Origin of the sequence: Nitrosococcus wardiae (genome assembly GCF_004421105.1) — a bacterium.
Classification (GTDB): domain Bacteria; phylum Pseudomonadota; class Gammaproteobacteria; order Nitrosococcales; family Nitrosococcaceae; genus Nitrosococcus; species Nitrosococcus wardiae.
In genome coordinates this window covers 1774659-1832329 of record NZ_CP038033.1, presented here as the reverse complement: position 1 = coordinate 1832329, position 57671 = coordinate 1774659, and the positions used below count along the sequence as shown (strand labels likewise).

Here is a 57671-nt window from a genome sequence, read left to right as displayed (position 1 = left end):
GCAACATATTCCTGAGGCTTTGAGTAGTATAGGGTACCTGCGTCACTTGGTCTCCTGTGCCATCCAATCCCACCACCAGGCCGTAACCCACCAGTTGGTTGCTACGAACCCCGGCGATGGCGGCCAGATCCTTTACCCGCTCAGCTTGGGCCGCTTGGCCTAGCCAGAGTAAGATCACTAGGAACAGAATCTGAATTATTTTCACCGCAAAACTCCGCGGGCTTCTGATTTTAGTTGGGAATAGTTGGCCAGGTGAACTCACTTAAAAAGGCATAAATTTGCTAAAGAAAAGCCGGGTGAGCCAACCCATGCGATTGGCATCCTGGGTTGCGCCATCGCCTACATAGGCGAGACGGACATCCGCAAGTCTTAAAGAAGACACCGTATTATCCGGCTGGATATCCCGGGGACTGACAATACCAGAGATTCGCAGATATTCGTTGCCCTGGTTGATAGTGATGACCTTCTCCCCTTGGACGATAAGATTGCCGTTTGGCAACACTTCAGCGACAGTAACAGTAATGTGACCATTGAGGCGGTTATTCTGGCTGCTATCTCCACTTCCGGAGAAGGCACCTTCAACCGCAGCGGCCATTTCCAGGGAATTGTTCTTGTTGCTGGCTAAAGGAAACCATTTAGGGGTATCGAATTGGACGGCAGAACCCAGCAAGGTGGGATTAGTTAAAGAATAACTGGTTTCCTTGTCGATGGCGGTGTCACTCTCTTTCTCCGCATCAGTCCGCTCTTCCAGCACAATAGTCAGTACATCACCGGCCTGCCGCGCCCGGTAATCGGTAAACAATGAGAGCTCATACCCGGCGTGATAAATCGCCCCGTTATTATGCTGAGGCGGTGGCGTTGTCCTAGGGAGGGTTGCTGCAAAATGAGGATCCGGTTTGGGCACCTGGGCCGCACAGCCGGCAATGAGAGCAATACCCACCATGCTGATCATGATTTTTTTTAAGTACGCCGGCGGAAGTTTTGAGGGGTTGCTTTTCCTGACCTCTATGCCAGCCGGCACACTCTTGTTCGTGCCCGCAGTGCACGCTACTTGTTGCCTTGTCGGAGCGGTTGAGAAACGCAAAACTGACCGCGCTCTTCTCAAAAATTTTGCCGAGATATTGATGCCCATGCTTGAAGCATTACCGATTTTGCCGCCCCTAAGTTGCATAGTTTTTTAAAGACTCTGGGTCGCAAACTGGAGCATTTCATCCGTGCCCGCAATTGCTTTAGAGTTCATTTCATAGGCCCGCTGGGTTTCAATCATATTGACCAACTCTTCCACCACATTCACATTAGCGCCCTCTAAAGCGCCTTGGACCAAAGTCCCGAAGCCGGTAAGCCCCGGAATTCCCGTTTGGGCGACACCACTAGAGGCGGTTTCCTTGAAGAGGTTATTGCCAATGGGCTGTAACCCTGCCGGATTAATAAAATCGGCCAATTGAACATTTCCCAGTTGGGTAGGCGCGGTGTCCCCCGCCACTAATACCGACACGATACCGTCAGAGCCAACGGTCACAGAGAGGGCACCTTCAGGAATAGTAATCCGCGGCTCTACAGGATAGCCGCTGGAAGTCACCAACTGGCCATTGGCGTCCACCTGGAAGGTACCGTCACGGGTATAAGCTAAACTGCCATCAGGCATGAGGATCTGAAAAAAACCCCGCCCCTGAATAGCTAAATCAAGGGGATTTTCAGTCTGAGCAATGCTCCCTTGAGAAAAGAGTTTCTCAGTGGCGACAGTCCGCACTCCCGTACCTAGCATTAACCCGGAAGGTAACTGGGTATTCTGGGAAGACTGGGCACCCGGCTGGCGTACCGTTTGGTATAGCAAGTCTTCGAAGACAGCCCGGCCGCGCTTAAAACCGGTGGTATTGACATTGGCAAGGTTATTGGAAATAACCGCCATGCGGGTCTGTTGCGCATCAAGGCCGGTCTTGGCAATCCATAAAGCTTGATTCATGGCCCATTCCCCCTTTATTTTAAATTTAAACCGTCTTTTAACTCATTCGAAGCATTTGAGCAGAGGAGGCATCTAGTTCCTCCGCCGCCTGCATCATCTTGACCTGCATTTCGTACTGGCGGGCTAGGGCAATCATTTCCACCATAGCGTCCACTCCATTGACATTGCTAGCCTCCAACATCCCTGAAGCTAGAGATACTGAAGCATCTGGCGGAGCGGCAGTGCCATCCGCTAGCCGCAGCAAACCATCTTCGCCTTTTTTTAACTGGGCCAAGGGAGGATTCACCAGCTTGATCCGGTCCAACACGGCTAAGGTATTGGCCTCTTGCCCCAAGGGACGGATGGAGATGGTACCATCGGTGCCGATTTCCACGGTTTCCGCCGGCGGAATAGCGACCGGTCCACCTTCCCCAAGGACCGGCTGGCCTGCTCCTGTGGTCAAAATCCCATTGCTGGAAATTTTAAGATTGCCTGCTCGAGAATAGGCCTCGTTCCCATCGAAACCCTGCACGGCAATCAGGCCTTCTCCCTGTACCGCTACATCTAGTTCCCGATCGGTACTTTGGAGAACCCCCGGGGTGAAATCCACTCCAGGGCGTTCTGCCATGGCATAGACTCGGGTAGGGTAACCTGCACCAAACACGGGCATACTGCGGAACTGGGATAAATCAGCCCGAAATCCTGTAGTATTGAGATTGGCTAAATTGTGATTATTAGCAGCAGTGGCCTGCATCATCTGCTGGGCCCCTGTCATTGCCACATAAAGCATTCGATCCATTCTGATTTACTCTCTCTACTCATGCTTAACGAATATTAAGAATGGTATCCGTGAGGGTACTCACCGTCTCAATGGCCCTGGCATTTGCCTGGAAGTTACGCTGGGCGGTAATCAGATGCACCAATTCCGCAGTGAGATCCACGTTGGAACTCTCCAAGGCCCCTCCCTGGATTAAACCAAAACTGCCATTGCCCGCCTCACCCGCTATGGCGGCTCCTGAGTCAATGGTGCTCTCCCAAGCATTATTCCCTAACTGACGCAGCCCTTGTTCATTAGGGAATTGAGCCAACGCCACCTTTGCTAGGGCTAAATCTTGCCCATTGCTGAAATTGGCCCGAATGACCCCCGTTTCACTGATATCCAACCCAGTAAGTCGGCCTGACGTAAACCCATCTTGATCCAATGCTGTGACATTAAATGGCGAAGCCACCTGGGTGGTGGTGGTAGAGGGAAAGTTCAGCGTCAAGGCCATATCATCGGCGCCATTGCCAAGAACCACAGGATCAGTCACCAAAGGGCTAGGCGTTGTCCCCGTCAAGCTGCCTGCCGAATCGAAATTAAGGACCCCATACTGGATACCACCTGTGCCGGCGGTACCTCCATTGACATTGACGAGGGCCCCATCCAAGGCGTGATAAACGGCCCACTGGTTGGGGCTATTGGTGTCCTTAATGAAATACAAGGTAGAAATATGGCTATTGCCAAGGGAATCGAAAACCGTCGTTGATGTGGAAGCCGTGAAAGTATCGGCATCCAAAGGATCGAAATTAGCCGGGTCCAGGGAAGCGGCATCCGCAGGCAGATTAGCCCCTATATTGATTTGGCTGGTTGCTTGGGGGGTTACCGCCGAGGTAGGAAGCCGCACCGGCTGAGAACTTTCCAAACTCGATGCGGTAACAGTGCCCTCCTGGTTGACAGGAAAAGTGCGCAAAAATTGACCCGCGCCATTAACTACATAGCCATCCTTATTGATACTAAAGGCACCTGCCCGAGAATAGACCAATTCATTGCTGGTCAAGTTGGGAGACAAAGCAAAAACCCCCCGGCCACTGATGGCCAGATCTAGCATATTTTGTGTGAAGTCTAAATTTCCCTGATCAAACTGCTGGGCCGCCCGGCTGAGCAAAACACCACTGCCCACTGCCGTCTTCGGGCTGCCGAAAGAGGAGACGGCAAAAATATCGGCAAATTCAGCCCGCGACCTTTTAAAACCTGTGGTGTTGGCATTAGCAATATTATTTGAGACCACATCCAGATCAGAGGATGCAGCATTCAGACCACTAAGCGAATTATTAAACGACATAACATTTCTCCTCGACCCAAGACCCTATAAAATTTGCTCCACTTGACCAAAGGGTACCGACCCCTGTCCTACCAGATTGAGAGTCAATCCTTCGCCCCCTTCTTTGATAACCACGCTGTCCACCCGCGCTACCGCAAATGAAGGCAAGGCTTGGGTGTTGCCATCGACCACCCCTTCCACCTTGAATTGGTAAAGCCCAGGCGGGGCTGAGGTCCCATCCTCCTTGAAACCATCCCAGGCAAAGTGAACGGTTCCGCTTTGGCCTGCTCCTAGATCTAAAGACCGGACCAACTGGCCAGCTTGATCAAAAATCTTCAATTGCAGGCTGCTTGCTTCTGAAGGCAACTTGACAGCTCCCCGCAAGGAGCCCTCTGCCTCCAGCGAACCGACCTCCGAAGGCACTAATACCGAGCGGCCAACTAAACCCGAAGCTTGCAGCGCTTGATTGGACTGCATGGAACCGCTGAGTTCTTTAAAGGAGTTTTGCAGATCTTGAATCCCACTCACCGTCCCAAACTGAGCCATCTGGCCAAGGAAAGTGCTATTATCCATGGGTTCAAAAGGGTCCTGGTGATTAAGCTGGGTAGTCATCAATTTCAGAAATTGTTCTAACCCCAATTCGGTGTTTTGAGGCTTTTTATCGGGTGGTCGGGTCAGTCCTAATTCTTTATAAATATCCAGGTTGGAATGGGTCGCAGTAACCATTATTTAATGCTTTCCCTATCCGCTATTCACCCAATTGCAGGGTGCGTAACAGTAACTGTTTGGAAGTATTGGCAACCTCCACGCTATTCTGATAACTGCGTGAAGCCGAAATCATATTGGCCATTTCCTCAATGGGATTCACATTGGGATGAAAAATATATCCTGCCTCGTTGGCCATGGGGTGATCAGGAGCATACTCCTGCCGTAGCGGGGCCTTGCTCTCCACGACCCCCAGCACTTGCACTCCCCCGGTAGCCGCCCCTTGATTAAATTCATTCAACACAGTAGCGAACACCGGATGGCGGGCCCGATAAGTCTGATTTACGCTACTGCTGACACTATCGGCGTTGGCAAGATTGCTGGCGGTAGTATTCAGTCGCAGGGTTTGGGCACTCATCGCAGTACCCGAAATATCAATGATTTTGAACAATGACATGGCGCTACTCTCCCTTCAGGGCCGACCGCAGTCCTTTGAAGCTGCCACTCAGGAAGTGGAGACTGGCTTGGTATTGGAGCGCATTCTGCATGAATTTACCATGCTCCACCTGGCTGTCCACCGTATTGCCATCGATGGAAGCTTGTAGGGGGACGCGATAAAGGGCCTCCCCTCCAGGGAGTTGCCCTGCCGCAGAAGGCAAATGCTTCGCATGGGTGACTTGCAGTGGCAGGGCTGTTCCCTGGGCCTGCTGGAGTGCCGTCTTAAAATCAATATCTCTTGCCTTATAGTCCGGCGTATCAGCATTAGCGAGATTGGCCGCCAATAATTCGGCGCGCCGAGACCAAAGGCTCAAAGCATAAGGATGAATTCCCAATGCCGAATCAAAGGAAATAGACATAGCTCACTCCCGGCAATCAATAAATTGAATTACCCTAAAACACATGCAAGGGTTATGCCACCTAGAAGTAATGCTAAGAATCAAACAGATAGAAACTAAATATTTACTGGCAAGCTATCCTCACCCGGCAAATAATTGCCGCAGGCGGCAATAGCGCTTGCCTTGTCATCCTGGCATACTTTGCCTGCTAGGTTGCAAGCGACGATTAACTTAACACACAAGAAAAACTACGCTATAAACATTTATGAATCAGAAATTTGCTTCTAAATCCGTGTTGGTTACCGGTTGCTCTAGCGGCATTGGCCGCTGCGTTGCCAGGGGGTTACAAGCCCGCGGTTATCGTGTCTTCGCCACAGCACGCCGAACCCAAGATCTCGAAGAACTCACGGCTGAAGGTCTAGAGGCCATTTCCCTTGAACTCAGCGATGAAGCCTCCATTGCTAATACGGTGGACACCGTTCTGGAACGAACGGGGGGGCAACTTTATGCTCTGTTTAACAATGCAGCTTACGGCCAGCCGGGTGCTGTAGAAGATTTATGCCGGGAAGTATTGCGAGCCCAATTAGAAACCAATACCCTAGGAACTCAGGAACTGACCAACCGCCTGATCCCCGCCATGCGCAATCAAGGCGCTGGCCGCATCATCTACAATAGCTCTGTGCTCGGTTTTATCGCTCTGCCCTTCCGCGGAGCTTATAACGCCAGCAAATATGCTCTGGAAGCCTTAGCAGACACTCTTCGCCTAGAGCTCTATGGAAGCGGAATTAAGGTCTCTGTTATTGAGCCTGGCCCCATCAGTAGCCAATTCCGCCACAATTCATATCAAAAGTACCTGGAAAACATCGACCCTACACGCAGCGCCCATTACCAAACCTATCTCGCTATGGAACAGCGCCTAAAAAAATGCGGGCCCGCCGTCCCCTTCACCCTTCCCCCTGAGTCCGTGCTCAAAAAAGTCATCCATGCTCTAGAAGCACCACGACCCCGAGCACGCTATTATGTCACCACTCCCACTCATGTTTTTGCCGCGCTGAAACGTATGCTCCCCCACGCTGCCATGGATTGGATACTTCGTCAGGTTTCTCGCAGCGAAAACCGGTAGCGCTGGCACCATTTGGATACCCGCACAGGAAACCTCCACCACTCCATTTAAACCTAATTAGCTCCATGGAAAGGGAACCTTGCCGCGGGCGACCCAAACCATATAACCAAATAAGATAAGGGCCACACACCCTGCAATGGCCCGAGTAGGCTTAGTCCGACCACGTTTCAAAGCAATACTGCCGAAAACGATATAACCTATCAGCGCCAGGACCTTTGCCGTAAGCCAATCATTCACAAACGGGTATTGATGCAAGATAAGCGTTAAACCAATAGCGCTTGTCAATAACACCGTATCCACCATATGGGGGACAATGCGCACCCAGCGTTGCTGCAAATACTGGGGAGAAAACAGCATCCACAAGCCGCGCCCAATGAAAAGCACCAAAGTAGTCGCTACACTGGCAAGGTGGATATATTTAAGCGTGAGGTATAAAGTCATACTGCTACCTTATCCTAATACTTATGCATAGAATATGTAATATCACAGGGTGAGCGGCTGTGAAATTGAACTAAAGCCTGCAAGGGCCTGCTTGCAGTTTGGCTCCCCACAACCGACTTACCCTGACAACATTCGAAGATTTCTGCTGAGGTACTCAGTTCTACAGGCGCCTCTTCAATTTTTAATTGCACGAAGATAATGCCATGGAACCCCAAACAACACGACCAGCGAAGGAAAACAGCCAACGGATTCAACCGCTAGCGACCTTGCTTCGATATTCCCTCAAAAACTTTTACCGGATCCGGGTCAAAGGCTTGGAACATTACCAAAAAGCCGGCCAGCGGGTATTACTAATCGCCAACCATATCTCTTTTCTCGATCCCTTGCTCCTGGCAACATTTCTTCCCCAGGACACGGTCTTCGCTATCCCTCCCCAGTTGGCCCAAAACCGTTGGCTACGCCCCTGGCTCAAGCTAATCCCCACTTTCCCTTTAGACCTTATGGATCCCTCTGCCCCGCAAGTGTTACTTCGGCGCCTTAACGAGCACCGTCAGGTGGTCCTTTTTCCCGAGGGGCGGATCAGCGCGACAGGTTCGATAATGAAAATTTACCAAGCTCCAGGATGGGCCGCCTATAAATCCGGAGCCAGGGTGCTACCCGTACGGATTGAGGGGGCTGAAGACACCCCCTTTTCCTGCATGCGCGGCCGTCGCAGATGGTTCCCTCCCATTACCATTACCCTATTACCGCCCCAGGACTTTACTCTACCGCCGCAACTTCCTAGCCGGGAACGACGCAGACAGGCAGAAGTCCGGCTGCTGGAAACCATCACGGAAATAAAATTCTCCAACAGCCATTATCGCCGTACAGTCTTTGAAGCTTTGCTAGATGCCCGTCAAAAGCATGGCGGAAGCCTGCAAATTGCTCAAGACTTAGACCGCCAGCCCATACGCTATAACCGGCTGGTACAACGAGCCTTTCTGTTAGGTTCGGTGCTAGCACGAGAGACTCAGCCAGGAGAATACGTCGGCGTATTACTGCCTAATGCTTTAAGCACTGCGGTTCTCTTTTTCGCTTTGCACAGCCAGGGCCGCGTACCGGCCATGTTGAACTTCACCACCGGCGCTAGTGGCCTTTCTGCTGCCATCGAAGCGGGCGGTATTGGCACCGTATATACTTCACGGCGTTTTATCGAAGCGGCTGAATTACAGACCATGGCGGAGATCCTAGCCCGCAAGATTCGGTTAATTTATTTAGAAGATTTACGCCAGCACATCGGCCCTTGGAAACTGCTGCAAGCCATGGCTCGCTCTCGTTTTGCCCGGGCGGCTTATTGGCGCACGGTCCCCCAAGCCACCCCTGACGATCCGGCTGTGGTTTTATTTACCTCTGGCTCTGAAGGGACGCCCAAGGGAGTGGTCCTTTCACATGCCAACCTGTTAGCCAATATTCAGCAAGTTGCAAGCCGTATCGATTTCACACGAGAAGACTTGATCCTTAATACCTTGCCCGTCTTCCATGCCTTTGGATTAACGGCGGGCACCCTGTTGCCCCTCCTTTCCGGCGTTCCTCTATTTTTATACCCCTCACCGCTGCATTATCGGATGGTTCCCGAAGTCTCCTACCATGTCAACGCCACCATTTTATTTGGCACCAATACTTTCCTAGCCGGCTATGCCCAACATGCCCACCCCTATGACTTCCATAGCATACGCTATGTGTTTGCAGGGGCGGAGAAATTGCAGGAACCCACTCGCCGGCTATGGAGCGAGAAGTTTGGAATCCGCATTTTCGAGGGCTATGGGGTTACGGAGGCCAGCCCAGTATTGGCCGTCAATACTCCCATCGCTCACCGTTCAGGCACGGTGGGGCGATTGGTCCCCGGGATTGAATACCATCTCGAGCCTGTGGAGGGCATCAACGAGGGCGGGCGCTTAGAAGTTCGGGGGCCTAATATCATGTTAGGTTATTTATTACATCACGCCCCCGGACTGTTACATCCTCCCCATACTCCCCGTGGTAGGGGATGGTACGACACCGGCGATATCGTCAATATTGACGAAGACGGCTATCTTACTATCCGGGGTCGCGCTAAGCGCTTTGCCAAGATTGCCGGCGAGATGGTCTCTTTAACCACAGCAGAAGCATTGGCTTCCAGTGTTTGGCCAGAGGTACGCCATGCCGTTGTTTCCCTGCCAGATGCCAAAAAGGGGGAAGAATTGGTGCTGCTCACAGAACAGAGAGACGCCGAACGACGTCCCCTATCGGCACAGGCAAAGGCGGAGGGGCTCAGCGAGCTGAGTGTCCCCCGCCGGATTCTGGTGGTAGAAGAAGTCCCTCTTCTTGCTAGCGGCAAAATAGATTATGCAACCTCCCAACGATGGGCAGAGAAAAAACTGCTGCAGATAGAAAAAGCCTTGGCCTAAACTTGTATTTGACCCTTAACCCCTGTGTTGTCTTCCATGGGAGGATTAATAAGATGAGCTTGAAACAGCAGTTAGAAGCCGATTACACCCAACGCAAAAATTGGGCCCTGCGACGCCAATTGGGTATTCCCAACAATCGCCGTCTTTGGGTCTGTGCTTGTATGGATGAACGCCTGCCCGTCGATGAAGCATTGGGAATTCGAGGCGATCGGGGCGATGCCCACGTCTTTCGCAACGCCGGAGGTCTCATTACGGATGATGCAATTCGCTCAGCGATGCTCACCTGCCAGTTTTTTGGAACCCAAGAAATCGTCATCATTAATCATACCGAGTGTGGCATGATGTCTGCCCATATGGATACCCTGGTTAACGCCCTCAAGGATCAAGGCATTGATCTGGACAATATCCCAGTTGATCCTTCTCTACCCGAGTTGAAGCTCGATGCAGGTGCCTTTGGCAAATGGATTCGCCTCTTCGACAACGTGGATGATATTTGCGCTAAACAGGTTGAATATGTCCGGAATCATCCCTTGATTCCTAATGATGTGACTGTCAGTGGTTGGATTTGGGAGGTAGAGACAAGCCACCTGCGACCTCCCCATGGCGCGGTGAGCGGTAAGGTTAATACCAGCAGGGAAATGGGCGCTAAGTAATCATGATGTCTTAGGAGAAGATGATGCCCACTTATGAGTACCATTGTGTGGCTTGCAACCAGGATTTTGAAGCCTATCATGGCATGAACGAGTCCGCGCCCTACTGTCCTGCTTGCGGAGGGTCAGTCAAGCAACGCTTGTCCGCACCAGCAATACATGGCTATAAGGCAAGAGGGCGTGAAGCGGCCATGCAATCCCTTAAGGATGAAAATCCAGGGACTTGTGGTTGCAGCCGCCCTCGTGGTTGTCATTCTCATTAGGAATTTTTCCGGATGCGGCGCAGAGTGCCTTATCCTGCCTACCAATAATATTATCAAAGATAAACCGTAGGCCGGATGCGCTACGCTTATCCGGCCTACGCGCCACTTCAAGCTAGGCGGCAGAGGCTGCCCTTGCTTTGCGCTCGAAGACGAAATGTTCGCCTTCAACTCCCACTTCAATCAGATCCCCAGGCTCAAATTTTCCCGCTAAGATTTCCTGGGCTAGTGGGTTCTCGATCTGTTGCTGAATCGCCCGCTTGAGGGGCCGAGCTCCATAAACCGGATCGAAGCCCACTTCTGCCAATTTATCCAGAGCAGTTTCGGACACAGCTAAATCCATATCCCGTTCTAGTAATCGCTGCTGGAGATGGCCAATCTGAAGTTTGGCAATCGCCCGGATCTGTGTTTTCAACAGGGGATGGAATACTACCACATCGTCCACCCGGTTAATAAATTCCGGACGGAAATGCTGTCCTACAATTTCCATCACCGCGTTTTTCATTTCCTGGTAATATTCCTCCCCGGCCATTTCTTGAATCACATGGGAACCAAGGTTAGAAGTCATGACCACTACTGTATTGCGAAAATCTACCGTGCGACCGTGGCCATCTGTCAGTCGCCCATCATCCAAAACTTGGAGCAAAATATTAAATACATCCGGGTGGGCCTTCTCCACCTCATCCAGCAAGATTACCGAATAGGGCTTGCGGCGTACCGCCTCGGTAAGGTAGCCTCCCTCTTCAAACCCCACATAGCCGGGGGGAGCACCAATGAGCCGGGCCACGGAGTGCTTCTCCATAAACTCGGACATATCGATGCGGACCATGGCTTCCTCCGTATCAAACAAGAAAGCCGCCAGAGCCTTACAAAGCTCAGTCTTTCCTACTCCTGTAGGTCCTAGAAAGAGGAAGGAGCCATTAGGCCGGTTAGGATCAGCCAGCCCGGCCCGGGAACGACGAATCGCGTTACTTACCACTTCGATGGCTTCTTCTTGGCCCACCACTCGCTGGTGCAAAGCCTCTTCCATTTTTAATAATTTCTCCCGCTCTCCTTCTAGCATTTTGGAAACCGGAATCCCCGTCCATTTGGAAACCACCTCAGCAATTTCTTCCTCCGTCACTTTGTTACGTAGTAACGTAAAATCCTGTTGTTCAGCCGCGGTGGCCGCATCGAGCTGTTTTTGGAGTTCCGGGATCTGGCCGTACTGTAATTCCGACATCCGCGTTAAATCTCCGGCACGCCGAGCGGAGTCCAATTCCAATCGAGCCTGCTCCAGTTTTTCCTTGATCCCTTGGGCACCGCTTAGGGCGGCTTTCTCCGCCTTCCAAACCTCTTCTAAATCGGCATATTCTTGCTCCAAATGATTAATCTCGGTTTCCAAAGTCTCCAAGCGCTTCTTAGAAGCTTCATCAGTTTCTTTCCGTAAGGCTTCCCGCTCAATTTTTAATTGAATCAAGCGCCTTTCCATCCGGTCCATGGGCTCCGGCTTGGAATCGATCTCCATTCGAATGCGGCTGGCAGCCTCGTCAATGAGGTCAATGGCCTTGTCCGGCAGTTTGCGATCGGTAATGTAACGGTGGGATAAAGTGGCCGCCGCCACAATGGCAGGATCGGTGATCTCCACCCCATGATGGACTTCATAGCGCTCATTTAAGCCTCGCAGGATAGCAATGGTATCTTCTAAGCTCGGCTCATCCACCAGGACTTTTTGAAAACGCCGTTCTAAGGCCGCGTCTTTTTCTATGTATTGACGGTATTCATCCAGGGTCGTTGCCCCAATGCAGTGAAGTTCACCGCGAGCCAAGGCTGGTTTGAGCATGTTACTGGCATCCATGGCCCCTTCCGCCTTACCTGCACCCACGACCGTATGGAGTTCGTCAATAAATAAAATAACATTTCCTTCTGCCTTGCTGATGTCCTTGAGCACCGCCTTGAGCCGCTCCTCAAACTCGCCCCGGAACTTAGCGCCGGCAATCAGAGCCCCCATATCTAGCGCGAGCAAACGCTTATGCTTAAGCCCTTCCGGAACTTCACTGTTGATAATACGCTGGGCCAATCCCTCGACGATGGCGGTTTTACCCACCCCTGGTTCACCAATCAGCACCGGATTATTTTTAGTCCGGCGTTGCAACACCTGAATAGTGCGGCGTATCTCATCATCACGGCCAATGACCGGGTCTAATTTACCCTGCTCAGCCCGCTCCGTGAGATCGATGGTATAGCGTTCTAAGGCCTGGCGCTGGTCCTCGGCTCCAGGTTCATTCACTTGTTGCCCGCCACGGATGGTATTGATAGCTGCCTCTATATTCGCCTTAGTGGCGCCGTTTTTACGCAACAGCTCGCCCACTTGGCCCCTATCCTCTACAGCGGCAAGCATGAATAATTCACTGGAGATGTATTGATCATGGCGTTGCTGGGCCAGCTTGTCGGTCACATTGAGCAACCGCATCAAATCTTGAGAGAGGTGAATCTCTCCGGGAACGCCCTGTACTTGGGGAAGCCGCTTCAGAGCCTCGCTGAGCTGGGCATGGAAATTATTGACATTCACCCCTGCCTGCATCAATAAGGGGGCTGCAGTCCCCCCTTGTTGTTCTAGCAAGGCAAACATTACATGCGCCGGTTCCAGAAACTGATGGTCTTGCCCCACAGCTAAACTCTGGGCATCGGCCAAGGCCTCCTGAAACTTGGTGGTTAATTTGTCCTGTCGCATGGGTAAACCCTCTGGTACTTAAAATCTCTTCTTATAGACAGAGATGGGGGCTTAGTCAGGGAAATTAAACCCCCTGCAATACCTGAGGGCTTCTCCACTTTCGGCCCTCTATGATTTGAGCCACTTCCGACAAACATTCCTCTCGCGACAGGGAAGCACAAGCAATTGGCGGACTATAGTGAAGAGAAATCTGGCTACGAAGCAGCAAAGCCCCAAGAATTTGGCCTTGACCTTCAACGCCCTCGATACGGAGCGCATAGATAGGTGCACTTGACCGTACTGCCAGCCAAGCCACTCCTTTTTTGAGGGGACGGGGTGGGTCCGTATCCAGATGAATCCCTCCCTGGGGAAAAAGAGCCACTATCTCCCCCGCATGTAGGGCTAACAACGCTTCCCGGAGAGCTTTTTCTGGTCGTCTATCCCGATCAACCGGGATACACTTCATAGCGCGGAATAACCACCTAAAGCCAAAGCGGCGATACTGGTCACGAGCAATCAAAAACCGCAGTGGCCGAGGACTCGCCGCCACTAAAAGTAGGGGATCAAGCCCGGAGACATGGTTAGCCACCACCAAAGCCCCCCCCTGAACAGGTAAGGGCAGCAAAGCAGAATCAAGGCGATGGAAACGGCGGCAGTAGAGGCGATTGAGACCATCCAAACGGTTCAGCCAACGCACCCCCCAATCAACCTCATTGGCAGCCTCGCAAGCGCGCAGGCCCTGTCTCCACCCCCACCAGCCTGCCGCAGCAGCCACAATGAGGAAAGGCCATAGCCCAATCTCAGCAAGCATACGCAAAATTACCTAAATACTTTGATAGTTGTGGCAAATAATGGCCAGCATCTACCTATCGATTTAAGATTCAATCTTAAAAGGCGATGTATCCCCTTTACCCTCACGGATAATCTTCGGCACATCTTCGACCAAATCAACCACGGTCGTTGGCTCAAAGCCGCAATACCCCCCATCGATGATGAGATCCACCTGATTGCCAATCCGATCGCGGATCTCTTCTGGATCGGTAAGGGGCATCTCCTCCCTGGGCAGAATCAAAGTAGAGCTTATCAAGGGCTCGCCCAAGATCGCTAACAACGCTTGGGTAATAGGATTATCCGGAACTCGGATGCCGATAGTGCGCCGTTTAGGATCTTGCAAGCGCCGAGGGACCTCCCGGGTAGCTTTAAAAATAAAGGTATAAGCTCCCGGGGTAAGGGCTTTTAACAGCCGAAAGGCGCTGTTCCCAATTCTGGCATAAAGGGAGAACTCCGAAAGATCCCGGCTGACCAAACTAAACTCATGGCGAGTGCCTAGACCTCGAAGGTGGCGAATGCGATCCGCCGCTGCCTTGTTGCCCACTTGACATCCTAAAGCATAGCCCGAATCAGTCGGATAGACGATCAACCCTTCTTGTCGGAGGATGGTCGCCGCTTGATTAAGCAAGCGTTGTTGGGGATGAGTGGGATGGATCCGAAAATACTGACTCATGGGGCGTTACCTTGTGATTCTTGTAATTACTGCCATAGGCTCCACACTGGTTTGCAGCCTTCAGGCAAAGGAGGAATCTGCCCCAGTTCAATCCAGGCATTCTCGGGGCCATGATAATCGGAGCCACAAGACCCTAAAAGCTCCATCTCCTGAGCAAGACGAAGTAAAAGGGCCGTCGCCTCGGGGGGCTGGCTGCCTGAGACCACTTCAAGGGCAACTCCTCCGCATTCCTTAAATTCACCCAGCAGTCGCCCCAATTTGCTACGGGTCAATCGGTAGCGGGCAGGATGGGCCACGACTGGGAACCCGCCAGCATGACGGATCCAGGTCACAGCTTGCTCCAGCGTCGCCCAACGACCTGCAACATGCCCCGGTTTGCCCTGAACCAAATAGCGTTTAAAAACAGCCTGGAGACTCTTGGCATACCCTTTTTTAACCAAAAAACGGGCAAAGTGGGTACGGCTAAGAATATTACCCTGGGCATAGCATGATGCCCCCTCCAGGGCGCCCTCAATGCCCACCTTTTGAAGGCCCTGAGCTATTTCGCGAGCCCGCTCATCCCGATAGGCCCGTAACTGCTGAAGGCCAGCTTGCAGTTCTGAGTCTTCCCGATCAATGCCCAGCCCTAAAATATGCACCGTACGCCCGCCCCAGGTCACGGAGATCTCCACCCCGGAAACCAACGCCAATTCTAAATTTGCAGCGACGGCGCTAGCCTCAGCCAAACCCGCAGTGCAGTCATGATCGGTTAAAGCCAGAACTGCCACTCCTTGGGTGGCAGCCCGCTGCACCAGCGCGGTAGGATTAAGAGTCCCATCGGAAGCCGTTGAATGGGTGTGTAAATCGTAGATTGCTGTTGCCATCTAATACAGTGTACCCCATATGGCAAATACAGTAAGATATTTTTACGCCATTACAGGATAAAACTATTGAATCTATGAAGCTATTCTTTGACCTTTTTCCCGTTATTCTATTTTTTTGCGCTTATCAATTCTACGATAAGCTGCCTCCAGAAATCGTAGAGGAAGTTAATCGCCTCCCCTTCCTGACGCTAACCCCCGGTGGTTCGGAGGATGCCATTCTTTTTGCGACGGCCGTAGCCATCCTTGCCTCCACCCTGCAAGTCAGCCTCTATTTTTTTAAGCACCATCGCTTCGAGCCCATGCACCTAGTTACCCTAGGCCTAGTGACCCTATTGGGAGGTGCCACCCTGGTGTTTCGTGATCCCACTTTTATCAAGTGGAAACCGACGGTGGTCAATTGGCTCTTTGGGCTCGCCTTTCTGGCTAGTCAGATATTCACCCGCAAGCCTTTAATTCAACGGATGATGAGTACCGCGATCACTTTGCCCGTTTCCATATGGAGCCGTCTTAATATAGCCTGGGTGATATTTTTTCTGGTCTCGGGTCTAGCCAATCTCTATGTGGCCTATCAGTTCGCAGAAGCTGTCTGGGTAAACTTCAAGCTGTTTGGTATGCTAGGTTTGACTCTTTTATTTGTTGTTGGTCAGGCTTTTTACCTGACACGACACCTCAACCCGTCTGAGGATTGATTATGCTCTATGCCATCATCGGCCAAGACATTGAACACAGCCTGGAACGCCGTCGCCAAGTCCGCTCCGCCCACCTTGGGCGAATCCAAGAGCTCCAAGAAAATGGCCGCTTGGTACTGGCAGGCCCTTTTCCTGCCATGGATACCGCGGAACCTGGAGAAGCAGGCTTTACCGGTAGCCTAATCGTGGCGGAATTTCCCTCCCTGGAAGCCGCGGAGCAATGGGCCCAGGCTGACCCCTATGTGGCAGCTGGAGTCTATGCCCAGGTGACAGTCAAACCCTTTAAACAGGTGTTGCCATGACTCCAGAAGAACGGGTTGCTTTCATCCGCACCCGCCTGGAGGCTGCCCTCTCCCCCCATTCCGTGGTCATCAAAGATGACAGCGCCCGCCATGCGGGACACACCGGTCATGGCGGTGGGGGTCATTACCAGGTGACCATTGTGGCTGAAGCCTTTGCTGGGAAATCCCGGATAGAACGCCATCGCCTGGTTTATGACGCCGTTGGTGAAACCATGGGTAATGAAATTCACGCCCTCAGCATCAAAGCGTATACTCCTCAGGAATATCCAGAAAGCTAAATAATCGCCGTTCCCCAGGGACTCAAGTCATGGATGCCCCCGACCTCAAACACCCGGATCTTTATCTCAATCGCGAGCTTAGCCTGCTGCAATTTCACAGCCGGGTACTTGCCCAGGCGACGGATGAAAGCATTCCCTTATTGGAAAGGCTACGTTTTCTGTGCATTTCCAGCACCAATCTAGATGAATTCTTCGAAATCCGGGTATCTGGGCTTAAGGAGCAGATTGCCCTAGGCTCAGTCCAGGCAGGTCCGGATGGTTTAACTCCCCAAGAAACTTTAAAGCGGGTCAGTGAATATGCCCACAGCATAGTGGAAGAACAATACCGGATCTTACAGGAAACCTTGTTTCCCCAACTTGAAAAGGAAAACATTCGTTTTCTCCGGCGCCAGGAATGGACTCCCAAACAAGCCCAATGGGTAAAACGCTACTTTAATAGCGAGCTAGTCCCCATGCTCAGCCCGCTGGGCTTGGACCCCGCCCACCCCTTTCCTCGCATTATCAATAAGAGTCTGAATTTTATTGTTGCCCTAGAAGGAAAGGATGCCTTTGGCCGCGAAAACGGGATTGCCGTGGTCATGGCCCCGCGGACTTTGCCACGACTCATCCATGTGCCCCGCACTTATGCCAAAGGACCCTACGAGTTCATTTTCCTCTCCTCCATTATCCATGCCTATGTGGATGACCTGTTCCCCGGCATGTCCGCGACGGGCTGCTACCAATTCCGGGTCACCCGGAACAGCGATCTATTTGTGGATGAGGAAGAAATCGATGACCTACTCCATGCTCTGGAAGGAGAACTGTCGACCCGCCGCTATGGCGATGCTGTCCGTTTAGAAGTCGCAGATAACTGCTCTGACGAGATGGCCGACTTTCTTCTCAAACAGTTTAACCTCACTTTAGATGACCTCTATAAAGTGAATGGGCCAGTCAACGTGAATCGTCTGATAGCGCTGCCAGACCTGGTCGACCGCCCTGATCTCAAATATCCCCCTTTCACCCCCGGTCTTCCCCTGCGCATGACCCGCAACACAGATATTTTTGAAATTATCCAGCGGGGCGACGTGCTGCTGCATCATCCTTTCGAATCCTTTGTCCCGGTGATTGAATTTTTACGTAAAGCGGCGGCCGATCCGCAAGTGCTGGCGATTAAACAAACCCTCTACCGCACGGGTCCTGATTCTGCCATTGTCGATGCCCTGGTGGAAGCTGCCAAAACAGGCAAAGAAGTCACTGCAGTAGTGGAACTGCGGGCTCGCTTCGACGAAGAAGAAAATATTCATTTGGCCAACCGCCTACAAGATGCGGGTGCTCAAGTAGTTTATGGCGTGGTGGGCTATAAAAGCCACGCTAAAGCAATGGTTGTCGTGCGCCGGGAGGGGAAGCGCCTGCGGCGTTATGTCCATCTAAGCACTGGCAATTACCATGCTCGAACTAGCCGGATCTATACTGATATTGGTCTGCTGACCTGCGATAAGGATATCGGCGATGATGCCCATAAGATCTTTTCACAACTGACTGGGCTCGGTCGAGCCCGCAAACTCAAGAAACTGTGGCTATCCCCCTTTACCCTGCATAAGCAGCTTATCAGCTATATCGACCGGGAAGCAGAGCATGCTAAGGATGGCAAACCTGCCCACCTCATTGCCAAGATGAATTCCCTCACTGAGCCCCAACTCATCCAAGCCCTTTATCAGGCTTCCCAGGCCGGGGTAAAAATCGAGCTTATCATCCGCGGGATCTGCCGACTGCGACCTGGTATTCCCAATGTCTCCGACAACATTCAGGTACGCTCCATTATCGGCCGTTTTCTAGAGCACAGCCGCATTTATTATTTTCTCAATGATGGCCATAGCGAGATCTACTGCTCCAGCGCCGATTGGATGGAGCGGAACATGTTTCGCCGCGTCGAAACCGCCTTTCCCATTGAAGACCCACGCCTAGCCGAGCGGCTATTGAAAGAAGGGCTGTTACTCTATCTTTCAGATAACACCCAGGCCTGGATACTGCAATCTGACGGCAGTTACAAACGCCTCAAACCCACCGGCAACCAAAAATCCCGCTCGGCCCAACAGATATTGCTGGAAAAGCGGGCTGACTAAAAACCACCGGATCTAGCCCCAATTTCTTGGGTCCACGCTTCAGCAAAAGTTTTCAAAGTGTCCTGCGATGTTATACCCTAAGTATCTCAGTAAAAGTTTTGCAGTATTCTTGGAGCGAGCCGGTGGCGTGGAGCCAGGGGACAGGGAAGTCCCCACACCGATTCGCCGGGAGCGAATCGGGACATCCGGAGGAGGCCCCTTATAGGGGGCGCGCCAGGGAGGGCGCGCATCGACCCCTTTTTTCAGGGAGGAAAAACGGGTTTGTGGAACACCTCCGGCTCGCTTTTAAAACACCTCATATTTTATTCATAGGTACTTATGCTTATGCCTGGTTCAGCCGGATTCCACCACCAGCCGTTTTCTGGGGCAGCAAATAAGCATAACTCAAGTCAGCCCCTTGCTTCTAACTCTGCCAGGTAACCTCCCAAACGTAACAACAACCGGCTATAGCGGGGAGCCGCCACCAAATGACAAGCTTCAGCAAAATCCTTGCTTTCTTGTAAACCCCTGACGAGCCAGTCTAGATCTTCTTGAAGGTGAACCTCCACTCCCTGGCCTGCCGCTACCAAACTTCTATGCAAATTTTCAGCCGCTGCCTGTAAGTGGCCGCACCCTTGGGGATCGCGCCTTTCAAGCAATAACCGTTCACCGTATTGTAAGTCAGCGAGCCAATACCCCAATAGCCGGAAATCAGTGACTGCATCGGCGGGAGCGGGCTCTGGTGCTGCTAGGGGGGAAAACTGTTGAGTGTAGAGTCGATAACCCCGTTCGGCCTTGCTGGCATGTTCCACGGTAAGGGGAACAATCTCAGCCAGCTGCAAGGCCATCCAATAGAGATCCCTATCCTCTCCTTGTTTGAGCTCCAACTCCAGTTCGGATAAGGGCTCGGTGCGGCTATTCGAACAGATATGCCCCTCGTCCAAAGCCAATTCAATTGCACTCTCATCCCTTATCTGTAAAATCCAACTGGTACGCCAAAAATCCGTTTCAAACACCGGGATTAACCGGGCGGCGAGATCCGCTTCTCCAAGTACTCCTACCTTGGCTTCTGCCGCTAACCGCTCCAGATTGGGACTGTTATTGTCCACCTCGCTTTCCCATTCCTGGCGACGATGGAGTCCAGCCCCCCCAGAACTGGCTCCTTTGACGGTCTGGACCCAGCGGTGATCTATCCGGCGCACCCGCAACCCTACCCCTTGTTTTAGGAGTCCTAAATCAGGGGTATCGAAATAGATGCTTTGCAAGTGCTTGCGCATCGGACCCTGATGGACATCCCGGCTCACCAGGGGATGTTCACTCACTTTGGACAAGTACCCTGGGGCCAACCTTAACTTGATTTCGCTCTCTGTCGGCATAATTTAAGTATCTCAGTGAAAGTTTTGAAGTATTCTTGGAGCGAGCCGGTGGCGTGGAACCAGGGGACAGGGAAGTCCCCGCACCGATTCGCCGGGAGCGAATCGGGACATCCGGAGGAGGCCCCTCAGGGGCGCGCCAGGGAGGGCGCGCATCGACCCCTTTTTTCAGGGAGAAAAAACGGGTTTGCGGAACACCTCCGGCTCGCTCCTAAAACACCTCATAATTTTATTCAGAGGTATTTATTTGGCTTTGAGACGATAACCCGCCGCCTTCACATAACCGGCTTCCTGGACCAGATCGGCTTCGGTCAGCGGATGTTGAACCAGCCACCCTTCAGGAAATTTAAGCTTTAAAGTGTTCTGATCGACCTTGAATATTAAATAAGGCAGCGCAATGGGGGAACGATTGCGGTTAAGCAACACCGCCAACCGCAACAATAGGCAAAGACGCAGCGTAGGCTGACGAAGATCCTCGGGAAGCAGCTTTAGTTTGGCAACTGGCAATTTGCGACGATGTCCCCGCACCAGGAACGCCAAGACCTGCTGCTCCTGCTGGGAAAAACCAGACATGTCACTATAGGCCACGAGATAGGCACCATGCTTATGGTATTGGCTATGGGAAAGGGCCAGACCTACTTCATGGAGTATTGCCGCCCACTGCAAAGACAAAAAATGCTCTTCTTCTTCCAGCTCCCAGGTGGAAGCCGCCGCTTCCAGTAATGCCATGGCAGTCTCTTTAACCCGAGAGGCATGGGACTGATCCACATGGTAGCGCTGGGCTAAATCAGCAACAGTGCGGCTACGCACATCCTCATGGCGAATCCGGCCAATGAGATCATACAGCAACCCCTCCCGCAGGGCGCCATCCGATACCGTCATGCGTTCAATACCCAGACTCTCAAAAATGCCTTTGAGTATCGCCACGCCGCCGGGAAATACGGGCCCTCGCTCAGGGCTTACCCCTTCAAGCTTTAGTTGTTTAACATGGCCCGTCTCCACCATAAAGTGGGCAAGGGCCTTTAGGGAAGCCGCCGTAATCATTCCGCTGCCGCACCAACCCTGGGCAGCGACTACACGGGCTACGGCCCGGATAGTTCCCGAAGCCCCTATGGCTTCTTCCCACCCTAAATGGCGAAATTGCTGTTCAATGTCTTGCAACATCGTCCGGGCAGCAATTTCAGCTTGCTGCATAGAAGCTCCATTCAAGATTCCCTTGGGGAAAAAGCGGTGACTATAATGGACACAGCCCATTTCAATGCTTTCCCGATAACGCCCCTCTTCAGCACCTTCACCGATAATGAACTCTGTGCTTCCTCCGCCAATATCAACCACCAGTCGTCGGGCATTATCAAAATCTAGGGCATGGGAAACGCCCAAATAAATCAACCGAGCCTCCTCATCCCCTGCGATAATTTCAATAGGATGGCCCAAAACAGTACAGGCGCGTTCCAAAAATTCATCGGCATTCCGCGCCCGCCGTAGGGTATTCGTGCCCACGGCCCGGATTGCCCAAGGAGGGAGATTCCGCAAGCGTTGTCCAAAGCGGGCCAAGCAACTCAGGGCCCGCTCCTGGGCCGCCTCGCTCAAATGCTTATCATTATCGAGGCCGGAGGCCAGTTGGACCATCTCCCGCAAGCGGTCTAGTACCTGTAGCTGACCTTCTCTCACCACGCGGGCAATGATCATATGAAAGCTATTGGACCCCAGGTCTATGGCGGCCAGAGTATCGGGATGTCGCTGGCTTAACACAAGTCAAACTCCCTATTTACCACCAACTTCCCTCCATGGAGAAAAAAACAGAAAAGACCCTAATTTCTGAGGCAAATATAATCCTTTCGCCTTTCCAATTCTGAAAGCGCGTACCTAAGCGAATGAAAAATTAAAATTTAGTCTTCGTGGACAATTTGCTCCATGCTTTCCAAACTGATATGGCGTACATCCTTGCCCTTGACCAAATAAATGACATATTCGCAGATATTGCAGGCATGATCGCCAATTCTCTCTAGAGCCCGGGCCACCCAGATAAGTTCCACTGCCCAGGAAATATTGCGGGGATCTTCCATCATGTAGGTAATCAACTGGCGCAGGATACTCTCGTAGCGGGCGTCTGCCTGGGCATCTAGCGCCGCCACGCTGAGGGCAGCCTCAGGGTCCATACGGGCAAAAGCATCTAAAGAATCCCGCAACATCCCCAAGGCATGATTAGAGAGGGATCTTATCAAATCAAAAGTATTCGCGGGTCTTTCCCGATCCGATAAACGAATCGTAGTCCGGCCTATGCGCTCGGCCCCATCCCCGATTCGTTCCAGATCGGCAACAGTTTTAATTACCGCCATCACCAACCGTAAATCACCTGCAGTGGGCTGACGACGGGCTAAAATTTGGGTGCACTCCTCGTCAATGGACACATCCATGGCATTGACCCGGTAATCCTGGCTAATCACTTCTTCGGCCTTTTCCACATCTCCATTTACCAAAGCATCCACGGCTTCGGCGATCTGCCGCTCGACGAGTCCGCCCATAGCGAGGACCCGATTTTTGATATCCTCAAGTTCCTTATCGTACTGCCGGTAGGTATGGGGCGTAGTGCTATGGGGCATGATTCACTCCTTGTGCCTTATAGAGCGCCGGCAATCATTAACCGTAGCGCCCGGTAATATAGTCTTCGGTCTGCTTCTTTTTGGGATTAGTAAATAAAGTACTCGTATCGCCAAACTCAATCAATTCCCCCAGATACATAAAAGCCGTATAGTCCGAAACCCGTGCTGCTTGCTGCATATTATGGGTAACGATCACAATGGTATACTCGTTCTTCAGTTCATAGATCAGTTCTTCGATTTTGAGAGTAGAGATGGGATCTAAGGCTGAAGCAGGCTCATCCAAAAGCAACACTTCCGGCTCAATGGCGATGGCTCTAGCAATCACTAACCGCTGCTGCTGACCACCGGAGAGGCCCACCGCATTGTCGTCTAAACGGCCTTTGACCTCATCCCATAGGGCAGCCCTTTTAAGAGATTTTTCCACCACTTTATCTAAGGTACGGCGGTTTTTAATCCCCTGCAAGCGCAGCCCATAGGCGACATTCTCATAAATAGATTTGGGGAAAGGATTGGGTTTTTGGAACACCATGCCAACACGGCGCCGCAAATCAGCCACATTAACGTTTTTATTGTAAATATTTTGTTCATGGAGAAATACTCCCCCTTCGATACGGACTCCATCAATCAGATCGTTCATGCGGTTAAAGCAGCGCAGCAGAGTGGATTTGCCACATCCGCTTGGACCGATAAAAGCGGTTACTCGCCGCTCTGGAATAGTAAGATTGATGTTTTTAAGCGCCTGCGTACTTTGATCATAATAAAGATTGAATTCTTTAACCTGCAGACAGGGCGTTTCATCCTGTAGCTTAACTTTTTCAACACCGCGCTCGATTAACGAGATATCAACCCCATGGGTCTGCGGCGTTTTGTCATTAGTCTGCCGGTTCATGATATTAACCTTTTCTTTAATTCTCTGCTGCACGGTATTTTTCTCGGAGTCGGTTACGAATCATAATAGCGGTCAGATTGAGGGCCACGATGATTAGGACTAACAGCAAAGCTGTCGCATAAACCAAAGGGCGAGCAGCTTCCACATTAGGACTTTGAAAGCCCACATCATAAATATGGAAACCCAAATGCATAAACTTGCGGTCTAAATGCAAGAACGGAAAATTCTCATCTAAAGGCAAAGAGGGAGCTAGCTTCACTACCCCTACCATCATCAGGGGTGCGACTTCGCCTGCAGCCCGCGCTACGGCCAAAATAAGCCCTGTCATCATGGCGGGAGCAGCCATGGGCAATACAGTGCGCCATAAAGTTTCAGCTCGAGTAGCCCCCAATGCCAGGCTTCCCTCCCGAATGGAACGGGGAATGCGGGATAACCCCTCTTCTGTCGCCACAATGACCACAGGCACGGTGAGGATGGCTAAAGTCAAGGAAGCCCAAAGTAAGCCTGGAGTCCCAAAAGTCGGTGCCGGCAACGCTTCTGGAAAGAACCAGCGATCCACGTTCCCTCCCAGAAAATAAACAAAAAATCCCAGACCGAATACCCCATAGACGATAGAAGGCACCCCTGCCAGGTTATTGACTGCAATCCGTATAATACGTACCAGCAGCCCTTGTTTAGCATACTCCCGTAAATAGACGGCTGCCACCACGCCAAAGGGAGTGACGATAACGGACATAATGAGGACCATCATCACTGTCCCAAAGATAGCAGGAAAAATCCCCCCCTCCGTATTGGCCTCACGGGGATCCTCGGTCACAAATTCCCTAAGCTTTGCCAAATAAAAATGACTCTTGTCTCCTATCCCCATCCCATTAGGACGGTAGGCCCGCACCACCTTTGCCAAGGGGATTTCCACCACCCGCCCATCAGCAATCTCTGCCGTCAGGCTATCTCGCCTAATTTGCTGGTAAAGTTCATTAAGCTTTTTCTGAACATTAGCATAGGCTTCCTGCAGTTCTGCCTCCTCGGCCTCCACCTTTGCATAGGCCTGGGGATCAGTCACCTCTTCAAGTTCCAGACCCCGACGACGCAAACGCAACTTCTCCAATTGATAATTGATGGCACCAATGTCATGCTTTTCAATATCCTTAATTTGAGCATGGAACTCATTGACTCTAGCCAAGCGTTGTTGAAGAGTCTCCCAGGCATTTTCACCTTCGGCAATAACCTTGTCTTGCTCCTTGACAGACTGAAGATAGCCATAAAAATGGCCCCATTCCCGCCGCTCGATGGCCATCAACTCCTTGGGATAACGCTCATTGTTGACCAATGGCTCCACAATCCAAAGAAAATCAAAACCGAAGAAATCCCGGTTGCCTACTTTGAGCAGGTTCCGAGTCACCAGAGAGGGGGCCTCGGGCAGCATATAACCCCTATCCTGCAAGCGCTGGCGGGCAACCTGCTCTTGGCTAACCACTTCCCCAATCAAACGTACGACTTCCCCATCCTGCTGGGTGTACTCAATCTCTGCAATCTGCGCTGGCCAAAAATGCCCCAATCCCTTGACCGCAATAAGGACCAATAAACCCGCCACCATGACCACACTGGTACTCACTGCACCCGCAGTCAACCACACCCACGGCGTCCCCGATTTAAACCACTCTTTCATTCGCTTTGAGCTCTTTATCTATCTTCATCCAATCTAACTACCTACAAACTACTGTACTTTTTTCGCAACCGCTGGCGCACAATCTCGGCCAGAGTATTAACAGCAAAGGTCACCATAAATAAAACTAATGCCGCCAGGAATAAGATGCGGTAGTGAGTACTGTTGACCTCAGACTCCGGCATTTCCACGGCAATATTTGCAGAAAGGGCCCGGAAGCCTTGGAAAAGATTAAAATCCATAATGGGCGTATTACCCGTAGCCATTAACACAATCATGGTCTCGCCAACCGCTCGGCCAAGACCAATCATCACGGCAGAGAAAATACCTGGGCTGGCGGTTAAAAGCACTACCCGCACCAAGGTTTGCCACGGAGTGGCGCCTAAAGCCAAGGACCCAAAAGTGAGATGCTTGGGGACACTGAAAATAGCATCTTCAGAGATAGAAAAAATCGTCGGGATCACGGCAAAACCCATAGCAAACCCTACCACGAGGGAATTGCGCTGATCATAGGTAATCCCTAAGTGAGTGGTGATCCACTGAGACATGTTGCCACCAAACCATGCCATCTCTAACGGTTTACTCAGTATCATGGCGAGGGCCCCTATACCCACCACAACGGGGATAAGCAGTGCCGCCTCCCAACCTTCCGGGACCCGATGGCGCACCCGGCTAGGCAGCCGGTGCCATAAATAAGCAGCGATAAAGATACCCACAGGCATTAACAGCAAGAGGGCGAAGATCCCCGGGAGATGACTTTCGACCAGGGGTGCCAACCAGAGACCAGCCAAAAAACCGAGAATAACCGTAGGGAGTGCCTCCATAATCTCAATGGTGGGCTTGACCAACCCCCGCATTTTAGCGCTCATGAAATAAGCCGTATAAATCGCTCCCATAATGGCCAGCGGAATGGCAAACAACATGGCATAGAAAGCCGCCTTGAAGGTACCAAAAGTGAGGGGGGTCAAACTAAACTTTGGCTCAAAATCATTACTCGCTGATGAGGATTGCCAGATAAACTCAGGCTCTTGCCGACTTTCATACCAGACTTTCCCCCACAGGGCCTGCCAGGAGACCTCTGGGTGTTCATTATCTATCTTCAAGAAATGCACATTGCCCTGGGGATCGCTGGCTAGCATCGCATTCGCCCTAGGCGCAATTCCCACCGTCGTCAAAGGAGCCTCGCTGAGGCGTGTGACCTGTAATGTCTGGTGCGCAGTGGTGTGGTAAATGCCCACGTGGCCTGAAGCATCCGCCGCTAAGAAGCCTTTACGAGCATGCTCAGAGGCAATGGCCGTAATCGGTGCCTGTTGAGATTCGAAGGTCCGGATTTGCTCTAAGGTATAATTATTATTTTCATCTCGCACTGGGAACCATTGCGCGATCCGACCGGAAGAATCTCCTACCAAGAGCGAAATGCCGCCTGTGAGAAAGGACAAAGCAGTGATCTGAACATCCTTTGGGACTGCCTTCACCCGCTGCACCAAGCGTGGCGCTTCCTTATCCCTTACCTGGTAGTAGTTGATATAGCCCTCCGAATCAGCCAAATATAACTCCTCTTGCTGCACATCAAGAGCCAGATGAGTCACTTTAAGTGGAGAGAGATCCAGCGATGAGGCAACCCGCTCAATAGTCACTTCATCATCAAGAAAAGACCGCTGCAAGGCAAAGTTCACCAAAACTAAGCGTCCGTCCCCAGTGACTGCAGCCACAGTGGTCTGGTCCTCATCAGATTGGGCACTAATGAGGCGTAAGGGTTGCCCCTGGGCATCTACCGCCAACAGTCCTTTGTCGAGAGGGTGCTCTAACCGAGGCGTAATAGTGCGAATATCGTCGGGATAAGAGATATCATAGGCATGGCGTAACAGCAGGGCGCGGCCATCGGAAAGACCATAGATAACTGCTTGACGGGAAGGATCGCCGGCCCCGAAACTAGTCACGGTGACTCCCTTAGGTAACGGCAGTTGGGCTTCCGAAACTACCTTGCCATCCCCGGTAGAGAAGAAAATGGCCCGTCCCTGGTCAGTCAGGCGGAAACCCACATCATTATATTCATTCAAGGCCAGATGAAGGGTGTTTTCAGGACTGCCGCCAGGAGCTGAATACTGGACGCCTGGCTCCACATGAGCCGGGCGAAACAAGGGGATGACCACGTACAGGAGGTAAAAGAAAATCAGAATAATGGCAATAATAACACTGATGCCACCGGCAGCAATGTAATATCGGGCGATATGGTCCTTGATTTCACGCCAGCGGCGACGGCGTATGGCCACCGGCGAATTGGGAGAAGGAACGACAGATTCTTCAGTCTCTGAAACTCTAGCAACCATTTCAATCTATGGGAAAAGATAACAAAAATGTGAAAGAAAAAACGCCTCGCTTGGCGAGGCGCTTTCCGGACATAGAGATGTTTGAGGCACGGCTAATAGGCCTCCCTTACCTTAATCCCCCCCAATTTTGCCAAGATCTTTAGCGGCGACCCGGGCTGGCAATGGAATATAACCATCTTTAATCACCACGCTTTGGCCCGTCTTAGAAAGCACCATTTTGACAAATTCCCGTTCTAAAGGCGGCAAGGATTTGTTGGGATGCTTATTGACATAGATGTAAAGAAAGCGCGCCAGAGGATATTGCCCTCTCACAGCATTCTCCGAGGTCGCCTCCACATAAGGGGCACCCGCCTTGGTCGCCAGGGGAACCGCACGCACCCCAGAGGTACGGTAGCCAATGCCAGAGTAGCCGATACCATTAATTGATTTAGTCACCCCCTGAACCACCGAGGCAGAACCGGGTTGCTCGTTGACCGTATTTTTGAAATCGCCCTTACAAAGGGCCGCTTCCTTAAAGTAACCGTAAGTCCCAGAAACGGAGTTACGGCCAAAGAGCTGGAGACTACGGTGGGTCCATTCGCCACCTAGATCCAGATCTCCCCACATTGTAATATCTTTAGGATAGCCACATTTGCGAGTAGCAGAAAAAACCGCATCCACTTGCGGGATGGTGATTCCCTCAATGGGATTGTCTTTGTTGACATAAACCGCTAGCGCATCAATAGCTACTCGAATGGGGGTCGGTTTATAACCATACTTCTTTTCGAAGGCTTCCACCTCCTTGTCCTTCATTTTCCGGCTCATAGGACCGAGATTAGCGGTACTTTCAGTCAGTGCGGGAGGCGCCGTTGAGGAACCCGCCGCCTGGATTTGAATATTCACATTAGGATAGAATTTTTTGAACTCTTCAGCCCAAAGGGTCATGAGGTTAGCCAAAGTATCAGAGCCAACGCTAGATAAGTTGCCAGCGACACCACTGGCCTTGCTGTATTCCTTAAGATCAGAATCCACCTGTTCTGCCGCCATACTATGGCTAGAAAACAGTGCGACCGAGGCTAACCCTAGAGCCGCAATGATGTGTCTAATCTGCATGTACTCAATTCTCCTTAACGTAGGACGCCTTTATTGTTACGATTATTCAATGGGATATGCTTTGATTTCTGCAGGAGTGAAAGCCGTGTAACAAACCAATGATGTACCAAGCTCGTCACCAGTATAGGACAACAATATGACATTTATATGACAGCGTTGACCAGTCACTAACTTGCTTCGGATAAATGCATTTTGGGCCGGTGGTCTCGCTCAACAGGAAAAAGACAACGAAATACGCTCCCCTTACCCAATTCACTCTCGATCTCTAACCGGGCCTCATGATGGTTTAGAACATGCTTGACAATGGCCAGCCCCAAACCAGTACCGCCCTTCTCCCGTGAGCGCCCTTTATCAACCCGATAGAAACGCTCTGTCAAACGGGGAATATGCTCGGCTGCGATCCCTTCGCCAGTATCTCTCACCTCCAAGCAAGGCTGATCCGTCTGTTTAAACCAGTGGAGGGTAATCTTTCCCTGGGCCGGGGTATAGCGAATGGCATTGACTACCAGGTTGGAAAAAGCGCTATGCAGTTCCCGCTCGTCTCCCCGTAACCACAAGCTGGTATCCGCCTCGAGTTGAATCTGATATTGGCGGTCACCACTCAGCATCCGGGCTTCCCGACAAATCCCTGCCAACATCTCCGGAACCGCAACTGGAACCTCAGCCGGTTTTTTATTCCGGTTTTCCAGCCGCGACAACATCAGCAGATCGTCGATAAGATGTTGCATGCGCGCGACCTGATCCTGCATGGTTTTAAAGGAACGGACCCAAACCTCGGGGTTGCCCTCCCTTCCCCTGTCCAGAATCTCCAGATAACCGCGGAGGACAGTTAAAGGAGTCCGCAACTCATGGGACACATTGGCCACAAAATCACGCCGCACTCGCTCTAACCGATGGAGTCGAGTGATATCCCGCACCACCAACAGACGCTGCCCTTCACCGTAAGGAACCATGCGGATATTTAAATGCAACTCCGGGTTAACGGGCGAAGGCAACTCAATGGTGCTAGCCTCGTTGCGGTCAAGCGCCATCAATTCAACAAAATCCGGATAACGGATCAGATTGGTGATGCGTTGGCCCACATCCCAGGGGGATTTTATCCCCAAGAGCCGTTGGCTAACTTCATTGGCCCATTCAATCTCATCGTGTTGGTTAAGAACGATGGTTGCATCGGGAAGAGCCGCCGTCGCTTTCTGAAAACGCTTGAGATATTGAGTAAGCTTGCCCTTGCGAGAACGGTGGCGCTGACGCCTAAAATCAATCTCACGGACAATTCCCCCCATTATTCCAATCTCACTGGGAGGCGCTCTCTTTTTTGGTTTTTGCAACCACCGATAAAGGCGATAGAGTTGGCGTTGTTGCCACAGGACATAACCAAAGGTAAAGAGAAAAAGCCAAAAAAAGACCCGCCCTAAAACGAGTCCCAAGAACAAAGCTAGTAACAGCCCCCCCCCAAAACGCCAAAGATCTGCACGCATGGGATTAGAATCCTCCCGGGCAATATTTCGCGCATACGACGGATTGCGCTCCCATTTTCGCCATGCGGCGTTGCTTCCTCCTTGTTGGTAACCACCCAACTTCGTCGGTCGCGTCTTGCCTGGCGAAAATTGGGGCAGCAATGCAGAGGTGAGACATCGTCCGAGAGGCTCCTCTAGGAATGGGTAGAAAAGCGATACCCTACCCCCCGTACGGTTTGGATAAATCTATCGTGACCACTCGGCTCCAAGGACTTACGCAACCGGCGAATATGCACATCCACCGTACGTTCCTCCACGTAAACATTGTCCCCCCAAACATGGTCGATTAACTGGCCTCGGCTATAGACTCGCTCGGGATGGGTAATAAAAAAGTGTAACAGACGAAACTCGGTAGGTCCCATTTCCAAGGGGTTATCCTTAACGCTCAGCCGATGGCTGCTCGGATCAAGCTTTAGTCCATCCACTTCAACCACTTCCCGACTGAGCAATGGCGCACTCCGCCGAAGCACCGCTTTAACCCGAGCTATCAGTTCCGTCGGCGAGAAGGGCTTAGTGATATAATCATCAGCGCCCACATTGAGGCCTCGAACTTTATCCTCCTCATCATCGCGGGCAGTCAGCATGATTAAGGGGAGGCTACGGGTATTAGGTTCTCGTTTAAGGCGGCGGGCTAAATCCACTCCACTAATTCCTGGCAACATCCAATCTAGCAAGATGAGATCTGGGCGGGACTCATTGATCCGTTGCCATGCCTGTTCGGCATCAGCCGCCGCCTGATAATGATAACCTTCCTGAGTAAGGACGAATCCCAGCATTTCGCGAATTGCGGTTTCGTCATCAACGACCAATATTGTTGCAGGCACTTTTAATCTCGTTTCTTATACACCGTTTAAAAAATCCTAACCATCCTTGCTTTAACTTAAAATTATGACACTTAAATTATGACAACTTTATGACAACCTCAGCTTAAGTATTCTAAGCCTGCTTAATTTTGACGCCAATCCGATAGGAAATAACCAGATTGTCGATAAATTTCCCCTTCCATGCCGTTTTAATTGTAATAATTTTGTCATTTAACCTTCATCTTGGCTTAATCAATCCCCGTTAGAGTTCCACCCTCTTAAATAATAGAAAGAGTTGAGCCCTAGTAGAGCATACTGGCTCATGCGCTCTCCCACTGTAACAGTTTTGTAATTTTACTTTCACATCTTCGTCATAAACCCCCGCTATGGTCGCTCTCTATTTAAAGGTATAGGCCTAGTTATCCATTATTCTTCAGGTAATTTTCTATAGGGGGAGGACAAAGCTTTGAAATACAGACTTAAAAATCTGCTTACCTATTGTGCGGTTATAGGTTGCACTGGCTTACTAGCTGGTCCCACCTACGGGGGCACAGAGGCCCTGCTGGACCTGCTTAAGGTTCTCCGGGACCGGGGGACCATCAGTCAGGACGAATTCGAAATATTACGGAATGCCGCCATGGCCGATGAAGAAGAAGCCATTGCCGAGCAAGAACAGTTCAAGAAAGAAGTGGCCGAAACCGGCCAAGCTTCGGTCAAAGTGAAAACGGACTATAAAGGGCTTACGGTGGAATCCACTGATGGCGCCTTTGAGTTCAATGTGGGGGGCCGTATTCAGGCCGATGCGAATTTCTTTGATGAAGATGAAAGCGACCTGGGAAGCGGAGCAGAAATCCGCCGTGCCCGCCTCAAAGCTCAAGGGACCATGTGGAGGATTTGGGACTACAAACTCCAAGTCGATTTTGCCGAGGGCGAAAGTGAAATTAACGATGCTTATATCCGATTCAACGGGCTAAAACCTGTCAGCTTCACTTTAGGCCACCAAAAGGTCCCGATTAGCCTTCAATCTATGACCAGTTCTAACTGGCAAGTCTTCCAGGAACGGGCACTAATTGATGGTTTTCTTGATAATGAAGACATTGGTCGCCGCCGCTTAGGCCTTAATGTGGGTACCCATGGCAATAACTGGACCGTCAATGGCGGATTCTTTGGTGAAGGCACTGACGACGCAGGCAAATCTAATGAAAATTGGGGGGTGGCCGGCCGAGTGACCTTTGCCCCTATTGCTGAAGCCACTCGGGTGGTGCATGTAGGGGGGGCTGCCTACTACCGTAATTTCGAACATGATCCAGAGCTCGCTTTCTCAAACCGTCCCGAAGCCCATATTGCAGGGACTAGATTAGTGAACACGGGTGTCATTCCTGAAGCCGATGAGCTCTTACTCTTGGGAGGAGAACTTTCTACCGTTTGGGGTTCATTCCATGCTCAAGGGGAGTACCTTCGAGCCGAAGTCGGTCGGGAAAATGGACTGCCTGAACCTGACTTTGACGGCTGGTATTTCCAGGCGGGGTATTTTCTCACCGGCGAGTCCCGCAATTATGAGGTGGACAAAGGCCGTTATAACCGGGTTATCCCCAAAGGCATTGTAGGTCAAGGCGGTTGGGGAGCGTGGGAAATCGCTTTCCGCTATAGCACCATCGATCTGGAAGATAACGGATTTCTGGGAGGAGAGGAGGATAACTTTACTGTGGGCCTCAACTGGTGGGCCACCCCCAGTATCTTATTCCGCGCTAATTATATCCGCGCTGAGCCGGATCCCAACAGCGAAGCGACCAGTCTGGGAGGCATAGATGAGGATGTCAATATCTATACCTTACGAGGTCAAATCGTCTTTTAAATACTCTTTGGCGATTCACTGACGCACTCAGCTTTAGATATCGTCTCCTTCACTTTAGGCCCCATCTTCCTCTGCTTTGATGGGGCTTTCTTTTTTACAATTATCCCGGATAATTAATGAGATCACCACAAAGGCACCAAGGACACAAAGAAACCAACCCCTCCTTTTCTGGGAAAAGGACCAAAAAAGACGCTAATTTCCGGAATGGGAATCCAATTTTACTGATTCAGGAATAAACTGTTCCCAGTGGCCCGCAGGATCGGCAATCACTAAAAAATAGGGATTGACCAACGATTCTTTAGCATTATAGCGAAGCGGCACTCTATTAAGGTCAACGAGCATCCCCCCCGCTTGTTCTACTACACACTGGGCCGCCGCCGTGTCCCATTCCGAGGTCAACCCAAAGCGGGGATAAACATCAGCCTGTCCTTCCGCGACCAAGCAAATTTTTAACGAACTCCCCATGGAGACTAACTCATACTGCCCCACCTTATTTAGAAAAGCTTTAAGGTGTTCACCGGCATGAGATCGGCTACCCACCACCCGAGCGGTGCCTCCCCTCCAAGGACGCACTTTGAGTGGGGTTGAAGCCCTATCAGCTTCCTTTTGGTAAGCCCCCTGCCCCCTGGAAGCGTAATACAGCACTTTCATCACAGGCCCATAAACCACTCCCAAAACAGGTTGATGATCCTCAATGAGGGCAATATTGACCGTAAACTCTCCATTACGCTTGACGAATTCTCGGGTTCCGTCCAAGGGATCGACCAACCAATAACGTTGCCAAGTATGGCGTTCCGCAAAGGATATTTCCTTGGACTCTTCTGATAGCACCGGCACCCCTGGGGTTAACGTTGCCAGTCCTTGCACAATAGTATTATGGGAGGCGAGATCCGCTTCAGTCAGGGGCGAACAATCCTCCTTATGCTCTACCACAAATGCCGTCTTATAGACAGCCAGGATCTGCTCTCCGGCCTCTATGGCAATCTCCATCACTGGCTCCAGCAATGCTGCTGGATCACTTCCTCGTGGCATTGATGTTTTCCTCTTGAGTTAATTTCTCTTTGACCATAAACAAGGCTGCAATACTGCGGGCCTCAGTACAGTCTTCCCGGGCAAGCAGCGCGGATAATTCCGTCAAGCGCCACGGCACGACCTCGATCTCCTCGGGCTCATCCCCTAGACGGCGTTCTTCATAGAGATCCTCAGCCATGATCACATGGGTCCTGTGCCCCATATAGCCTGGTGCCACGGTCAAAGAAGTGAGATAAGTAAGGCGACCGGCGCCATAACCCACCTCTTCCATCATCTCCCGATTAGCTGCCGCGAGTAACTCCTCCCCCGCCTCAACCCGCCCCTTGGGTAAGGCTAATTCATATCGATCGGTCCCCACAGCGTATTCTCGAATAAGCAGCACCGTATTCCGATCAAGTAGGGGTACCACTAAGACCGCACCATGTGTTCCCCCCTTGAGACGTTCATAGCGGGTTTCAACGCCGTTGGAAAAACACAAGTCAACACTCTCCACCCGAAATAACCGCGTCTTGGCGATAGTCTCGATGGCAACGATTTGCGGCTTATGACGTTCTTTATCAATCACGTGGCTAAATAGCGAAGCAGTTTTAAAAAAATACCACAACCCAAGGTTACATTAAGTAGCTAGGCAAAATTTTGAGCAGAATGCGATCGGCTTCGTGCTGCTTAACCGCCCCTCTGAGCCCACAAATAGAATTGTGCACCCGTAGAGGCTGGAGTAATGAGTCACTTCTCTGGCACTTTAGCTTATTTAAAAGCACCGATAAATATTAAATAAGCCCCCTCAGGAGGATGGAGTCATTAAAATATCAACCCAGGCATTTCCAGAAATCAATCCCCCCTTATCCGTCATTGTGGATGATCGGGAAGCCAATTGTGGACCGGCCGCCGTTTTAGCAGCAATGGAGGGGATGTCTATCAAATTCCAGCGCCTCCCCTTGGGGGATTATCTGATTGATAATCGTTTACTGGCAGAGCGCAAGACTTTGATGGATCTGATTGCCTCCATTCAGGATGGCCGTCTATTTCGCCAAGGGTGCCGGCTCGCAACATCTCAGTATCGAACCGTTATTCTTCTGGAAGGAACCACTGCCAGCTTAGCTGACAACAAGATGAGCCGAGAGGCCATCCAAGGCGCGATCATTACTTTGACTTTGATTTTAGGCATTCCCCTGCTTCGCTCTCGCCACTCTGAAGAAAGCGCCAAGTTACTGATTTACGCCGCCCAGCAAATGCGCCGCGTCGCCACAGGAGCGCTGCCGCGGAAGGGTCGCCGTCCCAAAGGGAAACGACGCACCCAACTTACCCTACTACAGGGACTTCCTGGGATAGGTCCGGAACGGGCACGGCAGTTGCTCGCTCACTTTGGCAGTGTAGAAGCTATCTTAAACGCCCAGCTTGAAGAGCTGATGACCGTACCCGGGATTGGTAAGGGAGTAGCCCGTGATATTCGTTGGGCCGTCAATGAAGGAGAAACCGAGTATTCCATTTTTAATGATCCCGTGCTTTAACTATAGGCTTATTTCAGGCTTCAGGCCAAAAATCATCATCCATCGCCTGTTTAAAAGTCCAGGGACACTCAGCGGGAAAAGTGGTCTCAGGCAGGTTAGTTTCGATAACGGCCCAGTCTACGCCTTTAGGATAAGATTCCAGAAAACGCACTTGCAGGTTGGCTTGAAGTCCTGGGTTTTTTCTCAAAAGATCTCGGACCTCCCGCCGCGCGTTCCTGATAGTCCCACACCAACTGTTTTCAGACTGTTGTCTTTGGCGAGGTGGATACTGCCATTTGAGTAAATGGGCGAGCAACCGTATCAGCTGGCTCTCCAACGCCCTCGCCTCACTTCGCCCTATATCTTCTAGCTCCTCGGCTATCGCATCCCAATCTATCCCTGCGAAACGTCGTGTTCGAATAGCTCGGGCGGTCTCCAGCGCCCAACTATAAAGATCCTGGTCATACTGTGGCGTCGTCATAGGGGTATTTCCCATTTTAAGCATTCAAATACAACTTTCTCTCACCGGGTTTGAATTTGGCGCCGCACCCGCCAACGTTGCCGCAATCCCGTGCCTAAGGTAGAAAGGAGATACGCAGCTCCTGTCACCAGTACAATGGTAGACCCTGCCGGTAAATCCGGCTCATAAGAGATCACTAAACCGGTGCTGGTAAATACACTCCCCAGGATAACGGCTAACAGCATCATGCCTGCCAGAGACCCCATATACTGGCCCGCAATGGCTGCCGGCAACACCAACAAGGCAATAACCAAAATCAAACCGACCACTTGAATTAAAAGGACTACGGTAAGCGCCACCATGCAGAGTAATAATAAATAGAAAAACGTTACCGGGACTCCCCTGAGGCGAGCAAACTCTTCATCAAAACTGAGGGCCAGGAATTGCTTATAAAACAACATCACAGTAAGGACAATGACCCCATCTACAGCCGCCATCAGGTAAAGCTTTTCCCGGGATACCATGAGGATATTGCCAAACAAGTAGCTCATGAGGTCCACATTGTAACCCGGGGTCTGGGAAATAAAGATCATGCCCACCGCCATCCCCATGGACCAAAGCGCGCTAATTAAGGTATCCTCTCGCTCCCGCCACCGCAGACTCACCCAACCAATGAGCAAGGCCGCCAACAAAGCAGCGACCAAAGCCCCGGCAAAGGGGTTTTTATCCAAATAATAGGCGATCCCCATGCCTCCCAGAACCGTATGGGCAATGCCTCCTGCCAAAAAACCAATCCGCTTGACCACCACAAAGCTGCCGACAATACCACAGCCTAGGCTGGCCAGAATTCCAGCGACTAGGGCATTCTGCAGAAAGACCGCGTGGGTTAATGTCTCCCAAAATCCCATGGATATTAATGGATATGGTCAATCATGCGTACGCTGGCGCCATAGAGTTGCTCTATCACCTCCCCACTGACAGCCGCTGTCTCATGGCAGATTAAAGTCTGGTTAAGACAAGCAACCCGATTGACATAATGGGAAATGAAGCCAATATCATGGGAGACCACAATAATCGTCATTTGCTGATTCAGCTGCTTAAGCAAGTGAAAAAAATTCTCTTCTAAACGCAAATCCACATGGGCGGTAGGCTCGTCCAGAATCAAAATTTCAGGTTCCACAGCTAAAGCCCGTGCAATCAACACCCGTTGACGTTGCCCCCCCGAGAGGGCAGCTAAGGGGCGAGTACTGAGCTCTAAAATTTCCACTTGCTCCATGGCACGCCGGGCTAGCATTCGATCCTCTCGAGTATAGTCGCCAATCACGCGAGTTTTACCTAAACGCCCTTGGAGGACAGCAGCCTCTACTGATATGGGAAAGTCTTCAGCAAAAGCCGTATGCTGGGGCACATAACCAATCCCCCCCCGCCCTCGTTCTGGCGGTAAACCGAGCACGGAGGCTTGACCGGCTAAGGGCTTCAACAGCCCTAATATAATCTTCAGCAAGGTGCTCTTCCCTCCCCCATTAGGACCCACCAGGCCAAGGAACTCCCCACGGAGCACATCGAGGTTAATATGCTCCAGCACCATAGGGCCAGTGTAGGAAAAACAAACCTCTTTAATTGAGATAACCAACTCCTGCTTCACTGCAACACCCTGGCCAACACGGTGGCCACATAACGCAGGTTATTAACATAGTCTTCCGCAAGGGGATCAAGGGTAATGATTTTGGCACCAATTGCGCGAGCCACCACCTCCGCACTCGCTCGACTAGACTGCTTCTGGACAAAAATGGCCCGAACACCCTCCCTGCGTCCCCGTTCAATCAGGGCAGCCAGGGATTTAGCACCCGGTTCCTTACCCGCTTGCTCAATAGCAATTTCTTCAAGTCCATAAGTATGGGCAAAATAACGCCAAGCGGGATGAAAGACCATAAAGCGGTAGTGAGTGACTTCGGCCAGGGTTTGACGGATGAACCGGTCGAGCTGCTCCAGCTCTTGGACAAACGCCTGGTAATTTTCCTCAAATAGGTGGCTATAGGCCGGTTCTACTGTGGTCAGAGCATTCCGAATATAACCGGCCATTATCTTCACCAGAGCTGGACTGGTCCAAATATGAGGATCTATCGCTCCGTGCTCTTCCTCTCTCCCTCCAGTCCCATAGGTCTCCCCGGTAGACAGAAGAGGGATATCCTGTCGGCAATCCACCACTTCCATTTGGGGATTAGCGGCAATAATCCGCTTCAACCAGACATTCTCAAAGGGAACACCGATACGAAAATAAAGCTTGGCCTGAGCTAGCTTTACCATCTGCCGGGGAGTGGGCTCGTAGGTTTCCGGACTCTGGCCCGGTCCCACCATCACCGCTACCTGCACCCGGTTACCACCAATACGCTCGACAAAATACTTTTGGGGCAAAATACTGACGAATACGGAAAGGGGATCTGCGGCATGAACATGGCAGCTCCAACACCCCATGATGATGACCAAAAGACTGGCAAGATAAGCGGGGATACCCCGGCGACCGAATTTCATCACCCTAAACTTACAAGGACAGCTAAATTCCGTCGCATTGAGGACACAACCCTCTAATTTCTACGGTCTGGCGATCCACCCGAAAACCTAAATGTCTCGCTTCTCGGCTCAGAATTCCGGTAATCTCAGGAGCATCCAATTCAGCGACCGTACCGCACTGCCGGCATAATAAAAATTGTCCGATATGGGGACGGTCAGGATCGCCGCAACCGACATAGGCGTTGAGGGTTTCTAAGCGATGGATCAAGCCGGCCTGAAGCAGAAAATCCAGGGCCCGATAAACGGTGGGAGGAGCGGCCCCTCGATGCTCCTGGCGCAACTGATCGAGAATATCGTAGGCCTTAACTGGTACGTGGTGCTCCCACACTAACTCTAAAACTCGGCGCCGCAACTTAGTCAGCCGCAGGCCCCGACTAGCACAGGTTTTTTCCGCCACTGCCAAAGCATCGCGGATACAGTGATAGTGATTATGGCTGGGCCCCCTGAAGGGGACCAAAATGTTAGTATAGGACACTAAAAACCCCGACTGTACCTAGCAATTGTAACTTTATAACATAATTTTCAGAGCTAGGGAAAACAGCCGGAACAGCGCCTCATGGGCCGACAATACCTAATACAGCCTAGGCAATGGTTCAGTCACGACTACTTTGACAAGTAATTTCGAGTTCGCCGTCAGCCATATCGACGACCACATGCCCCCCGTTGGCTAGCTTGCCAAATAGCAACTCATCTGCCAAAGGCCTTTTTATCTTCTCCTGTATGAGGCGAGCCATGGGTCGTGCGCCCATCTTTTCATCATAGCCATGCTCGGCCAACCAAGCCCGAGCCATTTCGCTCACTTCTAGGGTTACATTTTTATCTTCCAGGAGGAACTCCAACCCCAGCACAAACTTGTCGACGACTCGACCAATGGAAGGTTCATCCAGGGCACTGAACTGGATAACCGCATCCAACCGGTTGCGAAACTCGGGACTAAATGTCCGCCGAATCACTTCCATGGCATCGGTAGAATGATCTTGTGGGGTAAAACCGATGGAGGTTCGACTGATCTCTTGGGCCCCCGCATTAGAGGTCATCACCAGGATAACATTGCGAAAATCCGCTTTGCGCCCATTATTATCCGTTAAAGTACCATGATCCATCACTTGCAGGAGCAGATTGAATACATCGGGGTGAGCCTTTTCGATCTCATCCAGTAACAAAACCGCATGGGGATTTTTGCAGACGGCTTCGGTAAGCAAACCACCTTGATCGTAACCCACATAGCCCGGCGGAGCTCCAATAAGGCGAGATACGGTGTGGCGTTCCATGTACTCGGACATATCAAAACGGATGAGTTCAATCCCCAGGATATACGCCAATTGACGAGTTACTTCTGTCTTGCCAACACCCGTAGGACCCGCAAACAGGAAAGATCCGACCGGTCGAGCGGTATCCCCCAGACCAGAGCGAGACATTTTGATGGCCGAACTCAACACTTCAATGGCTTCATCCTGCCCAAAGATCACCTGCTTGAGATTGGCTTCCAACTTAGCCAGGCTTTCTTTATCGGAAGTCGAAACATGCTTAGGCGGGATACGGGCCATCTTAGCAACCACCGTTTGCACATCCTGCACCCCAATAACCTTTTTGCGCTTGGAGGGTGCTAGCAGCTGTTGACTGGCGCCACACTCATCAAGCACATCAATGGCCTTATCCGGGAGATGGCGATCGTTAATATAACGGGCTGAAAGCTCAGCAGCCGTACGGAGCGCAGCCTGGGAGAATCGAACTTTATGATGCTCTTCTAAGCGGGACTTCAACCCCCGCAGGATCTGCACTGTTTCCTCTACCGAGGGCTCAGGAATATCGATTTTCTGAAACCGCCGCGCCAAAGCCCGATCTTTCTCAAAAATACCCCGGTATTCCTGATAGGTCGTGGAACCAATACACTTAAGCTCACCGGAAGCCAGCACGGGCTTAATGAGATTGGAGGCATCCATCACTCCACCGGAAGCTGAACCCGCCCCAATCACCGTATGGATTTCGTCAATAAAAAGGATAGCGCCTTTTTCCTTTTTTAACTGGGCCAAGATACCCTTTAAACGCTTCTCAAAATCCCCCCGGTACTTGGTGCCAGCCAATAAAGCGCCCATGTCCAGGCTGTAAATGGTGCAGTCCTGCAGCACATCGGGAATATCCCCTTCAACAATTTTCCGCGCGAGCCCTTCGGCCAGGGCAGTTTTCCCTACCCCAGCCTCACCGACAAACAAGGGATTATTCTTACGTCGCCGGCACAGAATTTGAATCGTCCTCTCCAACTCAATGCGACGCCCAATCAGGGGATCGATTCTTCCCTGTACTGCCAACCGGTTAAGATTGGTGGCATAGGTTTCCAACGGGCTCTGCCCAGGGGTTTCAACACCGGTGGCCTCCGCTTCTTCCGAGGCCCCAGCCGATTCTCCGCTACTGCCCTGGGGATCAACTTTGCTAATCCCATGGGAGATGTAATTAACGACATCCAAGCGAGTCACATGCTGGCGTTTCAGAAAGTAGACTGCTTGGGACTGCTGCTCGCCATAAATCGCAACCAGAACATTAGCGCCGGTGACCTCTTTTTGCCCCGAGGACTGGACCTGAAGTACCGCCCGCTGCAATACCCGTTGAAAACCGAGAGTCGGCTGGGTATCTCGACCATCTTTGGTCGATAACAAGGGCGTGGTTTCATTAAGAAAAACCGTTATTTCTTCCTTCAACTGCTCCAGATTCGCGCCACAGGCGCGTAACACAGTGGCCGCTGCCGGATTGTCCAGCATGGCAAGTAAGAGGTGCTCCACGGTGAGAAACTCATGCATTTTCTCCCGCGCATCTTTAAAGGCCTGGTTTAGGCTTGTTTCCAGGTCCCTGCTCAACATGGCCAATCACCTCACTTCGGCGGGGCTATACCACCAGAAAAAAAACTTATCAAAACCTTAAATCTTCCTTAGGACGCTACCGCAACCCGCCAAGACCTGCAAGACCCTACTGATAAAATTAAGTCCTACAGCTTCCATTAAGCTTTTTCTAAAACACACTTTAGCGGATGCTGGTGATTCATAGAATACTCGTTCACTTGGGCTACCTTTGTTTCTGCGATCTCATAGGTAAATACACCACAAATGCCCTTCCCTTCGGTATGAACCTGCCACATAATACGCGTCGCCTTTTCCCTGTCCATAGCGAAAAAAGTCTGCAACACCTCAACGACAAACTCCATGGGGGTATAGTCGTCATTGAGCATCACCACTTTATACATGGGTGGTCGCTTGAGCTTTGGCTTTGCCGTATCAACGGCAAAGCCACCCTCGTTCTCTTCATCTGGATCTATTTTACCCATAAATCACAACCCGATTCCTCCTGACCCTTTCTATTCGATAAAGAGAAAACCGGTACCCTAACAATTATAGAATTTCTTGTCGCTATAGTAAGGAGGCCATGATGCCGGTTCAAGGGCGGAAAGCACGCAAAGTGCCTGCTTAAGCTCACTGCGCGCTACCCGCCTGAGCTGTTACCGTCAAAACAGAAGCTACCCCTCCGAGGGATGAGGAGCAGCTTCCTGCACCATTTTTTGCAATTCTCCGCTTTCAAACAATTCTAAAGTAATGTCACACCCCCCCACCAGTTCGCCATTAATATAGAGTTGGGGAAAAGTAGGCCAATTGGCGTACTTGGGTAGATTGGCACGGACTTCCGGGTTAGCAAGCACATCTACGTAGGCAAATTCTGCGCCACAAGCTTGTAGTGCTTGAGCTACACGGCTAGAAAAACCACACTGGGGTAATTCAGGCGATCCCTTCATGAACAAAATGATTGGATTAGATTCCACCGCTCCTTTAATCTGCTCCATTACATCCATAGCATATACCTCCGAGATGTCATGTATTTAAACAAACTTGAATAGACTTAACACATCGCGCAAAGGTTCCTTGCTAAGTCAAGGCGAGCAAAGCTCGAATCGCGCTAACCACTGCCCTTGCAATCACAACTAAGGGCACCTTAGACTATTCCTGATATTTTTAGTCAGTCATTCCATTTTATACCACACCTAACCAACGACACGACAAAGGAGATTGGGCATGAGTCATCGTTTACCAGAACTCCCTTACCCTATGAACGCCCTGGAACCCCATATTTCCCAGGAAACGCTCGAATATCATTATGGCAAGCACCATCAAACCTATGTGGACAAACTCAATGGCCTTGTTCCTGGGACTGAGTTTGAAAATGCGTCTTTAGAAGAAATCATTACCAAAGCTTCCGGTGCTATTTTTAATAATGGCGCTCAGGTGTGGAATCACACCTTTTATTGGAACTGCCTAACGCCCCAGGGAGGCGGGGAGCCCAATGGTGCCCTGATGGATGCTATCCGGGAAAGTTTTGGCTCTTTCGCCGATTTCAAAGAGAAATTCAGCCAGTCAGCCATTACCCTATTTGGTTCCGGTTGGGCCTGGTTAGTTAGAAATCCCGATGGTTCCTTGGATATTGTAGGTACCAGTAATGCTGGCAACCCCCTGACAGAAGGCAAAACTCCCTTACTGACCTGCGATGTCTGGGAACATGCTTACTATATTGATTACCGCAATGCTCGACCCAAATATCTGGAAGCTTTTTGGAATCTAGCAAACTGGGATTTTGTCGCCAAAAACTTGACAGGCTAAGATGAGTTAAACTCATCGGAAGCAGGGGGTCATTCCTCCTTTTTTATCCCTTGAAGTTCCCCTTGGATGGTGAATGCTCCTCTAGCGAGGCCGCGAAGTGAAACGGCTCGCCGAGGGCAAGGGTCGGTTAAATGTTGTTTCAGCGTCAAATTGGCGCTATGATTTTCTCGCTCATGGAACCTAGGGTCGGGAGAACCCGAAGGCAAAGCGCGTGAAGCGGTAAAGACCCCAAGGGCTGCAGCCGAGCTGTCGCCCGAGGACTGCTGAGAAACGTGAATTTGCCGGACTGATGAGAAATTAGTCACGATAAAACTCCAATTAGCCTATGGCAGCCTCCAGGGGGGCTGCCATTTTTCATTCAAAACTCACCGTCAAGTTTGATCGCACCGCAATGAACGAGCCGTTAATGTCTGCCTATGCCCGTCTTCCCGTAGCCTTTGAACGGGGAGAAGGCGCCCGGCTATGGGATACCGCTGGCAATGAATATCTGGATGCTCTAGCCGGTATTGCAGTTTGTGGCCTTGGCCATGCCCATCCCGCCATTACCGAGGTGATTAGAGAGCAGGCAGGGCGTTTACTGCATACCTCCAACCTTTACCGTATTCCCCTCCAGGAAGCCTTAGCCACGCGGCTCAATGCTTTGGCTGGAATGGAGCGAGTCTTTTTTGCTAACTCTGGGGCCGAAGCTAATGAAGCCGCCCTTAAAATCGCGCGCCGCTATGGGCATGAACGGGGCATCGATAATCCCCAGATTATCGTAATGACGGGCAGTTTCCACGGACGCACCCTTGCCACCTTGAGCGCCACCGGAAATACCAAGATTCAGGCAGGCTTCGAACCCCTGGTTCAAAATTTTATTCGGGTGCCTTATAACGATGCTTCCGCCTTGGAAAAACTACCCGAACCAACCCGTAAAGAAGTCGTTGCCGTCCTGGTGGAACCTATCCAGGGCGAGGGAGGCATCATAGTCCCAGGAAGTACTTATCTCGACCAGATCCGGGCAATTTGCGATACCCAAGGCTGGTTGATGATGTTGGATGAAGTGCAAACCGGGCTTTGCCGTACCGGCCGCTGGTTTGCCTTCCAGCACAGCCAGTCCCAACCAGACGTGATTACCCTTGCCAAAAGCCTAGGTAATGGCATTCCCATTGGTGCTTGCCTCGCCCAAGGCAAAGCCGCCCAAGTATTGCAGCCTGGCAGTCACGGTTCCACTTGTGGCGGCAACCCTCTCGCCTGTCGTACCGCCTTGGCGGTATTGGAAATCTTAGAGCAGCAGCAGCTGGCGACACGGGCAGATCAATTAGGCCAACGAATGCTCGAGGCCTTCCGGGAAACATTACGCGACTTACCTGAAATCCAGGCTATTCGGGGACAAGGCTTGATGATGGGAATCGCACTGGATCGGCCCTGTGGTAAGCTGATGCAACAGGCCTTAGCAGAAAGGCTACTGATTAATGTCACAGCAGGCAGTGTCATACGGTTACTTCCCCCCCTTATTATTAGCGATAGGGAAGCCGATATTGTTGTGGCAAAGATTAATAAGCTCATCAGAGCATTTCTTAAAGAAGGCTGAGACTCATGGATAATCAGGAAGATAGGGATGGCAATACAGCATTTTCTGACTTTACTCGACCTACCGGCTGACGAGCTCAGACAGTTAGTGCTACGGGCTATCGATCTCAAAACTCTGCAACGGCAGGGGAAAATCTACGAGCCCTTGAAAAACAAAGTACTCGGGATGCTGTTCGAGAAATCCTCCACCCGCACCCGTGTCTCCTTTGAGGCAGGTATGGCCCAATTTGGTGGCAGTGCCATTTTTCTCTCACCCCAGGATACCCAACTCGGACGGGGAGAACCCATAGAAGATACGGCTCGGGTTCTCTCCCGGATGGTGGATTGTTTGATGGTCCGCACCTTTTCCCACTCGATGCTGGAGCGCTTCGCGGCCTACTCCCGGGTACCCGTAATCAATGCCCTCACGGATAGCTATCATCCCTGCCAATTATTAGCGGATATTCAAACCTATTTTGAGCACCGAGGAGATATCCAAGGACGAACCGTCGCTTGGATAGGCGATGGTAACAACATGTGCCAATCCTACATTAATGCGGCCTGCCAATTCGATTTCCAACTGCGTATCGCCACCCCAGTGGGCTATGAACCCGACTCCATTATTTTGCAGGCAGCGGGAGAACGAGCGCAAATCATGACAGACCCACGGGAGGCGACCAAAGGAGCTGACTTGGTGGTTACTGACGTCTGGACCAGTATGGGACAAGAAAAAGAAAAGCTACGCCGGCTTCAAGACTTTGCAGACTACCAAATCAACAGCAAACTGATGGCCCTAGCTCAGGAGGATGCCCTTTTCATGCACTGTCTTCCTGCCCACCGGGATGAGGAAGTCACTGCAGAGGTGATTGATGGCTCGCAAAGCGTAGTCTGGGACGAAGCAGAAAATCGCCTCTATGCTCAAAAGGCCTTGTTGGAAAAACTGCTAGTAGGCGGGCCGCAATAATCCTAGAAACGGCAGTTGAACGTGCCTAATTATGCAAGATGGCAAGGCGCGACGACACCGTGGGGCTACCCCTTCTACCTCTTGGCGCCTTGCAGCCACTGCTCCAAACGCTGCAAGCGTGCTGGGGTGCCAATATCCCACCACTGCCCCCGATAATATTCCCCGGTCACCCAACCTTGGCACATCGCCTCTCGTAGCAAAGGGGCCAGGGGAAATCGGCCAGGACAGCAATGGGCAAATAGTTCTGGGCGGTAAATCCCCATGCCGCTAAACGTCAGTCTGCGGGCTCCTTCGGTGACTACCCGTTCTCCTAGCAAAGCAAAGTCTCCTTGGGGAGAGTAAGGAGGGTTGTCCACCAAAATCAGGTGAGCTAGCCCTGCCGGTGCCCGCCGCACCCTAGCGAAGGGATAATCAGTCCAAATATCCCCATTAACCACTAAAAAAGGCTCTTCCCCGAGCAGGGGAAGGGCCTGAAAAATACCCCCCCCCGTCTCCAACCCCCGCTCACCCTCGGGAGAATAGCGGATCTGAATTCTATAATGTTCGCCATTACCCAGCACTTGCTTCACTTGCTCTCCCAAGTAGGCATGATTAATCACCAACTCGGTAAACCCGGCCGTCGCCAGGGACTCAATAAGATACTCAATCAAGCGTTTGGGACCGGCCCGAAGCAAGGGTTTAGGGGTATTATCAGTCAGCGGGCGCATTCGCTCTCCCCGTCCAGCGGCGAGTATCATGGCCTTCATGGTGAACCCATCGGCTCAGGCAAATCTCTCAGCACTTGGGCCAATTCCGCCAGTTCGTCATACTGACAGATTACAGTGCGGAGGTAATTTAAAACCCGGGGAATGTCCTTGAGATAGCCCGATTTCCCATCCCGGTAATTCAAACGGGCAAAAATCCCGCTTGCCTTCAAGTGGCGCTGTACCCCCATCCAGTCAAACCAGCGAAGAAACTCCGCTTCGCTAGCCCCTACCGGAATTCCTACCTGAGCAGCCTTCCGCCGGTAATCATAGAGCCAGGTGAGCACCCTATCCTGAGGCCAAGCCCGATAACAATCCCGCAATAAGGATACCAAATCGTAGGTCACCGGACCCTTCACCGCATCTTGAAAATCCAAAATTCCCGGGTTGGCTTTTTCCGTCACCATAAGGTTGCGAGAATGGTAATCTCGATGTACCGGTATCTGGGGTTGTTCCAGGGCTGAGACGACAAGTAACCCAAAGGTCTCATTCAAAGCCGTTCCTATGTCAATCCCTAAGTGGCGTCCCAGATACCAATCCCGGAATAACTCCATCTCTTTCATGAGCAAATCCCGGTTATAGGATGGCAACCCTAGCTCTTCGGCATCGCCTCCCTGGAGCAACCGTAAGGCTGCCAAAGCATCCCCATAAAGCACTGGAGCATTATGGAAATTCAAAATCCTCAGGTACTGGCGCTCGCCCAGATCGGTGAGCAATAGGAAACCCTGTTCCAAATTTTGCTCCAATACTTCAGGCACATTCAGCCCTAAGTCACGAAAGCCCCGGGCGATACGGATAAAAGACCGGCAATTCTCTCGCTCCGGCGGAGCATCCATAGCAATTAGGCTATCCCCATTCCGGTGCACCCGGAAATAGCGCCGGAAACTGGCATCTTCCGAAGCCGGCACCAGCTGGTAATTGATTACACCAAGATCCCGGCTCAACCATTGTTGTAAGGATTCAAAACGTGGATCAGGCACCCCCTTCCCCTCTATTAAGTTGTCATTGACCCCAAAAGAATCTGGCCGTAAAATTTGAGATAATTTAGGGCGATTAGCTCAGCGGGAGAGCACTGCCTTCACACGGCAGGGGTCACTGGTTCAATCCCAGTATCGCCCACCATTTAAACATTTTATAAACAAATACTTAAAAAGCTGCATTTTCTGGGGTGCTTAGTATCATTGTTTTATCCCTTCTAAAATCAAGTCCCCAACAAGTCCTATAGATAAAAAAAACAACCGGGGGTAAGTATCAATAATCTGCCCCTGGAATATCCCGATCCGCAACCTGGATATACTCTTGCAATTGCTGTGGGGTTTTGAACCCCATGGAGATCAACAAAATGGCCATGGTTTCACAATCCCTAAGCGGATCTTTTTCACTGTAGAGTTGAGTCCTAATGGGGTGTAGCTAACATTGCCAGCCCGTTTAGCTAGCCCCGCCTCATCTACACTGCAATCCCCTGTTGATTCAGTGTAACCCGCACCTGTATTTTTTTTCTAATACCAATTTCATGTGATTTTGCATTATATATATTCAGTCAAAACAACTACTTGATGACTTAATAGATTGCATTCTTTGATTAAATTGGTAAAAATACCCACTAGACAGGATTGACAAAACCGACCTCGGTCCCTTATAGGGGATCTCACCTTCACGGCCAACCGTTCCACCACGGGTAGACTGCCAAAACTGACAAAAGCTCCCAACTCTACTTTATCCCCTCATTATTTTTTGGCTCAATATGGATTCCAGTCAGCTACGCCAGCAGCGCACTGAGCAACGGTTTCAGCAGTCCCTTGCCGCATCGCCTAGCGTTATGGACGAATTGAAAGAAGCCCAGATACAGCGGTAATTTCTCTTGTGAAATGCCACGATGAGGCCGTAGCCATAAGCGTAGTAGCGACCAAAAGCCTTCGATAGTATTGACGTGAACCTCATGAAAACCATCGCCATCCTCATCGCGCGCGTACTCGCCTTGGCTGTGGCAGACCGTACGATGACCCTACCCCCAGTCGGACAATCGCGAGTAGATGTGGTATTCATCGGTATAAATTTGGGTACCGGGCTGGAGGGTTGTCCGCAGTAGGTGATCGCTTTCGAGTGGCAGTGCGGGCAATCAACACCTTCGGGCCAGCGCAACTCGCGGACCGTTTCATAGCATTTGCTGTCGTCAAGCAGATTCTGGAGCTTTATCATTGGGTCATCGCTGGGCGTCTATGTTCGTTAGCAGGATCGGTACGCTATGATAACTCAGCTGACTGGAATCCATATTGAGCCTAGATTATAAATTGGATAGGTAAACCATTTTTCAGACATCTATCTGAGCTCACCCTTCACTATTTGAAGTGACTCCTATTACACGTATCCCGAACATATCCCTCTATGGGGCACGAAAGCGCTATATTAACAGCTGATTAGATTTCTTCTGCTGGATTTTTAGGGACGAACTAGCGGGCACACCACAATCCCGCTTCGAACAGTAGCCATACCGGTACGGCCAGCAAAGTTTGTGAAATCACATCAGGGGGGGTGAGTAACATGCCAAAAATAAAGGCTGCAACAATGATGTAAGGGCGCTTTTCTCGAAGGCGATCTATATTTAGTAACCCCAGCCCACACGAGCAGTACGGTAGCCACGGGAACTTCAAAAGCAATCCCGAAAGCAAAGAACATTGTCAATACAAAGTCCAAATATTTAGTAACGTCGGTCATGACAGCAACGCCTTCAGGGGCTGCTTGAGTGAAAAAGCCTAGCATCAGGGGAAAAACCGCAAAGTAGGCGAAGGCCATGCCTAAAAAAAACAACAGGGTACTGGAAGCTAACAAAGGCGGTATAATGCGACGCTCACTGCTATAGAGACCAGGAGCAATAAAGGCCCAGATCTGGTACAAGAGCATGGGGATAGAGAGCACAATGGCTGTAACCAGGGTCAGTTTAAAGGGGGTAAGAAAGGGCGAGGCTACCTCAGTAGCAATCATTGAGTTTGCCTCGGGTAAGTGAGCCATGAGGGGGCGGGCTAACAAACGGTAGAGACTGTTGGAAAAGGGTATAAGCGCCACTGTGATGATCAGGACGGTAACAACGGCGCGCAGCAAGCGATCCCGCAACTCGATCAAATGCGAGACGAGGGGTTGTTCGTCGTTGTCAAAGTGCTCAGGCGCCGTCATTGGACGCTTTTGCATTAGAATATTTTTCCTGGTGGGGATTCGGCTTTGAAAAAGTAGACTCGCCAGGGAATTCGTCAAAATCTTTTAAGTCTTTGTTTTCCTTGAGAGCTTGTCGAAGTTCCTCGGCTTGTAATGCTTGCTCCACTTCGCGCTTGATTTGAGTTACTAGGCGGCGTGCTTTCCTTATCCATATGGCCATCGTGCGAGCTACCGTTGGCAATCGTTCTGGACCCACTACGAGGAGTAGGATAATTAGAATGACTAGAATTTCCCAAAAACCAATATCGAACACGATAGAAAAGTGTGAGCTACTTAATCTCGTCGCCCAACTTTACTTTAAAGTCAGCGTCACTTTGATTTTTCTCAGAGACGGATTCGGTCTTATAGGTGGATTTTTGCTTATCCTCGATAGTTTCCATTTCTTCGGTATTTGGCGGCTCCTCATCACGTAAGGAGTTACGAAACCCCCTCACTGCACTGCCTAGATCAGCACCTATGGAGCGCAGTTTTTTAGTACCAAATAATAGCAATACAATTACTAGGATAATAAGAAGCTGCCAAATACTGATTCCGCTAAATCCCATGGTCTATTCCACATCTTGGGTGAGTGCAATTGTTTCAACTAGCGTGTGGATTTTTCCTCTTTCCCGTCATCGCTAGAATAAGCGTAATATATTTGTCTTTGGTTTTTTAACGCTACTTAAAGGTCGGCAGTTTATCCCCGTGTAGATAATCCCTCATGAACAAGCTCGCCTCGCACCTTGCCCTCTCCAACACCTACAAAAAATGCCCCCTGTTTCATTGACTGCCATCGTGTGGACCCCGATTTGCTTTTTCTTCCAATCCCAACAAGCCAAAACGTCGGTCTAGTTGGGGTATGTTCAAGATACGTGTAATAAGTAGTCACTGGATGTTAGTGCTTGATTTCATATTATTTTTGTAACCCATTTTTAGTGGTTACCCGTATTAGTTCACTGATGATCACTGTTTGTCCGACAATGTGCTCATTTCTGGACGTTCTTCTTTGTCTTTAAAAAAATTTTATCCATAATGGGTGATAAATTGGATAGGCAAACCATTTTTCAGACATCTATCTGAACTCACCCTTCACTATTTGAAGTGACTCCCTATTACACGTATCCCGAACATACCCCATAATCCCCCATAATCTTCCTGCTTCGCCAATGGCCCACACCAAAAACAGGGTACCCCCTCCCTATTCACACTTCCGATTCAAACGGGAATCGCTCTAAAGTGCGCCTTTCTTCCAAGGGCCGCGAATCGCAAAAGTAACACCAGGCGATTGTATGTTGGCAAACAGCCAGTCCCCGTAGAATGTCGCCCCTGCCCACTCACGACCTCTGTAGTCGCCTACCGGATTATCCCAAAAGTTATCTTTGACGCCTGGGAATACCGCATCAATAAGGTCAATATCGCCTTGTGCCAAAACGATCTGGTTTTCCGCAAATGGAAATGTCAATCCATCCGAAGTCAGGCCGATCAGGCGTTTAGGATTCGAACCACCGTCCTCGCATAGGACAATACCACCACGAGGACTGATAGCGATGTTATCCGGGCCATCTAACTCCGTCGCATTGCTGGCTTCATATAAAAGTGTGAGTATTTCAGCGCGCGGATCGTATACCCAGACTTGGCCTAGTTCGGCGGCCCCGCCATCCGTAGAGATAAAATAGATTAAGCCCGTGTCCTCCCAGCAGCCTTCACCGCGCGAGAAGATAGCGGGCAGCAGGTGCCGAATCGAACGCGCGTCCATGGACAGCTTCAGGGTCTTCAACCCGCTGCCAAGAGACACTGAAGCTATCGCCGGCGGCGAACTCACCACTTCTGTTAGTCATATCTTTACGAAATTCATCGTTGATGACCATAGCATAGAGTTCACCACCATCACGTAACAGCTCGTTCTTATCGCGTCCGCCGCGCCAATTGGGATGACCCGCACCCGGTTGTACGTATTTGTAGAAACCACTTTCACCCGTATCCTCGGTTTCATACATAACTCCCGTCATTGGATCCACTGCCACGGCTTCGTGCGAAAACCGACCCGCTGCGCGAATAGGCTGGCCGTTGCTGATACCGAAGCCGGGGACATCGAAGACATAGCCATGATTGAAACCATCTGTGCGGCTATCCCAGCCGTGGAATGTTTCCTCACAAGATACCCAGGAACCCCAGGGGGTTGGACCGCCAGCGCAGTTACGGATAGTACCGCCAAGACTGGTATAGGAATCGATGAACTCGCCGCGAACAAAATCGAATACGAGATTGGTTGTCCCTCCGTACTCGTTCATGTTGTACATACCGCCGGGAACTAGACACTGAGTGCCCTCGCCAGCGGATAATTCATGATTTCGAACCAGGGCAATAGTGCTACCCTGCTTGGCACACACAGCCATGCCGTCGTGATCAGTTGGTGTGGGGCGGCCATCGGTCATCGTCTGCCCGGTCCAGCCAAAGGACTGGTACTCAAAGCCTTCCGGCAAAGCCAGCAGTTTCAAACCCGTTGAAAGATCTTTTTTCAGCGTCAATGGTCCATAGCCCGGCGAGTAAGCAGCATTACCGTAGCCCCGGCCATTGGGTACCCGTGCGGCAAGTGACGAGAATGCGAGAGTGGCAGCTCCCACCGCCAAACCTGTTTTTACGAACTGTCGGCGTGATAGTTTGGACATGTTAGGTTCCTCTGTTTTTTGTTTCTGGAGATCCTTGGCCCCAGTGTCAAGGACTAATGCAATTTTTGACCTGCATCAGGAAAAATGCACTCGAATGGTGTTGCATTACTTTTATCACAAGCACTGGGATGATAAGGACAATAGCGGATACTTACTCCCAAGAAGTCGTAAACGACCTATAAGGATATATTGTGATGTGATAGTCTAGGCGAACAATATGACGAGGAAATTAAATAGAGATGTCGGTTTGATGATACTCATGAACCCGCCTGCACCCAGACCTGGAGTGGCTATGCTTTACCTGAGTAGTGTTCCAGATCTGGAGGTTCCAAATTTACACTTGCACCCCAAATTCATATCGATTAATAAAAAGCCCAATGACAATATCATGCATTTGCTGGGTTTTAGAAAAGCAAATCGTTTTGCGTGCCAATCGCTTAATGCGGGTGCGTAAGGTGAGATGTTTTCTTTCTATTTTTTTGGGTATCTTGTTTGCCAATGTGGTGTCTGTTGGGGTCCAGATGGCGCTGATAGGTTCCCCAGTCATCGGTATAAAAACGGGTGAGTCCAAAAGGCTCAAGAAGTCTTTTGAGTTTTAAAAAGACGGTGTCTTGATGGGTTCCCAAAACGTAGGCCAATACCTGCCCGCTGCGATGGTCGATGGCATGCCGCAAACCCGCGCGGCTGGGCTTTCTTTCCCACAAAACTCCACATCTCATCGACTTTCGCTTCCTCAACCCGCAACACCTGCACTTCTGCCTGCTCTGCAGGCAAACGCTTCAACAGCGCGGGGTTGACCGACTCAAGACGGGACTCTTTTTTTTAGCTCCTTGAGCACCGTGTGGGGACTGATCTCTAAAACCCGCGCCGTCTCTCGTATCCCACTCCCGTTCAGCGCCATCTCAATGATCTGCTGCTTGACTTGTGGCAAGCGACCCTTATACACATTATCCAAGCGAAAGGAGCAATGGGCGCAGGCTTCATTCTGTCATCAATAACGCTACTCTCCGCTCTCACTCCTTCCCCTTTTGACTACTCGATGGCTTTGACAATAGGGACAATGCACGGGGAGAAGCACCAGGGAAGCCTCCTGTTTTTTTCTTCTTTGAGTTCATTGGATGAGCTGAAGTATTCATCACAACACACTTTCCTCATTTTGTCTTTAAGATGACTTGAGTTCGTGTGTCCGGAATAGTCTAGCCACTTCAACCTCTAATTGTGCCATTACTGTGCCAGAGGTAGATCCTTGCACTTCCTGTATCATGATAAGTCCTTGATTTTATATGGCGCGCCCGGTAGGATTCGAACCTACTACCCTCGGCTTAGAAGGCCTAGAATTCACAAACATGGGTTAATAAATTCAACAACTTACTAGCCATTCCCCGCGCCTAGCGTGACTAAATATGTCACGACCCCCCCTTTTGACAGCGTTGCGTCACGATTTAGTCACGTTAAAAAGGTTAATCCTTTGCCTATGCAAATGCAAATTCTTGAGTTGCCCCGCCTCCTTTCGCTGGCACCCTCAAATTATAGAAATAAGATACACATGAAATTGTAGATGCTCTATTTGACCGACCTATTTTTCGCGCCAGTGATTTTATAGAGCGCACCGGTATTCCAAAACCTAGCGCCCATCCGCTTATTCGCCAGCTTCTTCAGGTAGGTATTTTAACGATTCTGCGTAAGCAAGCTGGCAGGAAACCCGCTATCATTGCCTTTCCGCGCCTCATCAATGCGGCAGAAGATAGAGCCGTGCTACCTAGTTCTTAAAAAACCTGAATTTAGCCGGGTGATTAAAGTGTGGCTAGTGAGATGGATATTACCGCAAGGCCACAATTGACAGTAGGCAAGGTTTGACACCGAGATGCGAGAAAATAGTAAGCCATTGTTTTTATTAATCAAATTATATGGGCGCCCATTGCAAAATGCCCTACTGTGTAGAATGGATTCTTACCATTGTCCACAAAATGTCCACATTCTGATTGGAAGCAAAGAAGAGGGTGCCTATCCGCTTTGAGAGAAGCTTTTTCACAGACACCCCCTTCTCTCTCGCCTGCTTATCATTCTTCCTTCTAGTATCCCCCGCTGCCTTCCTGTGCCCTAATGACGAAGTTTACATATAGAGTGTATCTGTATCCTGGAAGTATTTGATCTTCGTGGTGTAAATCTCCGGTAGAAGAAAGAGAATCACGCCCAGGAAGTTTTGAACTTCATTTAGGTTCTCATTCTAAATTTACTAAAAGCTACCTTAAGTACAGGCGGCCCAATAACAGCAAGAGCTTTCGCACTTAAGGGAGGCTCTTTGGAGTTTCGCCATGACTGATTTCAATTTTGTTCCTACAAAACTTCATCAATCTGGAGAATTCGCGGTTCCTCGCGGTCCTCGACGAAGGGGTGACCTTGGTCTTGGGGTCTTTACCGCTCCTCGCGCTCGGCGCGCCGTTTCACTTCGCGACTTTGCTAGGGGAGCGCCTAACCTCCATGTGAGGCTCTAATGTTATTAGAGAAACATGCCTGGAGCGGCCTCTTCCACACGCTCCACAATCAGAGCGGCGCCTGTCATCACCCTGTTTACTACGCACGCTCACCTCCGCTCCGGCTCCAGAGGCGGCTTTATAGCAATTCCCGTTTTCATTAGGTACAATATTAAAGTTGTTTATTTTCTTCAACCCGATTGAATGGGTTTAAATACGATGCCTGCACCCTATTCATTAGACCTACGCCAAAAAGTCATTGAAGCCTATAGGAACAAAGAGGGTTCGGTCCGTCAGCTGGCGAAACGATTTAAAGTATCGAAGAACACAGTCAGTGGTTTTCTGAGGCGCTTTCGGGAGACGGGGACGGTCCATCCCAAGCGCCGAGAAGGGGTGGGGCATCCGGCAAAAATTGATGAGCCAAGGGCCCAGTATTTGGCCGAGGTGCTCCAGCGCGAACCCGATTTAACGCTCCACGAATTGTGCCAGCGATTTGAAGCCCGCTTTGGTGAAACGATAAGCACCTCGGCCATGGATCGAGGGCTGAAAAAGCACCGGATCACGCGAAAAAAAAACGTTCTACGATCCCAAAAAACACACGCCCCGGGTGAAACAACGCTGGCTTGAGTATTGGGTCGAAGTGAGCCTGTGTTCCCCCGAAGACTTCATTGTGCTCGAGGAAACCGGAGCGGTATTGAATCTGACCCCCGCCTATGGACGGGCCCCTCAAGGGCAAAGAGCCTATGGAAAAAAACCGACGACCCAAGGCGAACGCATTAGCACCATCGGGGCCCTATCCAGGGACGGAGTCCTGCCTGCGATGTGTTTTGAAGGCACGCTCAATGGCCCGGTTTTCCTCTATGATGTCGAGCATTTCCTCTGGCCTCACCTCCACGAAGGGAAGGTGGTCATTTTAGACAATGCCGCCGCTCACCGAGATGAAGAGGCGATTGAGCCAATCGAGCAGACCGGCGCTAGGGTGGTCTCTTTACCACCCTATCCTCCTGAACTCAACCCTATTGAATAGGCTTGGTCCAAGCTAAAACATTGCCTAAAGAAAAAAGCGGCCCGGACAAAAGAGCAACTTTATCACGCCCTCAGCGAAGCACTCACGCTGATTTCCCCCCAAGACTGTCAAGCCTATTTTAAACATTGTGGACTCTGTCCCTCACTTAAGTGAGAACCGCTATACATTAGACCTATACAGTGCAAAATTACATGAAATTGGTATTAGCCTGGGGCAGGCTTGCAAACGGCAAAAACCCAGGGTAGATCCTGAGAATTTCCTGGCGTGGCCACAGGAAACGAGTGCATAGGGGCAAATGTCCTATCTACTAACGGCGTAGTAAGTGAACTGGAACCTCAAGGTTTTGTGGGCGATCGATATATTCGATACCTTGCGGTACCTCGCCACGAAGGGCGGACTTAGGTATGGGGAGTTGGATGTTTTGGTAATCTAGATCACCCCCTTCCGCCTTCTGATGCGGGCACAAATCGAAGCGAATCATTCGCTCGGGTAGGACAACGGGGTTTCTCGGATGTCTAAGCCACAAAGGAACGAGCCAAAGCTTCCCTTCGTAGGCTATTCCATCGCAGGTCACCACCAGGCCATCACTGAACCTCACTGAACACCTGAATACATCCACCTCTTACATTCCTAACGGCCCGAGAGCTGAGCGGCACCCCAAGCAGAGTGGGCAATCCGAATGAGCCCATCGCGAGCACGAGGCACAGCCACGGCGCAGTGTCCGCTCCAGTAGCAATGAGACGTCGTGTAAAACTCTAGACTTAATCTGACAGACACACTATTCATCGTCCCCACAAAGTAGGTGTCCTGTGAGCCCAGATAACCGGGATGCTCCGATTCGATCTCCCCTTTGGCTTCGCGTTGTTCTTTGGCCTTCTCCAGCGCGGCCAGTTGCGCTTCAGTCAGCACCAGCCCCTCCTGGGCCGAGCGGGCCTCCAGCGCCTTGAGACGCTTTTTCAGGGTCTCCAAATCATGGCGCAACCAGATGGAGCGCACCCCTGAAGAAGAGACGATAATTCCCCGCTACTGCAATTGGGCCGAGGCCCGCCGCTGGCCTAGCGCCGGGTTTTCGATGGCTCAATCCACCACCGCCTGCTCTACAGGCTCCGGCACACGGTTTTTGATCATCGGCTTCTGGCGGCTGATCTCCACCAACGCCTGTTCCCCGCCGGTCTCATACCGTTCTTTAAACCGGTAAAAGCTGTCTCTAGAATAAGCCCATCACCTTACAGGCCTGCGAGACATTCCCCAGTGGCTTGGCTAGCTCCAACACGCCCAATTTCGGTTTGATGATCTTTTCTTGATAGGTGCTCATCTTCTGACACGCCTCTTTTTCGTTTTAAGTCTATTCTGGGGGCATGCCCCCAGAATAGACTTTTTTTCAGCAAAATGTCAGATCAAATCGTGTGCTTTACAAATTTCTCCCTCCGACCCGATCCCTCTTTCTTTCCCACAAAACTCCACATTTCATCAACTTTCTCTTGCTCAACCCGCAACACCTGCACTTCTGCCTGCTCTGCAGGCAAACGCTTCAACAGCGCGGGGTTGACCGACTTAAGACGGGACTCTTTTTTTTAGCTCCTTGAGCACCGTGTGGGGACTGATCTCTAAAACCCGCGCCGTCTCTCGTATCCCACTCCCGTTCAGCGCCATCTCGATAATCTGCTGCTTGACTTGTGGCAAACGACCCTTATACACATTATCCAAGCGAAAGGAGCGATGGGCGCAGGCTTCATTCTGTCATCAATAACGCTACTCTCCGCTCTCACTCCTTCCCCTTTTGACTACTCGATGGCTTTGGCAATAGGGACAATGCACGGGGAGAAACACCATCGAAGCCTCCTGTTTTTTTCTTCTTTGAGT

The 57671-nt window shown here is 50.9% G+C and carries 54 protein-coding genes, 1 tRNA gene and 6 pseudogenes (1 of these 61 only partly in view); 16 read left to right on the top strand and 45 right to left on the bottom strand.

Features of this window, described 5'->3' with window-relative positions; translation table 11 throughout:
- The 8 genes from E3U44_RS08880 to flgB all read right to left on the bottom strand — a co-directional run.
- On the bottom strand, positions 1-205 hold the 5' end (the start) of the coding sequence (locus E3U44_RS08880) for a flagellar basal body P-ring protein FlgI (protein ID WP_134357806.1). It extends 899 nt beyond the left edge of the window; the window shows 205 of its 1104 coding nt (coding positions 1-205); the start codon lies at positions 203-205; its stop codon lies off the left edge, out of view.
- A gap of 57 nt (positions 206-262) precedes the next feature.
- Positions 263-952: a flagellar basal body L-ring protein FlgH gene (flgH, locus tag E3U44_RS08875; protein ID WP_134357805.1), complete on the bottom strand. Its 690-nt coding sequence runs from the start codon at positions 950-952 to the stop codon at positions 263-265.
- A gap of 225 nt (positions 953-1177) precedes the next feature.
- Positions 1178-1963 carry a flagellar basal-body rod protein FlgG gene (flgG, locus tag E3U44_RS08870; protein WP_134357804.1) on the bottom strand — a complete coding sequence of 262 codons (786 nt, stop codon included), beginning with the start codon at positions 1961-1963 and terminating at the stop codon, positions 1178-1180.
- 37 nt (positions 1964-2000) lie between these two features.
- Complete coding sequence (gene flgF / locus E3U44_RS08865; protein ID WP_134357803.1) at positions 2001-2741, bottom strand: flagellar basal-body rod protein FlgF; 741 nt, start codon at positions 2739-2741, stop codon at positions 2001-2003.
- Positions 2742-2766: 25 nt separating this feature from the next.
- The gene (gene flgE / locus E3U44_RS08860; protein WP_134357802.1) at positions 2767-4044 is read right to left on the bottom strand and encodes a flagellar hook protein FlgE; all 1278 of its coding nucleotides are present in this window, start codon (positions 4042-4044) and stop codon (positions 2767-2769) included.
- A 24-nt stretch (positions 4045-4068) separates the two neighbouring features.
- Entirely contained in the window at positions 4069-4749 is a 681-nt protein-coding gene (locus E3U44_RS08855; protein WP_134357801.1) for a flagellar hook assembly protein FlgD, read from the bottom strand.
- Positions 4750-4771: 22 nt separating this feature from the next.
- Complete coding sequence (gene flgC / locus E3U44_RS08850) at positions 4772-5185, bottom strand: flagellar basal body rod protein FlgC (protein ID WP_134357800.1); 414 nt, start codon at positions 5183-5185, stop codon at positions 4772-4774.
- 4 nt (positions 5186-5189) lie between these two features.
- Positions 5190-5585: a flagellar basal body rod protein FlgB gene (flgB, locus tag E3U44_RS08845; RefSeq protein WP_134357799.1), complete on the bottom strand. Its 396-nt coding sequence runs from the start codon at positions 5583-5585 to the stop codon at positions 5190-5192.
- 244 nt (positions 5586-5829) lie between these two features.
- Here flgB and E3U44_RS08840 point away from each other — a divergent pair, with 244 nt between their 5' ends.
- A complete protein-coding gene (locus E3U44_RS08840) occupies positions 5830-6687 on the top strand; it encodes an SDR family NAD(P)-dependent oxidoreductase (protein ID WP_134357798.1) in 858 nt (285 codons plus the stop codon).
- A gap of 57 nt (positions 6688-6744) precedes the next feature.
- Here E3U44_RS08840 and E3U44_RS08835 read toward each other — a convergent pair whose 3' ends face one another.
- On the bottom strand, positions 6745-7128 hold the full coding sequence (locus E3U44_RS08835; RefSeq protein ID WP_134357797.1) for a SirB2 family protein: 384 nt from the start codon (positions 7126-7128) through the stop codon (positions 6745-6747).
- Between the two features lie 203 nt (positions 7129-7331).
- On the opposite strand from E3U44_RS08835, the gene E3U44_RS08830 reads away from it, so the two are divergent.
- Genes E3U44_RS08830 through E3U44_RS08820 form a run of 3 tightly spaced genes read left to right on the top strand, consistent with a single transcriptional unit; the run spans position 7332 to position 10467 of the window.
- Positions 7332-9554, top strand: coding sequence for an AMP-binding protein (locus E3U44_RS08830; protein ID WP_134357796.1), 2223 nt, complete (start codon positions 7332-7334; stop codon positions 9552-9554).
- Positions 9555-9607: 53 nt separating this feature from the next.
- Positions 9608-10207, top strand: coding sequence for a beta-class carbonic anhydrase (locus E3U44_RS08825; RefSeq protein WP_134357795.1), 600 nt, complete (start codon positions 9608-9610; stop codon positions 10205-10207).
- A 20-nt stretch (positions 10208-10227) separates the two neighbouring features.
- Positions 10228-10467, top strand: coding sequence for an FmdB family zinc ribbon protein (locus E3U44_RS08820; protein WP_206054935.1), 240 nt, complete (start codon positions 10228-10230; stop codon positions 10465-10467).
- A gap of 112 nt (positions 10468-10579) precedes the next feature.
- On the opposite strand, the gene clpB is transcribed toward E3U44_RS08820, so the two are convergent.
- The 4 genes from clpB to E3U44_RS08800 form a co-directional block, all read right to left on the bottom strand.
- Positions 10580-13177 (bottom strand): ATP-dependent chaperone ClpB, encoded by a 2598-nt coding sequence (gene clpB / locus E3U44_RS08815; protein ID WP_134357794.1) that lies wholly within the window; start codon positions 13175-13177, stop codon positions 10580-10582.
- A gap of 64 nt (positions 13178-13241) precedes the next feature.
- Positions 13242-13967, bottom strand: coding sequence for a lysophospholipid acyltransferase family protein (locus E3U44_RS08810; RefSeq protein ID WP_240761786.1), 726 nt, complete (start codon positions 13965-13967; stop codon positions 13242-13244).
- Between the two features lie 63 nt (positions 13968-14030).
- Entirely contained in the window at positions 14031-14660 is a 630-nt protein-coding gene (locus tag E3U44_RS08805; protein WP_134357792.1) for an L-threonylcarbamoyladenylate synthase, read from the bottom strand.
- 26 nt (positions 14661-14686) lie between these two features.
- Positions 14687-15523 carry a PHP domain-containing protein gene (locus E3U44_RS08800; protein ID WP_134357791.1) on the bottom strand — a complete coding sequence of 279 codons (837 nt, stop codon included), beginning with the start codon at positions 15521-15523 and terminating at the stop codon, positions 14687-14689.
- A gap of 74 nt (positions 15524-15597) precedes the next feature.
- On the opposite strand from E3U44_RS08800, the gene E3U44_RS08795 reads away from it, so the two are divergent.
- The 4 genes from E3U44_RS08795 to ppk1 are packed head-to-tail and all read left to right on the top strand — an operon-like array spanning position 15598 to position 18894.
- A complete protein-coding gene (locus E3U44_RS08795) occupies positions 15598-16212 on the top strand; it encodes a septation protein A (RefSeq protein ID WP_134357790.1) in 615 nt (204 codons plus the stop codon).
- Between the two features lie 2 nt (positions 16213-16214).
- Positions 16215-16514, top strand: coding sequence for a YciI family protein (locus tag E3U44_RS08790; protein WP_134357789.1), 300 nt, complete (start codon positions 16215-16217; stop codon positions 16512-16514).
- Positions 16511-16792 (top strand): BolA family protein, encoded by a 282-nt coding sequence (locus E3U44_RS08785; RefSeq protein WP_134357788.1) that lies wholly within the window; start codon positions 16511-16513, stop codon positions 16790-16792. Before E3U44_RS08790 ends, E3U44_RS08785 begins: the two co-directional genes overlap by 4 nt.
- A 29-nt stretch (positions 16793-16821) precedes the next feature.
- Positions 16822-18894, top strand: coding sequence for a polyphosphate kinase 1 (gene ppk1 / locus E3U44_RS08780; RefSeq protein WP_134357787.1), 2073 nt, complete (start codon positions 16822-16824; stop codon positions 18892-18894).
- Positions 18895-19283: 389 nt separating this feature from the next.
- On the opposite strand, the gene E3U44_RS08775 is transcribed toward ppk1, so the two are convergent.
- The 9 genes from E3U44_RS08775 to phoB form a co-directional block, all read right to left on the bottom strand.
- Positions 19284-20249 (bottom strand): CYTH domain-containing protein, encoded by a 966-nt coding sequence (locus tag E3U44_RS08775; RefSeq protein WP_134357786.1) that lies wholly within the window; start codon positions 20247-20249, stop codon positions 19284-19286.
- Between the two features lie 240 nt (positions 20250-20489).
- A complete protein-coding gene (gene ppx, locus E3U44_RS08770) occupies positions 20490-21998 on the bottom strand; it encodes an exopolyphosphatase (RefSeq protein ID WP_134357785.1) in 1509 nt (502 codons plus the stop codon).
- A gap of 137 nt (positions 21999-22135) precedes the next feature.
- A complete protein-coding gene (gene phoU, locus E3U44_RS08765; RefSeq protein WP_134357784.1) occupies positions 22136-22849 on the bottom strand; it encodes a phosphate signaling complex protein PhoU in 714 nt (237 codons plus the stop codon).
- Positions 22850-22886: 37 nt separating this feature from the next.
- Positions 22887-23738 carry a phosphate ABC transporter ATP-binding protein PstB gene (pstB, locus tag E3U44_RS08760; protein WP_134357783.1) on the bottom strand — a complete coding sequence of 284 codons (852 nt, stop codon included), beginning with the start codon at positions 23736-23738 and terminating at the stop codon, positions 22887-22889.
- A gap of 16 nt (positions 23739-23754) precedes the next feature.
- Positions 23755-25407: a phosphate ABC transporter permease PstA gene (pstA, locus tag E3U44_RS08755; RefSeq protein ID WP_134357782.1), complete on the bottom strand. Its 1653-nt coding sequence runs from the start codon at positions 25405-25407 to the stop codon at positions 23755-23757.
- 41 nt (positions 25408-25448) lie between these two features.
- A complete protein-coding gene (locus E3U44_RS08750) occupies positions 25449-27734 on the bottom strand; it encodes an ABC transporter permease subunit (protein ID WP_134357781.1) in 2286 nt (761 codons plus the stop codon).
- A gap of 111 nt (positions 27735-27845) precedes the next feature.
- Complete coding sequence (locus E3U44_RS08745) at positions 27846-28826, bottom strand: PstS family phosphate ABC transporter substrate-binding protein (RefSeq protein WP_134357780.1); 981 nt, start codon at positions 28824-28826, stop codon at positions 27846-27848.
- Between the two features lie 167 nt (positions 28827-28993).
- A complete protein-coding gene (gene phoR / locus E3U44_RS08740; protein WP_134357779.1) occupies positions 28994-30304 on the bottom strand; it encodes a phosphate regulon sensor histidine kinase PhoR in 1311 nt (436 codons plus the stop codon).
- Positions 30305-30477: 173 nt separating this feature from the next.
- Positions 30478-31167 carry a phosphate regulon transcriptional regulator PhoB gene (gene phoB / locus E3U44_RS08735; RefSeq protein WP_134357778.1) on the bottom strand — a complete coding sequence of 230 codons (690 nt, stop codon included), beginning with the start codon at positions 31165-31167 and terminating at the stop codon, positions 30478-30480.
- Positions 31168-31612: 445 nt separating this feature from the next.
- On the opposite strand from phoB, the gene E3U44_RS08730 reads away from it, so the two are divergent.
- Complete coding sequence (locus E3U44_RS08730) at positions 31613-33001, top strand: OprO/OprP family phosphate-selective porin (protein WP_134357777.1); 1389 nt, start codon at positions 31613-31615, stop codon at positions 32999-33001.
- A 192-nt stretch (positions 33002-33193) separates the two neighbouring features.
- On the opposite strand, the gene cysQ is transcribed toward E3U44_RS08730, so the two are convergent.
- Entirely contained in the window at positions 33194-34033 is an 840-nt protein-coding gene (gene cysQ, locus E3U44_RS08725) for a 3'(2'),5'-bisphosphate nucleotidase CysQ (protein ID WP_134357776.1), read from the bottom strand.
- A complete protein-coding gene (nudE, locus tag E3U44_RS08720) occupies positions 34017-34598 on the bottom strand; it encodes an ADP compounds hydrolase NudE (RefSeq protein WP_134357775.1) in 582 nt (193 codons plus the stop codon). Before nudE ends, cysQ begins: the two co-directional genes overlap by 17 nt.
- A 289-nt stretch (positions 34599-34887) precedes the next feature.
- On the opposite strand from nudE, the gene E3U44_RS08715 reads away from it, so the two are divergent.
- The gene (locus E3U44_RS08715) at positions 34888-35544 is read left to right on the top strand and encodes an ERCC4 domain-containing protein (RefSeq protein ID WP_276321974.1); all 657 of its coding nucleotides are present in this window, start codon (positions 34888-34890) and stop codon (positions 35542-35544) included.
- A gap of 13 nt (positions 35545-35557) precedes the next feature.
- Here E3U44_RS08715 and E3U44_RS08710 read toward each other — a convergent pair whose 3' ends face one another.
- From E3U44_RS08710 to grxD, 8 genes are all read right to left on the bottom strand, one after another.
- A complete protein-coding gene (locus E3U44_RS08710) occupies positions 35558-36004 on the bottom strand; it encodes a DUF29 domain-containing protein (RefSeq protein WP_134357773.1) in 447 nt (148 codons plus the stop codon).
- Positions 36005-36045: 41 nt separating this feature from the next.
- Positions 36046-36891, bottom strand: coding sequence for a metal ABC transporter permease (locus tag E3U44_RS08705; protein WP_134357772.1), 846 nt, complete (start codon positions 36889-36891; stop codon positions 36046-36048).
- 5 nt (positions 36892-36896) lie between these two features.
- Positions 36897-37628 carry a metal ABC transporter ATP-binding protein gene (locus tag E3U44_RS08700; RefSeq protein WP_134357771.1) on the bottom strand — a complete coding sequence of 244 codons (732 nt, stop codon included), beginning with the start codon at positions 37626-37628 and terminating at the stop codon, positions 36897-36899.
- The gene (locus E3U44_RS08695) at positions 37625-38515 is read right to left on the bottom strand and encodes a metal ABC transporter solute-binding protein, Zn/Mn family (RefSeq protein ID WP_134357770.1); all 891 of its coding nucleotides are present in this window, start codon (positions 38513-38515) and stop codon (positions 37625-37627) included. The genes E3U44_RS08700 and E3U44_RS08695 overlap by 4 nt, the downstream gene beginning before the upstream one ends.
- A 22-nt stretch (positions 38516-38537) precedes the next feature.
- Positions 38538-39029 carry a Fur family transcriptional regulator gene (locus E3U44_RS08690; protein ID WP_134357769.1) on the bottom strand — a complete coding sequence of 164 codons (492 nt, stop codon included), beginning with the start codon at positions 39027-39029 and terminating at the stop codon, positions 38538-38540.
- 118 nt (positions 39030-39147) lie between these two features.
- Positions 39148-41409, bottom strand: coding sequence for an ATP-dependent Clp protease ATP-binding subunit ClpA (clpA, locus tag E3U44_RS08685; RefSeq protein WP_134357768.1), 2262 nt, complete (start codon positions 41407-41409; stop codon positions 39148-39150).
- Positions 41410-41546: 137 nt separating this feature from the next.
- Positions 41547-41870 carry an ATP-dependent Clp protease adapter ClpS gene (clpS, locus tag E3U44_RS08680; RefSeq protein WP_134357767.1) on the bottom strand — a complete coding sequence of 108 codons (324 nt, stop codon included), beginning with the start codon at positions 41868-41870 and terminating at the stop codon, positions 41547-41549.
- Between the two features lie 189 nt (positions 41871-42059).
- The gene (gene grxD / locus E3U44_RS08675) at positions 42060-42389 is read right to left on the bottom strand and encodes a Grx4 family monothiol glutaredoxin (RefSeq protein ID WP_134357766.1); all 330 of its coding nucleotides are present in this window, start codon (positions 42387-42389) and stop codon (positions 42060-42062) included.
- Between the two features lie 220 nt (positions 42390-42609).
- Here grxD and E3U44_RS08670 point away from each other — a divergent pair, with 220 nt between their 5' ends.
- From E3U44_RS08670 to argF, 3 genes are all read left to right on the top strand, one after another.
- Positions 42610-43191, top strand: coding sequence for a superoxide dismutase (locus tag E3U44_RS08670; protein WP_134357765.1), 582 nt, complete (start codon positions 42610-42612; stop codon positions 43189-43191).
- A 391-nt stretch (positions 43192-43582) separates the two neighbouring features.
- Positions 43583-44764, top strand: a complete 1182-nt coding sequence (locus tag E3U44_RS08665) for an aspartate aminotransferase family protein (RefSeq protein WP_206054934.1) — start codon at positions 43583-43585, stop codon at positions 44762-44764.
- A gap of 27 nt (positions 44765-44791) precedes the next feature.
- Positions 44792-45706 (top strand): ornithine carbamoyltransferase, encoded by a 915-nt coding sequence (gene argF / locus E3U44_RS08660; RefSeq protein ID WP_134357764.1) that lies wholly within the window; start codon positions 44792-44794, stop codon positions 45704-45706.
- Between the two features lie 74 nt (positions 45707-45780).
- Here the strand turns inward: argF and murU are convergent, their stop codons facing one another.
- Both murU and E3U44_RS08650 read right to left on the bottom strand, forming a co-directional pair.
- The gene (gene murU, locus E3U44_RS08655) at positions 45781-46452 is read right to left on the bottom strand and encodes an N-acetylmuramate alpha-1-phosphate uridylyltransferase MurU (protein WP_134357763.1); all 672 of its coding nucleotides are present in this window, start codon (positions 46450-46452) and stop codon (positions 45781-45783) included.
- The gene (locus tag E3U44_RS08650) at positions 46449-47429 is read right to left on the bottom strand and encodes an aminoglycoside phosphotransferase family protein (RefSeq protein WP_134357762.1); all 981 of its coding nucleotides are present in this window, start codon (positions 47427-47429) and stop codon (positions 46449-46451) included. The genes murU and E3U44_RS08650 overlap by 4 nt, the downstream gene beginning before the upstream one ends.
- Before the next feature lie 67 nt (positions 47430-47496).
- Here E3U44_RS08650 and E3U44_RS08645 point away from each other — a divergent pair.
- Positions 47497-47571 (top strand) — tRNA-Val (locus E3U44_RS08645).
- Positions 47572-48208: 637 nt separating this feature from the next.
- Here the strand turns inward: E3U44_RS08645 and E3U44_RS20645 are convergent.
- From E3U44_RS20645 to E3U44_RS20635, 8 genes and pseudogenes are all read right to left on the bottom strand, one after another.
- Positions 48209-48514: pseudogene (locus tag E3U44_RS20645) on the bottom strand (transposase); the annotation flags it as partial.
- Positions 48515-48558: 44 nt separating this feature from the next.
- A pseudogene (locus E3U44_RS20640) lies at positions 48559-48648 on the bottom strand (transposase); the annotation flags it as partial.
- A gap of 254 nt (positions 48649-48902) precedes the next feature.
- A pseudogene (gene tatC, locus E3U44_RS08630) lies at positions 48903-49620 on the bottom strand (twin-arginine translocase subunit TatC); the annotation flags it as partial.
- Positions 49607-49912 carry a Sec-independent protein translocase protein TatB gene (tatB, locus tag E3U44_RS08625; protein ID WP_134357761.1) on the bottom strand — a complete coding sequence of 102 codons (306 nt, stop codon included), beginning with the start codon at positions 49910-49912 and terminating at the stop codon, positions 49607-49609. The pseudogene tatC and the gene tatB, both read right to left, overlap by 14 nt.
- A gap of 16 nt (positions 49913-49928) precedes the next feature.
- Positions 49929-50204, bottom strand: coding sequence for a twin-arginine translocase TatA/TatE family subunit (gene tatA, locus E3U44_RS08620; protein ID WP_134357760.1), 276 nt, complete (start codon positions 50202-50204; stop codon positions 49929-49931).
- 665 nt (positions 50205-50869) lie between these two features.
- Positions 50870-51394 (bottom strand): alkaline phosphatase PhoX, encoded by a 525-nt coding sequence (locus tag E3U44_RS20340; protein WP_206054933.1) that lies wholly within the window; start codon positions 51392-51394, stop codon positions 50870-50872.
- The gene (locus tag E3U44_RS08615) at positions 51342-52307 is read right to left on the bottom strand and encodes an alkaline phosphatase PhoX (RefSeq protein WP_206054932.1); all 966 of its coding nucleotides are present in this window, start codon (positions 52305-52307) and stop codon (positions 51342-51344) included. The genes E3U44_RS20340 and E3U44_RS08615 overlap by 53 nt, the downstream gene beginning before the upstream one ends.
- A gap of 334 nt (positions 52308-52641) precedes the next feature.
- A pseudogene (locus tag E3U44_RS20635) lies at positions 52642-53388 on the bottom strand (IS1 family transposase).
- Positions 53389-55000: 1612 nt separating this feature from the next.
- On the opposite strand from E3U44_RS20635, the gene E3U44_RS08600 reads away from it, so the two are divergent.
- Positions 55001-55408, top strand: a complete 408-nt coding sequence (locus tag E3U44_RS08600) for a transposase (protein ID WP_240761783.1) — start codon at positions 55001-55003, stop codon at positions 55406-55408.
- The gene (locus E3U44_RS08595) at positions 55389-55808 is read left to right on the top strand and encodes a transposase (RefSeq protein ID WP_134357757.1); all 420 of its coding nucleotides are present in this window, start codon (positions 55389-55391) and stop codon (positions 55806-55808) included. The genes E3U44_RS08600 and E3U44_RS08595 overlap by 20 nt, the downstream gene beginning before the upstream one ends.
- Positions 55809-56115: 307 nt before the next feature.
- Here the strand turns inward: E3U44_RS08595 and E3U44_RS08590 are convergent, their stop codons facing one another.
- From E3U44_RS08590 to E3U44_RS20630, 3 genes and pseudogenes are all read right to left on the bottom strand, one after another.
- Positions 56116-56427 (bottom strand): hypothetical protein, encoded by a 312-nt coding sequence (locus E3U44_RS08590; RefSeq protein ID WP_166805048.1) that lies wholly within the window; start codon positions 56425-56427, stop codon positions 56116-56118.
- Between the two features lie 155 nt (positions 56428-56582).
- A pseudogene (locus E3U44_RS08585) lies at positions 56583-57123 on the bottom strand (helix-turn-helix domain-containing protein); the annotation flags it as partial.
- A 296-nt stretch (positions 57124-57419) separates the two neighbouring features.
- Positions 57420-57641, bottom strand: a pseudogene (locus E3U44_RS20630) (IS1-like element transposase); the annotation flags it as partial.
- Positions 57642-57671: the final 30 nt, after the last annotated feature.

Coding starts and splice junctions, on each gene's coding strand:
- clpB (WP_134357794.1), bottom strand. CDS start 13,177: ATGCGACAGGACAAATTAACCACCAAGTTTCAGGAGGCCTTGGCCGAT.
- E3U44_RS08785 (WP_134357788.1), top strand. CDS start 16,511: ATGACTCCAGAAGAACGGGTTGCTTTCATCCGCACCCGCCTGGAGGCT.
- E3U44_RS08750 (WP_134357781.1), bottom strand. CDS start 27,734: ATGGTTGCTAGAGTTTCAGAGACTGAAGAATCTGTCGTTCCTTCTCCC.
- E3U44_RS08805 (WP_134357792.1), bottom strand. CDS start 14,660: ATGAGTCAGTATTTTCGGATCCATCCCACTCATCCCCAACAACGCTTG.
- pstB (WP_134357783.1), bottom strand. CDS start 23,738: ATGAACCGGCAGACTAATGACAAAACGCCGCAGACCCATGGGGTTGAT.
- E3U44_RS08800 (WP_134357791.1), bottom strand. CDS start 15,523: ATGGCAACAGCAATCTACGATTTACACACCCATTCAACGGCTTCCGAT.
- flgG (WP_134357804.1), bottom strand. CDS start 1,963: ATGAATCAAGCTTTATGGATTGCCAAGACCGGCCTTGATGCGCAACAG.
- E3U44_RS08810 (WP_240761786.1), bottom strand. CDS start 13,967: ATGCTTGCTGAGATTGGGCTATGGCCTTTCCTCATTGTGGCTGCTGCG.
- E3U44_RS08745 (WP_134357780.1), bottom strand. CDS start 28,826: ATGCAGATTAGACACATCATTGCGGCTCTAGGGTTAGCCTCGGTCGCA.
- E3U44_RS08790 (WP_134357789.1), top strand. CDS start 16,215: ATGCTCTATGCCATCATCGGCCAAGACATTGAACACAGCCTGGAACGC.
- grxD (WP_134357766.1), bottom strand. CDS start 42,389: ATGGATGTAATGGAGCAGATTAAAGGAGCGGTGGAATCTAATCCAATC.
- flgF (WP_134357803.1), bottom strand. CDS start 2,741: ATGGATCGAATGCTTTATGTGGCAATGACAGGGGCCCAGCAGATGATG.
- cysQ (WP_134357776.1), bottom strand. CDS start 34,033: ATGCCACGAGGAAGTGATCCAGCAGCATTGCTGGAGCCAGTGATGGAG.
- E3U44_RS08825 (WP_134357795.1), top strand. CDS start 9,608: ATGAGCTTGAAACAGCAGTTAGAAGCCGATTACACCCAACGCAAAAAT.
- E3U44_RS08775 (WP_134357786.1), bottom strand. CDS start 20,249: ATGCCGACAGAGAGCGAAATCAAGTTAAGGTTGGCCCCAGGGTACTTG.
- E3U44_RS08665 (WP_206054934.1), top strand. CDS start 43,583: ATGAACGAGCCGTTAATGTCTGCCTATGCCCGTCTTCCCGTAGCCTTT.
- E3U44_RS08710 (WP_134357773.1), bottom strand. CDS start 36,004: ATGACGACGCCACAGTATGACCAGGATCTTTATAGTTGGGCGCTGGAG.
- flgB (WP_134357799.1), bottom strand. CDS start 5,585: ATGTCTATTTCCTTTGATTCGGCATTGGGAATTCATCCTTATGCTTTG.
- flgC (WP_134357800.1), bottom strand. CDS start 5,185: ATGTCATTGTTCAAAATCATTGATATTTCGGGTACTGCGATGAGTGCC.
- phoR (WP_134357779.1), bottom strand. CDS start 30,304: ATGCGTGCAGATCTTTGGCGTTTTGGGGGGGGGCTGTTACTAGCTTTG.
- argF (WP_134357764.1), top strand. CDS start 44,792: ATGGCAATACAGCATTTTCTGACTTTACTCGACCTACCGGCTGACGAG.
- E3U44_RS08795 (WP_134357790.1), top strand. CDS start 15,598: ATGAAGCTATTCTTTGACCTTTTTCCCGTTATTCTATTTTTTTGCGCT.
- clpS (WP_134357767.1), bottom strand. CDS start 41,870: ATGGGTAAAATAGATCCAGATGAAGAGAACGAGGGTGGCTTTGCCGTT.
- tatA (WP_134357760.1), bottom strand. CDS start 50,204: ATGGGATTTAGCGGAATCAGTATTTGGCAGCTTCTTATTATCCTAGTA.
- E3U44_RS08615 (WP_206054932.1), bottom strand. CDS start 52,307: ATGTCCAAACTATCACGCCGACAGTTCGTAAAAACAGGTTTGGCGGTG.
- flgH (WP_134357805.1), bottom strand. CDS start 952: ATGATCAGCATGGTGGGTATTGCTCTCATTGCCGGCTGTGCGGCCCAG.
- E3U44_RS08670 (WP_134357765.1), top strand. CDS start 42,610: ATGAGTCATCGTTTACCAGAACTCCCTTACCCTATGAACGCCCTGGAA.
- clpA (WP_134357768.1), bottom strand. CDS start 41,409: ATGTTGAGCAGGGACCTGGAAACAAGCCTAAACCAGGCCTTTAAAGAT.
- pstA (WP_134357782.1), bottom strand. CDS start 25,407: ATGAAAGAGTGGTTTAAATCGGGGACGCCGTGGGTGTGGTTGACTGCG.
- phoU (WP_134357784.1), bottom strand. CDS start 22,849: ATGCCCCATAGCACTACGCCCCATACCTACCGGCAGTACGATAAGGAA.
- E3U44_RS20340 (WP_206054933.1), bottom strand. CDS start 51,394: ATGGACGCGCGTTCGATTCGGCACCTGCTGCCCGCTATCTTCTCGCGC.
- E3U44_RS08705 (WP_134357772.1), bottom strand. CDS start 36,891: ATGGGATTTTGGGAGACATTAACCCACGCGGTCTTTCTGCAGAATGCC.
- flgE (WP_134357802.1), bottom strand. CDS start 4,044: ATGTCGTTTAATAATTCGCTTAGTGGTCTGAATGCTGCATCCTCTGAT.
- E3U44_RS08840 (WP_134357798.1), top strand. CDS start 5,830: ATGAATCAGAAATTTGCTTCTAAATCCGTGTTGGTTACCGGTTGCTCT.
- E3U44_RS08695 (WP_134357770.1), bottom strand. CDS start 38,515: ATGAAATTCGGTCGCCGGGGTATCCCCGCTTATCTTGCCAGTCTTTTG.
- E3U44_RS08830 (WP_134357796.1), top strand. CDS start 7,332: ATGGAACCCCAAACAACACGACCAGCGAAGGAAAACAGCCAACGGATT.
- E3U44_RS08855 (WP_134357801.1), bottom strand. CDS start 4,749: ATGGTTACTGCGACCCATTCCAACCTGGATATTTATAAAGAATTAGGA.
- E3U44_RS08835 (WP_134357797.1), bottom strand. CDS start 7,128: ATGACTTTATACCTCACGCTTAAATATATCCACCTTGCCAGTGTAGCG.
- E3U44_RS08820 (WP_206054935.1), top strand. CDS start 10,228: ATGATGCCCACTTATGAGTACCATTGTGTGGCTTGCAACCAGGATTTT.
- E3U44_RS08600 (WP_240761783.1), top strand. CDS start 55,001: ATGCCTGCACCCTATTCATTAGACCTACGCCAAAAAGTCATTGAAGCC.
- murU (WP_134357763.1), bottom strand. CDS start 46,452: ATGAAGGCCATGATACTCGCCGCTGGACGGGGAGAGCGAATGCGCCCG.
- ppk1 (WP_134357787.1), top strand. CDS start 16,822: ATGGATGCCCCCGACCTCAAACACCCGGATCTTTATCTCAATCGCGAG.